Source organism: Candidatus Marivariicella sp., assembly GCF_983056325.1.
In genome coordinates, this window is record NZ_CEZOWA010000004.1 from 41,743 (window position 1) to 99,413 (window position 57,671).

General features: G+C 31.6%; 45 protein-coding genes, 1 tRNA gene and 1 pseudogene (1 of these 47 running past the window's edge). 19 read left to right on the forward strand and 28 right to left on the reverse strand.

Annotated features, from left to right (window positions below; all coding sequences use genetic code 11):
* The 3 genes and pseudogenes from infB to rimP form a co-directional block, all read right to left on the reverse strand.
* A pseudogene (infB, locus tag AC3ATN_RS01970) lies at positions 1–2,539 on the reverse strand (translation initiation factor IF-2); the annotation flags it as partial.
* 50 nt (positions 2,540–2,589) lie between these two features.
* Positions 2,590–3,822, reverse strand: a complete 1,233-nt coding sequence (gene nusA / locus AC3ATN_RS01975; protein WP_487531536.1) for a transcription termination factor NusA — start codon at positions 3,820–3,822, stop codon at positions 2,590–2,592.
* 10 nt (positions 3,823–3,832) lie between these two features.
* Complete coding sequence (gene rimP, locus AC3ATN_RS01980; RefSeq protein ID WP_487531537.1) at positions 3,833–4,300, reverse strand: ribosome assembly cofactor RimP; 468 nt, start codon at positions 4,298–4,300, stop codon at positions 3,833–3,835.
* Positions 4,301–4,442: 142 nt separating this feature from the next.
* Between rimP and AC3ATN_RS01985 the strand changes: the two genes are divergently transcribed.
* Positions 4,443–5,567, forward strand: a complete 1,125-nt coding sequence (locus AC3ATN_RS01985; protein WP_487531538.1) for a vWA domain-containing protein — start codon at positions 4,443–4,445, stop codon at positions 5,565–5,567.
* Between the two features lie 7 nt (positions 5,568–5,574).
* Positions 5,575–7,032 (forward strand): AAA family ATPase, encoded by a 1,458-nt coding sequence (locus tag AC3ATN_RS01990; RefSeq protein WP_487531539.1) that lies wholly within the window; start codon positions 5,575–5,577, stop codon positions 7,030–7,032.
* Between the two features lie 106 nt (positions 7,033–7,138).
* Here the strand turns inward: AC3ATN_RS01990 and AC3ATN_RS01995 are convergent.
* Positions 7,139–7,211: transfer RNA gene (locus tag AC3ATN_RS01995), tRNA-Gln, on the reverse strand.
* Between the two features lie 156 nt (positions 7,212–7,367).
* Between AC3ATN_RS01995 and AC3ATN_RS02000 the strand changes: the two genes are divergently transcribed.
* Positions 7,368–10,895, forward strand: a complete 3,528-nt coding sequence (locus AC3ATN_RS02000) for a glycosyltransferase family 117 protein (protein WP_487531540.1) — start codon at positions 7,368–7,370, stop codon at positions 10,893–10,895.
* A gap of 2 nt (positions 10,896–10,897) precedes the next feature.
* Here the strand turns inward: AC3ATN_RS02000 and AC3ATN_RS02005 are convergent, their stop codons facing one another.
* Genes AC3ATN_RS02005 through dgt form a run of 3 tightly spaced genes read right to left on the reverse strand, consistent with a single transcriptional unit; the run spans position 10,898 to position 13,823 of the window.
* The gene (locus AC3ATN_RS02005; RefSeq protein ID WP_487531541.1) at positions 10,898–11,194 is read right to left on the reverse strand and encodes a thioredoxin family protein; all 297 of its coding nucleotides are present in this window, start codon (positions 11,192–11,194) and stop codon (positions 10,898–10,900) included.
* 44 nt (positions 11,195–11,238) lie between these two features.
* The gene (locus AC3ATN_RS02010; RefSeq protein WP_487531595.1) at positions 11,239–12,474 is read right to left on the reverse strand and encodes a metallophosphoesterase; all 1,236 of its coding nucleotides are present in this window, start codon (positions 12,472–12,474) and stop codon (positions 11,239–11,241) included.
* A 32-nt stretch (positions 12,475–12,506) separates the two neighbouring features.
* A complete protein-coding gene (dgt, locus tag AC3ATN_RS02015; RefSeq protein WP_487531542.1) occupies positions 12,507–13,823 on the reverse strand; it encodes a dGTP triphosphohydrolase in 1,317 nt (438 codons plus the stop codon).
* Positions 13,824–14,069: 246 nt separating this feature from the next.
* On the opposite strand from dgt, the gene AC3ATN_RS02020 reads away from it, so the two are divergent.
* Both AC3ATN_RS02020 and AC3ATN_RS02025 read left to right on the forward strand, forming a co-directional pair.
* Positions 14,070–15,278: a porin gene (locus tag AC3ATN_RS02020; protein ID WP_487531543.1), complete on the forward strand. Its 1,209-nt coding sequence runs from the start codon at positions 14,070–14,072 to the stop codon at positions 15,276–15,278.
* 9 nt (positions 15,279–15,287) lie between these two features.
* Complete coding sequence (locus AC3ATN_RS02025) at positions 15,288–17,561, forward strand: anion permease (RefSeq protein WP_487531545.1); 2,274 nt, start codon at positions 15,288–15,290, stop codon at positions 17,559–17,561.
* A 530-nt stretch (positions 17,562–18,091) separates the two neighbouring features.
* Here AC3ATN_RS02025 and AC3ATN_RS02030 read toward each other — a convergent pair.
* The 3 genes from AC3ATN_RS02030 to AC3ATN_RS02040 all read right to left on the reverse strand — a co-directional run bounded on the left by AC3ATN_RS02030 (position 18,092) and on the right by AC3ATN_RS02040 (position 21,988).
* Positions 18,092–19,870: a ribonucleoside-diphosphate reductase subunit alpha gene (locus AC3ATN_RS02030; protein WP_487531547.1), complete on the reverse strand. Its 1,779-nt coding sequence runs from the start codon at positions 19,868–19,870 to the stop codon at positions 18,092–18,094.
* 3 nt (positions 19,871–19,873) lie between these two features.
* On the reverse strand, positions 19,874–21,148 hold the full coding sequence (locus AC3ATN_RS02035) for a ribonucleotide-diphosphate reductase subunit beta (RefSeq protein ID WP_487531548.1): 1,275 nt from the start codon (positions 21,146–21,148) through the stop codon (positions 19,874–19,876).
* 258 nt (positions 21,149–21,406) lie between these two features.
* Positions 21,407–21,988 carry a DUF3109 family protein gene (locus AC3ATN_RS02040; RefSeq protein WP_487531549.1) on the reverse strand — a complete coding sequence of 194 codons (582 nt, stop codon included), beginning with the start codon at positions 21,986–21,988 and terminating at the stop codon, positions 21,407–21,409.
* A gap of 83 nt (positions 21,989–22,071) precedes the next feature.
* Between AC3ATN_RS02040 and AC3ATN_RS02045 the strand changes: the two genes are divergently transcribed.
* Positions 22,072–22,644: a MarC family protein gene (locus tag AC3ATN_RS02045; RefSeq protein ID WP_487531550.1), complete on the forward strand. Its 573-nt coding sequence runs from the start codon at positions 22,072–22,074 to the stop codon at positions 22,642–22,644.
* Positions 22,645–22,648: 4 nt separating this feature from the next.
* Complete coding sequence (locus AC3ATN_RS02050; RefSeq protein ID WP_487531551.1) at positions 22,649–22,843, forward strand: hypothetical protein; 195 nt, start codon at positions 22,649–22,651, stop codon at positions 22,841–22,843.
* 3 nt (positions 22,844–22,846) lie between these two features.
* Here the strand turns inward: AC3ATN_RS02050 and AC3ATN_RS02055 are convergent, their stop codons facing one another.
* Genes AC3ATN_RS02055 through AC3ATN_RS02065 form a run of 3 tightly spaced genes read right to left on the reverse strand, consistent with a single transcriptional unit; the run spans position 22,847 to position 24,605 of the window.
* Entirely contained in the window at positions 22,847–23,266 is a 420-nt protein-coding gene (locus AC3ATN_RS02055) for a deoxycytidylate deaminase (protein ID WP_487531552.1), read from the reverse strand.
* Between the two features lie 34 nt (positions 23,267–23,300).
* Complete coding sequence (locus tag AC3ATN_RS02060; RefSeq protein WP_487531554.1) at positions 23,301–23,879, reverse strand: HupE/UreJ family protein; 579 nt, start codon at positions 23,877–23,879, stop codon at positions 23,301–23,303.
* A 3-nt stretch (positions 23,880–23,882) separates the two neighbouring features.
* Positions 23,883–24,605, reverse strand: a complete 723-nt coding sequence (locus AC3ATN_RS02065) for a TerB family tellurite resistance protein (protein WP_487531555.1) — start codon at positions 24,603–24,605, stop codon at positions 23,883–23,885.
* Between the two features lie 68 nt (positions 24,606–24,673).
* Between AC3ATN_RS02065 and AC3ATN_RS02070 the strand changes: the two genes are divergently transcribed.
* A complete protein-coding gene (locus tag AC3ATN_RS02070; RefSeq protein ID WP_487531556.1) occupies positions 24,674–25,084 on the forward strand; it encodes a BrxA/BrxB family bacilliredoxin in 411 nt (136 codons plus the stop codon).
* On the opposite strand, the gene AC3ATN_RS02075 is transcribed toward AC3ATN_RS02070, so the two are convergent.
* Genes AC3ATN_RS02075 through AC3ATN_RS02100 form a run of 6 tightly spaced genes read right to left on the reverse strand, consistent with a single transcriptional unit; the run spans position 25,081 to position 33,534 of the window.
* A complete protein-coding gene (locus AC3ATN_RS02075) occupies positions 25,081–26,547 on the reverse strand; it encodes a sensor histidine kinase (protein ID WP_487531557.1) in 1,467 nt (488 codons plus the stop codon). The genes AC3ATN_RS02070 and AC3ATN_RS02075 overlap by 4 nt on opposite strands.
* Entirely contained in the window at positions 26,534–27,085 is a 552-nt protein-coding gene (locus tag AC3ATN_RS02080; RefSeq protein ID WP_487531596.1) for a CopD family protein, read from the reverse strand. Before AC3ATN_RS02080 ends, AC3ATN_RS02075 begins: the two co-directional genes overlap by 14 nt.
* A gap of 7 nt (positions 27,086–27,092) precedes the next feature.
* A complete protein-coding gene (locus AC3ATN_RS02085) occupies positions 27,093–30,224 on the reverse strand; it encodes a WD40/YVTN/BNR-like repeat-containing protein (RefSeq protein WP_487531558.1) in 3,132 nt (1,043 codons plus the stop codon).
* 53 nt (positions 30,225–30,277) lie between these two features.
* On the reverse strand, positions 30,278–31,609 hold the full coding sequence (locus tag AC3ATN_RS02090) for an MATE family efflux transporter (protein ID WP_487531559.1): 1,332 nt from the start codon (positions 31,607–31,609) through the stop codon (positions 30,278–30,280).
* Between the two features lies 1 nt (position 31,610).
* Positions 31,611–32,645, reverse strand: coding sequence for a ferrochelatase (hemH, locus tag AC3ATN_RS02095; RefSeq protein WP_487531598.1), 1,035 nt, complete (start codon positions 32,643–32,645; stop codon positions 31,611–31,613).
* 7 nt (positions 32,646–32,652) lie between these two features.
* Positions 32,653–33,534, reverse strand: coding sequence for a helix-turn-helix transcriptional regulator (locus AC3ATN_RS02100; protein WP_487531560.1), 882 nt, complete (start codon positions 33,532–33,534; stop codon positions 32,653–32,655).
* A gap of 164 nt (positions 33,535–33,698) precedes the next feature.
* On the opposite strand from AC3ATN_RS02100, the gene hemA reads away from it, so the two are divergent.
* Genes hemA through AC3ATN_RS02140 form a run of 8 tightly spaced genes read left to right on the forward strand, consistent with a single transcriptional unit; the run spans position 33,699 to position 41,846 of the window.
* The gene (gene hemA / locus AC3ATN_RS02105; protein WP_487531561.1) at positions 33,699–34,913 is read left to right on the forward strand and encodes a glutamyl-tRNA reductase; all 1,215 of its coding nucleotides are present in this window, start codon (positions 33,699–33,701) and stop codon (positions 34,911–34,913) included.
* Complete coding sequence (hemC, locus tag AC3ATN_RS02110; protein WP_487531562.1) at positions 34,900–35,814, forward strand: hydroxymethylbilane synthase; 915 nt, start codon at positions 34,900–34,902, stop codon at positions 35,812–35,814. The genes hemA and hemC overlap by 14 nt, the downstream gene beginning before the upstream one ends.
* Entirely contained in the window at positions 35,814–36,473 is a 660-nt protein-coding gene (locus tag AC3ATN_RS02115) for a uroporphyrinogen-III synthase (protein WP_487531563.1), read from the forward strand. Before hemC ends, AC3ATN_RS02115 begins: the two co-directional genes overlap by 1 nt.
* A complete protein-coding gene (gene hemE, locus AC3ATN_RS02120) occupies positions 36,466–37,494 on the forward strand; it encodes a uroporphyrinogen decarboxylase (protein WP_487531565.1) in 1,029 nt (342 codons plus the stop codon). Before AC3ATN_RS02115 ends, hemE begins: the two co-directional genes overlap by 8 nt.
* Positions 37,494–38,399 (forward strand): oxygen-dependent coproporphyrinogen oxidase, encoded by a 906-nt coding sequence (gene hemF / locus AC3ATN_RS02125; RefSeq protein WP_487531566.1) that lies wholly within the window; start codon positions 37,494–37,496, stop codon positions 38,397–38,399. Before hemE ends, hemF begins: the two co-directional genes overlap by 1 nt.
* A gap of 37 nt (positions 38,400–38,436) precedes the next feature.
* A complete protein-coding gene (locus tag AC3ATN_RS02130; RefSeq protein WP_487531567.1) occupies positions 38,437–39,693 on the forward strand; it encodes a cation:proton antiporter domain-containing protein in 1,257 nt (418 codons plus the stop codon).
* Between the two features lie 24 nt (positions 39,694–39,717).
* Positions 39,718–40,701 (forward strand): porphobilinogen synthase, encoded by a 984-nt coding sequence (gene hemB, locus AC3ATN_RS02135; RefSeq protein ID WP_487531568.1) that lies wholly within the window; start codon positions 39,718–39,720, stop codon positions 40,699–40,701.
* The gene (locus AC3ATN_RS02140) at positions 40,698–41,846 is read left to right on the forward strand and encodes a serine hydrolase domain-containing protein (protein ID WP_487531569.1); all 1,149 of its coding nucleotides are present in this window, start codon (positions 40,698–40,700) and stop codon (positions 41,844–41,846) included. Before hemB ends, AC3ATN_RS02140 begins: the two co-directional genes overlap by 4 nt.
* Positions 41,847–41,853: 7 nt before the next feature.
* Here AC3ATN_RS02140 and AC3ATN_RS02145 read toward each other — a convergent pair whose 3' ends face one another.
* The 4 genes from AC3ATN_RS02145 to AC3ATN_RS02160 are packed head-to-tail and all read right to left on the reverse strand — an operon-like array spanning position 41,854 to position 46,152.
* Positions 41,854–42,891, reverse strand: a complete 1,038-nt coding sequence (locus AC3ATN_RS02145) for an aldo/keto reductase (RefSeq protein WP_487531571.1) — start codon at positions 42,889–42,891, stop codon at positions 41,854–41,856.
* Position 42,892: 1 nt separating this feature from the next.
* A complete protein-coding gene (locus AC3ATN_RS02150; protein ID WP_487531572.1) occupies positions 42,893–43,789 on the reverse strand; it encodes an OmpA/MotB family protein in 897 nt (298 codons plus the stop codon).
* A 9-nt stretch (positions 43,790–43,798) separates the two neighbouring features.
* Positions 43,799–44,560, reverse strand: coding sequence for an exodeoxyribonuclease III (locus AC3ATN_RS02155; RefSeq protein ID WP_487531573.1), 762 nt, complete (start codon positions 44,558–44,560; stop codon positions 43,799–43,801).
* Positions 44,561–44,613: 53 nt separating this feature from the next.
* Positions 44,614–46,152: a glycine--tRNA ligase gene (locus AC3ATN_RS02160; protein WP_487531574.1), complete on the reverse strand. Its 1,539-nt coding sequence runs from the start codon at positions 46,150–46,152 to the stop codon at positions 44,614–44,616.
* A gap of 337 nt (positions 46,153–46,489) precedes the next feature.
* Between AC3ATN_RS02160 and AC3ATN_RS02165 the strand changes: the two genes are divergently transcribed.
* Entirely contained in the window at positions 46,490–48,100 is a 1,611-nt protein-coding gene (locus tag AC3ATN_RS02165; RefSeq protein ID WP_487531575.1) for an Ig-like domain-containing domain, read from the forward strand.
* Here the strand turns inward: AC3ATN_RS02165 and AC3ATN_RS02170 are convergent.
* Positions 48,087–48,863: a nitrilase family protein gene (locus tag AC3ATN_RS02170; protein WP_487531577.1), complete on the reverse strand. Its 777-nt coding sequence runs from the start codon at positions 48,861–48,863 to the stop codon at positions 48,087–48,089. The two genes, AC3ATN_RS02165 and AC3ATN_RS02170, sit on opposite strands and share 14 nt — an antisense overlap.
* A 36-nt stretch (positions 48,864–48,899) precedes the next feature.
* On the opposite strand from AC3ATN_RS02170, the gene AC3ATN_RS02175 reads away from it, so the two are divergent.
* Positions 48,900–50,051, forward strand: a complete 1,152-nt coding sequence (locus tag AC3ATN_RS02175) for a serine hydrolase domain-containing protein (protein WP_487531579.1) — start codon at positions 48,900–48,902, stop codon at positions 50,049–50,051.
* Between the two features lie 3 nt (positions 50,052–50,054).
* Here AC3ATN_RS02175 and AC3ATN_RS02180 read toward each other — a convergent pair whose 3' ends face one another.
* From AC3ATN_RS02180 to AC3ATN_RS02195, 4 genes are all read right to left on the reverse strand, one after another.
* A complete protein-coding gene (locus AC3ATN_RS02180; RefSeq protein WP_487531581.1) occupies positions 50,055–50,801 on the reverse strand; it encodes a succinate dehydrogenase/fumarate reductase iron-sulfur subunit in 747 nt (248 codons plus the stop codon).
* Positions 50,802–50,804: 3 nt separating this feature from the next.
* Positions 50,805–52,808 carry a fumarate reductase/succinate dehydrogenase flavoprotein subunit gene (locus AC3ATN_RS02185; RefSeq protein ID WP_487531583.1) on the reverse strand — a complete coding sequence of 668 codons (2,004 nt, stop codon included), beginning with the start codon at positions 52,806–52,808 and terminating at the stop codon, positions 50,805–50,807.
* Between the two features lie 3 nt (positions 52,809–52,811).
* Positions 52,812–53,462: a succinate dehydrogenase cytochrome b subunit gene (locus tag AC3ATN_RS02190; protein WP_487531584.1), complete on the reverse strand. Its 651-nt coding sequence runs from the start codon at positions 53,460–53,462 to the stop codon at positions 52,812–52,814.
* A 116-nt stretch (positions 53,463–53,578) separates the two neighbouring features.
* A complete protein-coding gene (locus AC3ATN_RS02195; protein ID WP_487531585.1) occupies positions 53,579–56,401 on the reverse strand; it encodes a glycosyl hydrolase in 2,823 nt (940 codons plus the stop codon).
* Positions 56,402–56,493: 92 nt separating this feature from the next.
* Between AC3ATN_RS02195 and AC3ATN_RS02200 the strand changes: the two genes are divergently transcribed.
* Positions 56,494–57,671, forward strand: the 5' portion of a protein-coding gene (locus tag AC3ATN_RS02200) for an aminopeptidase P family protein (protein WP_487531587.1). Its footprint extends 118 nt past the window's final position; only the first 1,178 of its 1,296 coding nucleotides appear in the window; it begins with the start codon at positions 56,494–56,496; the stop codon falls past the right edge of the window.

Here is a 57,671-nt window from a genome sequence, read left to right on the forward strand (position 1 = left end):
TGATTACTCGAACTCCAGATTTTCTAAATATTTTTCCAGAAGTCACCATACATCCAGCAATTGTTCCAATTTTTGATATTTTAAAAGTTTCCCTTACTTCGGCATTTCCAGAAATTTCCTCTTTCATTTCAGGAGATAATAATCCTTCCATAGCATCCTTAACGTCATTTATGGCATCATAAATGATAGAATATGAACGAATGTCAATTTCTTCTTTATCAGCTATCATTCTAGCATTACCCATGGGTCTAACATTAAAACCAATAACAATTGCATCAGAAGCTGAGGCAAGTAATACATCTGATTCTGTGATAGCTCCAACTCCTTTGTGAATAATATTAACCTGAATTTCTTCAGTAGATAGTTTTTGTAAAGAATCTGTAAGAGCTTCTACCGAGCCATCAACATCTCCCTTTAAAATAATGTTTAATTCTTTAAAGTCTCCGAGAGCGATACGTCTCCCAATTTCATCAAGAGTTATATGTCTTTGAGTTCTAACATTTTGTTCTCTTAACAGCTGAGTTCTTTTAGCGGCAATTTGTTTAGCCTCTTTCTCATCTTCTAAAACGGTAAAAGTGTCTCCGGCCTGAGGAGCTCCATCAAGACCAAGTATAGAGACAGGGGTAGATGGTAAAGCAATATCTAAATCACTACCTCTTTCATTGAACATTGCTTTAATTTTACCACTTTGCTTTCCTGCAAGAATATAATCTCCAATATTTAATGTCCCATTTTGAACTAGAACTGTAGACACGTAGCCCCTTCCTTTATCTAAAAAAGCCTCTACAACAGCTCCCTTTGCCTTGCGGTTTTTATTCGCTTTGAGTTCCAATAATTCAGCTTCAAGAAGAACCTTTTCCAATAACTCAGATACACCCGTTCCTTTTAGAGCAGAAACATCCTGAGACTGAACTTTACCTCCCCAATCTTCAACCATTAAATTTATTCCCGCTAATGCTTCTTTGATTTTATCTGGATTTGAATTCTCTTTATCAACCTTATTAATGGCAAAAACTATAGGAACAGAAGCTGCCTGAGCATGACTTATAGCTTCTTTTGTTTGAGGCATAATATCATCATCTGCTGCAATTACTATTATTGCAATATCTGTCACCTGAGCGCCTCTAGCTCGCATAGCAGTAAAGGCCTCATGACCTGGTGTGTCCAAAAAGGTTATTTTTTGACCTTCCTTGAGTTCAACTGAATAAGCTCCAATATGCTGAGTTATTCCTCCAGATTCACCAGCTATAACATTTTCTTCACGTATGTAATCTAATAATGATGTTTTACCATGATCCACATGCCCCATAACTGTTACAATAGGAGCTCTAGGAGAAAGATTTTCTTCCAAATCATCCTCTTCATCACTAATATTATCTTCTAGATCAGTTTTAACAAATTCTACCTGATATCCAAATTCATCAGCAACAATAGTTAAGGTTTCAGCATCTAACCTTTGGTTCATTGTAACCATTATTCCAAGTGACATACAGGCAGAAATTATATCTGTTGAACTTTTTTCCATAAGTGTGGCGACATCTCCAACTGTTATAAACTCGGTCACTTTAATGGTTTTACTATCTGCTTCAATTTGTGCTATCTCATCCTCAGACTTTTCTCGGTGTTGAGAACGTTTGTCTTTTCTATATTTAGCCCCTTTAGATTTATTTGATTTTCCCTGAAGTTTTGCAAGTGTTTCTCTTATCTGCTTTTGCACCTCTTCTTCTGTTGGCTCGACTTTAGCTACTTGAGGTTGTTTATTGGTTTTTTGAAACCTTTTACCAGAATTAGATGCTTGACTTTTATTTGCTGAGGAAGGAGACTCCTTACTAATACGTTTTCTTTTCTTTTTTCTGGCATCTTCGACACTTTTTTCCTTTTGATTTACCTTATCTAGATTAATTGTTTGTCCTGTTTTTTTTGGACCACTTAATTTTTGATATTGAGTTTGAATTTTTGTGTTTGAATCAGACTCTTCGGAAGTTTTATTGGTAATATCTTTTTTGGGACTTAACTCAGAATTTAACTTAACTGACTTTGAGATTTCTTTAATTTCAGATTCCTTGCTTACTTCAGTGTCAGAAATGGTGTTAGTTTTTGAAATTGGTAAAGAAGGTTTAGCCGTTTCTTCCAGATTTTTTTTTAATGAGTCTGTATTTAAAGATTTATTTGTTTTCTTATCTTTTAAATTAATCTTACCAATTGTTTTCGGTTTTTCAAGCTCAACTCTCTTTGCTTTGATTATCTCCTGATTTTTTAATTCAAGCTCTAATCTTTCTTTTTCTTTTTTTTCTAGCTCTAATCTTTGCTGTTCTTTTTCTTTTCTTTTTTCTTCAGTTATTTCAGCTGATGCATCTTTTTTAGATTTGTCAGTCTCAAACTCATCCAGTAAATTTTGATAGACATCATTTGAAATTTTTGTTGTTGGTCGAGCCTCTATCTGAATATCTTTCGAAGATAAATGCTCCACAGCTCTATCTAGAGATATATTTAACTCTCTAAGAACTTTATTTAATCGAATACTTGCTTTATCAGCCATAAATTTTGCATATCAAAGTTAAAAAAATATTAGTATTTGTTATATAACTATTATTCTTCAAATTCTTCTTTTAAAATTTTAATTACCTCATTTATTGTTTCCTCTTCCAAATCAGTTCTTTTCATTAAGTCTGCCTTAGAGAGTTCAATGATACTTTTAGCAGTATCTAAACCTGCCTTTTTAAATTCTTCAATTACCCAAGCCTCAATTTCATCTGTAAACTCTTTTAATTCAACGTCTTCCTCCATACCTTCTCTGTAAACATCTATTTCATACCCGGTCAATTTACCAGCTAATCTGATATTGTAACCTCCTTTCCCAATGGCTTTTGAAACTTCTTCAGGATTTAAAAATACTTGAACACGCTTGGTTTCTTCATCAATTTTTAGAGAGTTTATCTTGGCTGGGCTTAAAGAACGAGTTATAAAAAGCTGAAGGTTGTTTGTAAAGTTTATAACATCAATATTTTCATTTCCAAGCTCCCTTACAATACCATGAATCCTTGAACCTTTCATCCCAACGCAAGCACCTACAGGGTCAATTCTGTCATCATAAGAATCTACCGCTACTTTAGCTTTTTCTCCTGGGATACGCACTGCTTTTTTTATGGTAATTAATCCATCAAAAACTTCAGGTATTTCTTGCTCAAATAGTTTTTCTAAAAACATTGGAGAAGTTCGGGATAAAATTATCCTAGGCTTATTTCCTCTGAGCTCAACTGTCTCAATTACCCCTCTTATGTTATCACCTTTTCTAAAAAAATCAGTTGGAATTTGACGATCCTTTGGAAGTATTATTTCATTACCGTCGTCATCTAAAAGAATAACCTCACGGCTTCTAACATGATGAACTTCTGCCGTATAAAGATCTCCAACTCTATCTTTAAATTGATTAAACACGTTTGTGCTGTCATGTTCAAATATTTTGGAAATAAGATTTTGGCGTAAAGTTTGAATTGTTCTTCTTCCCAAATTAATAAGCTTAACTTCCTCCGAAACATCTTCTCCTACTTCAAAATCTTCTTCTATTTTTTGAGCTTCGGCGAGCTCAATTTCTTGATTTGAATCCTCAACCTCTCCATCTTTTACAACTACCCTATTTCTCCATATTTCTAGATCTCCTTTATCGGGATTGATAATTATGTCAAAATTTTCATCAGATCCATATTTTCTTTTCAATGTGCTACGAAACACCTCTTCAAGAATCACCATGAGAGTTACTCTGTCGATTAGCTTTTCATCTTTAAAATCTGAAAACGAGTCTATTAATGCTAAGTTTTCCATAATTTTTAATTTAAAATTTTAAAACCACTTTGGATTGAGCTATTCTTGAATAGCTCAACGTTTTATTTATGGTTACTGTTTCTTTTCCTTTACCTATTTTTTTTGGTTGTCTTTGTTTCCATTCAATACCAATTTCACTTTCGTTCACAGATTTTAAAATACCTTCATATTTATTTCCATCTAAATCATTAACAGACAATTTTCTTCCAATATTTTTAAAATACTGTCTTGTATTTATTAATGGTTCGTTAGCGGCAACAGAGGAAACTTCAATACCAAAATCTGTAAGGTCTCTGTCTAAATTGTGTTCTATGTCCCTGCTGACTTTGACACAATCTTTTAAAGAAACTGATTTGTCACTATCTAAAATTACCCTAATTCTATTGTCGATCGTTATAGTTAAATTTATTAAAAAAAGGTCTGGATTCTCATCCAAAGATTTAGTTAGTAAATTTTCAACTTGAGTCTTAAAGTTCATTTAAATAAAAAAGGAGACCTTTAGGTCGCCTTTCAGAAATTCCGTTTTGCAATACAAATATAGGTTTTTTTAATAAAAATGCAATTGAGTTAAATTGTATTCTTTTCCTACCTTTGATTTTTCTTAAAATGAAGAATAATTTATGAGTTCAAATTTGCTTAATTCTGGAATAGTTTTTTCAAGATTTATTGTCAAAAATCAAACTCCGTTTGAAAAACTATTTGATATTTTTAAAGAACTAATTACCCACACTTCTGGGGATTTTGATGAAGCGATAGAATGGTTGCGAGAGTTAGATAAAGAATACAAATTGACCGACGAAAAATATACTATTGACGATTTCATTGATGATTTACTGAAAAAAAATTTCGTAAAAGAAGAGATAGATCCCAAAAAAGGAACCAGTGGAAAAAAGTTAACTGCTAAAACTGAAAAACTTTTAAGAGAACATGCGTTAAAACAAATTTTTGGTAAATTAAAAAAATCTGGAAGAGGAAATCACAAGTCAAAAAATAGTGGAGATGGGGAAGAATCAACAGGAGAGTTGAAAGCATACCAATTTGGAGATTCCGTAGAAAAAATATCTGTGACTGAAAGTCTAAAAAATGCACAATTACATTCAGGTATTGGAGATATCCAATTGACCCAAGGCGACCTCGTTGTTGAAGATACTCAACACAAAACTCAAATGAGTACTGTTTTAATGATAGACATAAGTCACAGCATGATTCTTTATGGAGAAGATAGAATAACACCCGCAAAAAAAGTTGCGATGGCACTCTCTGAATTGATCACTACAAGATATCCAAAAGACACTCTGGATATAATTGTTTTTGGAAATGATGCATGGACCATTCAACTGAAAGACCTGCCTTATTTAAAAGTAGGACCATATCATACAAATACAGTTGCTGGACTTGAGTTAGCAATGGATTTACTTCGAAGAAAAAAAAATACGAACAAACAAATATTTATGATAACTGACGGCAAACCCAGTTGTATTAAATTATCAAATGGTGATTACTATAAAAATAGTGCTGGGCTTGATGAAAGAATTTTAGAATTATGTTACAATATGGCAAAACATGCGCGAAAAATGCATATACCTATTACAACATTTATGATTGCAAGTGATCCGTATCTGCAAAGGTTTGTGAAAAATTTTACTAAAATTAATTTGGGTAAAGCCTTTTATACTGGTTTAAATAATTTGGGAGAAATGATATTTGAAGATTATGAAAAAAATAGAAAAAAAAAGTTAGGATAAAAAAATTATGAAGAAAATTACCAATTTAGGAGATTTGAAGAAATCTGGATACAAACCAAAAACCATAAGACAGGAGTTAGCTGATAACTTGAAAAAAAACTTAAGTTCCAACAATAATAGCTTTGATGGAATCATAGGTTACGACAGCACTGTAATCCCAGATATAGAGAGAGCTATACTATCTAATCACAATATAAATTTATTGGGACTTAGAGGGCAAGCAAAAACTAGAATAGCAAGAAAAATGACCGACTTGTTAGATGAATGGATTCCTATTGTTGAGGGGTCTGAATTAAATGATGATCCTTTAGATCCAATATCAAGTTTTGCTAAAAGTATCATAAAAGAGATGGGAGATAAAACACCTATTTCATGGATGCATAGGGGTGAGCGTTTTTTTGAAAAACTTGCAACGCCTGATGTCACCGTTGCTGATTTAATTGGGGATGTTGACCCTATAAAAGCTGCGACTTTAAAATTGTCATATGCAGATGAGAGAGTTATTCATTTTGGAATGATACCAAGGGCTCATAGATGTATTTTTGTTTTAAATGAATTACCTGACCTGCAAGCTAGAATTCAAGTTGCATTATTCTCTATTTTACAAGAAAAGGAAATACAAATTCGAGGTTTTAAACTTCGACTGCCAGTAGAAACTCAATTCATTTTCACTGCTAATCCAGAAGATTACACAAATAGAGGAAGTATCGTTACTCCATTGAAAGATAGGATAGGATCTCAAATTCTAACTCACTACCCCCATAACAGATCAATTGCTAAAGAAATTACAAAACAAGAATCAAAAAATGCATTTTTAAAATCTAATTCGATTCATATTCCAGAGCTAGCTTTTGATATTTTAGAGCAGATTGGTTTTGAGGCAAGAAAAAGTGATTATGTAGATTCAAAAAGTGGTGTTAGTGCAAGGATGAGTATTACATCATTTGAAAATTTAATAAGCTCGGCAGAACGAAGAGCTTTAATTAATAATGAGGAAAAAACTTGCATAAGGCTTACTGACTTTTCGGGAGTTATTTCGTCAATAAATGGAAAAGTAGAATTAGTTTATGAGGGAGAACAGGAAGGCGCAGAGCAAATCTCTTATTATTTAATTTCTCAAGCAATTAAAACAATTTTCCCTGAACTATTTCCAAAAATAGAGAAAATTGAAAAACCTGATTCAAAAGGTCCTTATGATGAATTATTAGCCTGGTTTTTTAAAGACAATCAGCTTTATCTGGATGACTGTTTCAGTGATGAAGAATACAAGACCACATTGGATAGTGTTAATCCACTAATTAGTATTATTGAAAAACACCAACCTGATGTTGACGAAAAGGATAAATATTTTATAATGGAATTTTTACTTTGGGGGCTAGAAGCTAATAAGAAATTAAATAAATACAAAAGCCTTGAGGGGTATGAATTTAAAGATAATTTAGGAAGCTATATAAGTGGTTTATAAAATTATAACCTTTCCTTGATTTCAATAATTAAACCTATTAATAAACAGACAAATACGGTTGCAATTACAATTCCACCTACACCCATTTTTAATATTTTTTCTTTTGTTGGCCTACTAGGGCTCGAACCTAGACTCTTCTGGACCAAAACCAGACGTGTTACCAGTTACACCATAGGCCATTTTGGTTTGCAAATTTAACCGAAACATTCCATCTTGCAAATAAATTTTCTGATTTATCGTCTTTTTTTCAATTATTAAGTAATAACAATAGTTAAAGGTGATTTAATTCTAGTATTTATTATTAATATGTATTTTCGTATTCCTTTAAATTATTTATGAATAATAAGTCTTTTACTTTTTGGAATAATATTTTCGGATTATTTGTGTTTTTAATTGCTCTAGCAACATACAGTCTAACTGTAGAACCTACCGCAAGTTTTTGGGATGCAGGAGAATATATTTCAACTTCAGCAAAGTTACAAATAGGACATCCGCCAGGAGCTCCGTTATTCCAGATGATAGGGGCCTTTTTCGCCATGTTTGCGTCGGAACCAGAAAATATTGCTCTTATGGTAAATTTAATGTCTGTGTTCTCCAGTGCTTTTACAATTTTGTTTTTATTTTTCACTATAACACTTTTGTTTGATAAGATTTTTAAGTTTGAGAATTATGATACTTTAATTGATAAATTAACTTTTTTCGGTAGTGCTTTAGTTGGATCTCTTGCCCTTTGTTTTTCTGATAGTTTTTGGTTCAATTCAGTTGAAGCTGAGGTTTACGCAATGGCTACTATGATTTTATCAATCTTATTTTACCTAGCATTGAAGTGGGAAAATGAAATGAACACCCCTCGAGGAGACAGATGGCTTCTTTTAATTGCTTTTATTATTGGATTATCTTTTGGTGTTCATTTTATGGGATTGTTAACTATTCCTGCGATTGGCATGCTCTATTATTTTAAAAACTATAAAAAAGTAACTTTAAAGGGATTTGTTGCTGCGAATATTATTTCAATAGCTATTCTCCTTTTCATATTTAAACTTCTTCTTCCCCTAACATTGTTCTTCTTTGGTAATGCTGAAGTATATCTGGTAAATGAAATCGGTCTTCCCTTTAACAGCGGAACTATTTTTGTTGCATTACTAATTTTTAGTTTCTTTTACTTCTCTTTAAATTATACTAAAGCAAAAAAATGGGTAAATATTAATACTGGTTTACTTTGTGTTCTTTTTATTTTTTTAGGATTTTCTTCTTGGATAATGATCCCAATTAGAGCTAATGCAAATACGGTCATAAACGAAAATTCTCCTTCGGATGCACGACTCCTTTTGGCATATTACAATCTTGAGCAATATCCAGAAACTAAATTATTCTATGGTCCATTTTTTTCAGACATGTATGTAGGTCAAGATGATGATAAACCATATAAGGATGATAAACCAAAATATGAGCGAGATGAAAAAAATAATAAATATATAATTGTAAATAATTGGGAAAATGCTAGAATAAATTCAAACTCTAAACAGAGTGGACTACTGCCAAGACTATGGAGTACGGAGCATGCTGGGAATTATATGAATTTTACGAAGCCACTTGATTTTGAAATTGACAAACAATACAGCTCAAACGAGTCTTTAGTTAAAACAGTAAATGAGTTTAGATACGATGCGGAAGAAGGGAAACTTTCTGGTGATGAATATCATAATTTTTTTAAAAAATATGGTCGATATCTTATAATTGAAAAGCCCTCTTTTTTAAGTAACCTACAATTTCTGTTTGAATATCAAATTGGATATATGTACTGGCGTTATCTAATGTGGAATTTTTCAGGAAGGCAAAATGATGTAGCTGGGACCTATACCCCACTTAATGGAAACTGGATTAGTGGAATATCCTTTATTGACAACTTAAGGCTTGGTAATCAAAATGAGCTGGATGAAGATGCTCTCAATAACAAAGCAAGAAATACCTATTTCCTTTTTCCTTTCATATTAGGTTTTATAGGTTTGTTTTATTTATATAGAAAAGATCCAAAAAAGTTTTGGGTTCTTTTATTGTTTTTTCTTTTTACGGGACTTGCACTTAAAATATATTTAAATGAACGTCCATTTGAACCTCGAGAAAGAGATTATGCATTAGTTGGTTCATTCTACGTTTTTTCAATTTGGATCGGAATTGGAGCCTTATCACTAGTGAATAAAATAAAAAAACATAGTAATTTAAAATTTTTAAAAATTCCCATTACACTTCTTTGTTTTATTTGTGTTCCCTTTTTAATGGGATACCAAAATTGGGATGATCATGATAGATCAAATAGATACACTGCCCAATCAATTGCTAAATCCTATCTCTCATCAATTCAAGAGGATATCGGAGCTATTATATTTACAATTGGAGACAACGATACTTTTGCGCTATGGTATGCTCAAGAAATTGAAGAATACAGGACCGATGTAAGAACTATTAATACGAGCCTTTTAGCAACTGATTGGTATATTGATCAAACTAAGAGAAAAACTTATAAAAGTGACCCTATTAAATCCCAGCTTGAACACAAGCTCTATGCTTATGGTGTTAGGGATTATATAAAATATGAATCTTTAACTGATTCCTTGAGGTGGGACATAAAAGACTTTATTAATTGGGTTGCAAGCGACGACGATAGAACAAAATATAAAAGTTTAATTACACAATCTGGAGGAAACCCTAATGATTATCCCAAAAACACCCAAGAAATGGTTTTTTATCCTACTAATAAAATTCGAGTTACAGTAAATAAAGAAAATGTTTTAAAAAGTGGGATTGTTTCATCTAACGATTCAGATAAAATTGTTACTCATATTGATATAGATCTTCCAAAGACAGGTATTACTAAAAATCAGCTTTTGATGCTAGATATATTAGCAAACAATGATTGGACAAGGCCTATATATTTTACTGGAGGTAGCTACGAAGATTCAGAATACATGTGGATGAAAGAATATCTTCAACTAGATGGATTGGTTTACAAGTTAGTACCTATTAAAACCCCGCTAAACCCTAATAACCCCTATTTAATGGGGAGAATTGATAGTGATTTAATGTATAATATTGTGAAACAATGGAGTTGGGGGAACTCGAGTGATTCTGAAATTTATCACGATCCTGAGACCAGGAAAAACAGTATAAGTTTTAGAAGCAATATGGCTCGTCTGGCTGAGCAACTAATCTATGAGGGGAAATCAAAAAAAGCTAAAGAAATAATTGATCTTGCTCAAGAAAAAATGCCAATAGATAAATTTGGGTATTACAGTCTTTTAGTTCCTTTTATTGATAATTATTATAAAATTTCTGAAATAAAATCAGCACAAAAATTAGCCCATCAAGTTTCTGAAAAATACTCTGATAGATTAAATTATTTTTCATCATTAAAAACAGATTTTCAATATGGTATGGGTGAAGAAATTGTTACTGAAATTGAAAGATACAGAACTTTAATAGAGTCAATATTAGTAAATGATGATTTAGAAATTTTAGAATCAGAACTTGATACTTTTTTAATATCTACCCAACCATTTATTTTTTTATATGGAGAGTATGATTATTATACAGCTCTTTATGACATGACTGAAGGATATTATTCAACAAAAGCTTATGAAAAAGCACAAAAAAATGCATTAGAGATATTGAATGTTTACAAAAAAAGAATGAAAGTTTTTATTAGCCTATCTCCTGAAAATAAAATCAGATATTCTAATCAAATTAAAAATGAAATTTTAGATTTTCGTTACTTTATTGAAATGATCCTACTAAATGATAAAAGCACCTTCTCTGAAAAAGTTGAATTGGAATACAAAGAAATCGTAGATGAGTTTAAAAAATAATTTTAAACGTGATCTTTTATTAACCCAATTAGTGTGTTGGCATCTTGCTCACCGGATTGTCTCCAGAGCATTTCTCCATCTTTATAGATCATCAACGTAGGTAAAACCTTTACCCTAAGAGCTTGTGACAATTCTATATTTTTATCTGAATTAATCTTAATTACTTTAGCGCTATCTCCTAATGCTGCTGCTACATCTTTTAAAATGGGGTGCATTGCAGAAGATATGGTATCAATTTCATTGTAAAAAACTAACAGTAATGGATGGTTGTCATCAATTAATTGACCGAATTTAGACATTCAATTTTATTTTTAGCAGTAAACCAAAAATAGTTATTTTTTGCTTAAACTTCAATTTTGCCCTTTTTAAGGGTTAGAACCGTGATTTCTGGCCACATTCCTACTCTTCCTGGATAGGCAAGGTATCCAAATCCTCGATTTACATATAAATACTGTTTTACTTTTTTATATAGGCCAGCAAACTCTGGATAGCGCCACTTAATTGGACTCCATTTTATCCACCCTGGAATATCTATTCCAAATTGCATACCATGGGTATGTCCACTCAAAGTGAGTGGGAAAGAAAATTTATGAGGTAAAACCTGATTACTCCAATGAGACGGGTCGTGAGTTAATAATATTTTGAAATCTGAATCAGAGATACCTTCAATAGCTTTATTTAAATCACCTACTTTTTTAAACCCTCCTGCGCCCCAATTTTCAACTCCAATTACAGCTAACTTTTCCCCATTTTTTATTATAAAATCATTTTCATTTAATAATAGTTTATACCCCATCTCTCTTTGAATCTTTTTAAGATTTTGTAAGTTATTGATCTTTTCTTGATCGGTTTCCCAATCCATATAGTCACCATAATCGTGATTTCCTAAAACGGAATAAACACCGTGGTCGGCTTTTAAAGAGGAAAATAATTTTTTCCATGGATTTAATTCTTTAGATACATTATTAACTATGTCTCCTGTAAACATTATTACATCTGATTTTTGCTTATTTATTAGATCAATACCATATTTTACTTTTTCAGGATTATCAAAACTACCACAGTGAATATCTGAAATGTGAGTAATCTTAAAACCGTCAAAAGAAGGTGGTAAATCAGGAAACTCTAATTCATAAGACAAAACCTTATAATTATATTTTCCTCTATACATTCCATATAATAAAGAACTAAAGGGAATAAACGCTAAAGCCAGTGATAATTGAGATAAAAACTTTCTCCTTTGAGGGAAAAAACTATTTTTTTCTTTCTTTGGTTTAAAAACTAAATATACTGCCAAGAAAATCCTAGATATATCCTCTAAAATTAAACCAATAACGATAATGAATTGAAAAACAAATAATGAAATAAAAAAACCTAAAGAATAACTAATACTATGAGTAAAACCCTCAGACCTATCATAATTATATAATTGGAAAATGAAATTTATAATAATAAGAAAAGAAAAACAGGAATATAATGCTAACCAGTATTTATTTTTGGAAATAGTTTTAAAGCATTGAAAAGTGTACCATTGTATTAATCCTAGGATTAAAATAAAAAAAAACCAACTGAAAAGCATGTATAGTTTAGAGTTTAATTGTAAAATTATTTTCAATTAATTTGTTGAGATAATTTATGGGCTTTACCGTCAGACAAACTTGCAATAAAACATGTAGAATTTAGTAAGGTCTCATACAAATCTTGACCTACAATAGGAACACCGTCTGGCACCAATCTCAAAATAAGCTTATCATAGCTTGACATTTTATCATTTAAACTATTTACAGCAGCAGTAACAAAAGCTTTTAAAAGTGAAGAAATAACTTTATATCCAACTACTTCTTTATTAGTAACCTCCTCAGATTTATATATCTTTTCAATACTTAATCCAATAATATCCTTTATTTGAGCTTTATATTTACTTTTATCCATTAGAGCATATATAAAAGTTCCATCTAAAATTTTAGATTCGTTTTCATTGAAAATTTTGACAGCATCTTGAATTAAAGTGTTGATAGATAGTGCTCGTAAATAACTTAATCTCTGAGATTTATTGGTGAGACTGTTATATTTCTTAGTATCAATGGTCTCTCTTACCAGATTAATAAGGTACTCTAGAGCAAAATCTTCAGATATAAGACCTAAATTTATACCATCTTCAAAGTCAATAATAGTATAGCATATGTCATCTGCAGCTTCAACTAAAAATGCCAATGGATGTCTATGATAATATTTATTATTTTCAAGCCCTAATTCTTTTGCTATTGATTTAAAAAATATTTCTTCTGATTTAAAATAACCAAATTTTTTATAAGCTACGTGACCCAAATTAATTTCAGGGAAACTCCCTTTAGGATATTTAGTATAAGCTCCAAGAGTTGCATAACTGAGTCTTAGTCCTCCTGGGATTCCTTCCATTGATTTAGAAGCAATTCTGAAACCATTTGCATTACCTTCAAAATAAATGAGATCATTTTTCTCTTGATCAGAGAGTTTATCAATATATTTTTTACCATAACCGTGTTCAAAAAAATAACCGATAGCTTTTTCACCACTGTGGCCAAAAGGCGGATTACCTATGTCATGAGTCAATGATGCAGCAGCTACAATTGCACCAATATCATTTGGCTGGTATCCAAAAGTTTGATTTAATTGAGGGTATTTATTCAAAATATGTTTTCCGGCTAACCTTCCAATACTTCTTCCAACCACAGAAACCTCAAGGCTGTGGGTTAATCTTGTGTGAACAAAATCCGTCTTTGAAAATGGTATTACCTGAGTTTTGTCTTGAAGACTTCTAAAAGAGGAGGAGAAAACAATTCTATCATAATCAACTTCAAAGCCAAGACGAGTTTCATCTTGTTCAATTCTTAATCTTTTATAGTTATCCCCAAAACGCTTTAGTGATAGTAACTGTTCCCAATTCATTAAAATCTTTTTTTAAAAGTATGAATAATGAAAGAGAATTTCATCATTAATTAAATGCTAAGTGAAGTAATTTTTGTTAACAATAAATTAATAAACAAGATGTGATTGATAACAATTAAGTAAAGTCTAACCTAATTGTTCTAAATAAGTTTGTGGAGTTAATTAAAATTTTAAAAATGAAAAGTTAACATTAAGGAAACATTCAATATAAATATAATCATGATTTTTACCAAAAACCAGCTATAAATGATTTCAAAAACAAAATATGTGCTTTTTTGTTTAGTATTAAGTACATCTACAAGCCTAAAAGCTCAAGAGATATCCGCACCAAAATTTGGGAAAGGACTAATGAATATTTCTGGAAAAGACAGTACATGGAGCATGAACTTTTCTGCTAGAGTTCAATATTTAACATCTACCACCTGGCAAGAAGAAGATGGCTCCTATGGAGGTCCAGAGTCTAATTCCTTAATAAGGAGGTCTCGTCTAAAATTCAAGGGGTTCGCTTATCATCCAAGCCTTACTTACAAAATTGAATTGGCATTGTCAAATAGAGATATTGCAGGTGCCTCAAATTTTACTTCAGATGCTCCTAGAATTATATTAGATGCAAGTGTTAAATGGAATTTTTACAAAAATTGGAGTATTCAGTTTGGACAAGCAAAACTTCCTGGTAATATTGAAAGAGTTATTTCTTCTTCAAAACTAGCTTTGGTTGACAGATCTCTGCTAAACAGTAAATTTAACATAGATAGAGATTTTGGACTTCAGTTAAAACATAAATTTAATTTAAGTGAAAAATTTGTAGTAAAAGAAACCTTTGCTATCTCTCAAGGAGAAGGAAGAAATATTTCCAAAGGAAATATTGGTGGACATCAATATACTGCAAGACTTGATTTACTTCCTTTTGGTAACTTTAAAAGTAATGGCGATTACGAAGGGGATGATATTCGAAGAGAAAAAAAACCTAAATTGCTTATCGGAGTAGCATACGATTATAATAATAATGCTGTTAAAACAAGAAGTAATATGGGTTCATACATGGCAACGGATTATGGTTTCTTTGAGACAGATATCAAGACATTTTTTATAAATTCTCATTTTAAATTTAATGGCTTTTCATTCATGGGAGAGTATGCTGATAGAAATACAAATGATGCTTTTTCAAAAAATTCTGATGGTAGTCTAACGGGAGATATTGTTAATGTTGGATCAGCAGTTAGCTTACAGTCAGGTTACGTTCTACCTTCAAATATTGCAATTACGGGGAGATACACAAATATCAACTTTGATAAAATCGTAACAAACAATAATGATATAAATCAATATACCTTGGGTCTTTCAAAATATTTTGAAAAACATAAATTAAAAATACAATCTGACCTTACATACGAAAACTCAATTTTTTCTGATGATAAAATATTTTATCGTCTTCAATTTGAAATTCATTTTTAAAAAAACCTTATGGAAAATTTATACTTATTATTAGTTATTGTTTTGGCTGTCTTAGCTTGTGGAGACTTAATCGTTGGTGTTAGTAATGATGCTGTTAACTTTTTAAGTTCAGCTGTAGGGTCAAAAGCTATTTCTTTTAGAAATATTATGATTTTAGCAGGATTGGGAGTTGCATTTGGGGCTTTATTTTCAAGTGGATTAATGGAAGTTGCAAGAAAAGGAATTTTTAACCCTGGTGAATTCTATTTTGACGAAATCATGTTAATATTTACTGCGGTAATGCTAACTGATATTTTATTATTGGATTTCTTTAATACCATTGGAATGCCAACTTCAACAACAGTTTCAATTGTATTTGAATTATTAGGAGCTGCTGTTTTTATGTCACTAATTAAGATTAGCTCTACTACAGGAGATATCTCAGATTTAGTCAACTACATAAATACGAGTAAGGCTATTCAGATTATTTCTGGTATTGTTTTGTCTGTGGTAGTTGCCCTAACAATTGGCGCAATAGTTCAGTGGATATCTAGACTATTTTTAACTTATAACTTTGAGCAAAATGCAAATTGGATAAGTGCTCTTTTTTCAGGTATTGCTCTGTCGGCAATTACATACTTTATTTTGATGAAAGGAATTAAAGGGACTCCATATGCTGGACTAGAATTTGATATAATTGGAGGAATGAAAATTAAAGATTTTATAGAAATCGAAGTTCTAAAAGTAACTGTTATAAACTTTATTTTTTGGTTTGGATTATCATTTTCTCTAATTCAATTTTTTAAAATTAATTTATACAAGCTAATCATTGCAATTGGAACATTTGCTTTAGCACTAGCTTTTGCTGGAAATGATCTGGTAAATTTCATTGGTGTTCCTATAGCGGCATATCAAGCCTATGAGGTTTGGGTTGCTTCAGGGACAGCCGCATCTGAATTTGGTATGGGTGTCTTGGCTTCAAAAGTCCCTACTCCAACTGCTTTTCTAATTCTTTCTGGATTAATTATGGTTCTTACTTTATGGTTTTCAACTAAAGCAAGAAGAGTTCTAAAGACTAGTCTAGATTTGTCGAATCAAGGCCATGTTAAAGAAAGATTTCAACCCTCTTTATTCTCCAAAATGATTGTTAAGTTTTTTCAAAGTTTATCTTCCTTTTTAACATCAATTTTACCTGAAAAAATTAATAAAAAAATTGAATTGCAGTTTTCAGGATCAAAAGTTCATTCTAAAATGTCAAATAATCCAGATGCTCCTTCTTTTGATATGTTAAGAGCTTGTGTTAACTTAACTGTTGCCGCAATATTAATTTCTATAGCTACTTCATATAAATTACCACTCTCTACGACCTACGTGACTTTTATGGTTGCGATGGGAACTTCTCTTGCTGATAAAGCCTGGGGTAAAGACAGTGCAGTTTATAGAGTCTCCGGAGTTATCAATGTTATCACTGGATGGTTTTTAACTGCTATAACTGCATTTTTTGTGTCTGGAATAATAGTTTCATTAATTCACATTGGTGGAGTTCAAGCAATAGCAATTATTTTATTCATTATACTTACAATAATTGGTAAAAACTTCATAAAACACAGAAATGAAGAGACAGAAATAGATAAAGATAAAATTCTTAAAGCCGAAAGTAAATCGATGAAGGGAGTTATGGATGAAAGCTCAGGAAACATTATAAAGTTTTTTAAAAGGGTTGACGTCATATATGGTTTACTTGTTGAGGGATTATCTAAGCATAATCTGAAGAGTCTTAAGAAAGGGAAAAAGAATATTAAAAGATTGGAGGGTGAAATAGAGGATCTTCGTGAAAATATATTTTACTTCATTAAAAATTTAGAGGAGCCTAGTTTGTCTGCAAGTAATTTTTATATAGTTCTGTTAAGTTATATTGAGGATTTAGCTAATGATCTTGATTATATAGTTTCTAAAAGTTTTAAGCATATTGACAATGATCATCAAAAGCTTAAATTATCTCAGATTAGAGATTTAAATGAAATACATGACTTCACTAAATCAATTTTTAAAGATTCAATGGAAACTTTTGATAATAATTCTATTTCTGATATTGATATAATTCTTAAAAAAAGAAATGAAATTAAGGGTAAAATTCAAGAAAAAATCAACTCCCAAATTGAACTTACTAGAAATGTTGAAACAAGTCCTAAAAACACGACTTTATACTTCAATATACTCCTTAAATCAAAAGATATTTATAAGATAAAGGTGAGTTTAATTGAAGAATTTTATAATTCTTACAAACAAATTAATAATTTATAAATTTAATTTTGAAATATGAAAAAACTTCTAAAACCTTGATGAATAATCACACTTTTTATACTGACAGGGGCTATAATTTACGGATTTATTAAATTATTTCAGGGTGAAGGATCTATTAGTGACATCATTTCCCTTTTTGTATTATAATGTTATTATAAGTTTTACCGAAGATGATGAATCCAAAACCTAGAATAGCTATGTGTTCTTTTTCAGTTTAGCCGATTTACCGAGTGCAAACCACAATAACCCTAACATAAATATTCCCAAATATTCTAATATAGATGTGTCAAAAACAGAATAATAATGCAATACTATAATTAGTATATTTATGACAGCTATAAATTTCGAAGCAAAGGACCAATTATAACCTATTTTTTTTTATAATTACAATATGTAAAAAAACCCTTAATTATAAGAGGGTTTTTCCTTCATTTAGTGGAAAAACAAGTTTTAAAGTTGAAAATATTAGTTTAAAATTCACTATTCAAAAATTTTCAAGATGAACATAAAAACGATAACTGCGAGTCAAACTAACCCTCACAACTTTCACAATCTTTCTTTTGTTTAAACTTTTGGGCAGCATTCATACTATGCTGATAGTACAATGACTTAAGTCCTAACTTCCAGGCTGTAACATGTATATTATTAACCTCCTTTGTAGATGTGTCTGGGTGAACAATGATATTAAGTGATTGACCCTGGTCTAAATAGTTTTGCCTATTTGCTGCCTGATAGATAATAACCAACTGATCAATTTCAGAATATGTTTTAAATACCTCTTTTTCATTTTCAGATAAGAAATCAAGATGTTGAACAGAACCATCTCTGTCTCTTATGTCTCTCCATACTTCTGGGGTATCCATTCCTTTTTCTTTTAAGAGATTCATTAAAAAAGGATTTTTAATTGTTGTTTTTATTTTTGCAATATCCTTTACGTAAATATTAGACCATATAGGTTCTATTCCTTGAGAAACCTGCCCTAGAATAAAAGCAGATGATGTAGTTGGTGCTATTGCATTCAAAGTTGTATTCCTTCTGCCATATCCTTTTAGCACTTCTGGTTCTCCAAATTTCTGAGCCAAACGTTCTGAAGCTTTGTAGGATTGCTCTTTTAGTGTTTTGAAAACTTCACTGTTTAGATCGTATGCCTTTTGACTATCAAAAGGAAGCATTTTAGACTGTAACAAAGAGTGCCATCCTAGGGTTCCCATCCCTAGTGCTCTGTTTTCTTTTGCAAAATTATATGCTCGTTCCATAAATAGAAATGTTTGTTGATCATCTCTGTTATCAGAATTTTTATAAACCTCTAATTTCTCTAAGAACTCTGTAATTAGGGAATCCAAAAAATAAATCATAGTTTCAACAGCGTCGGTATCCTTCCATTTATCATAATGCACTAAATTAATACTTGATAAAACACAAACAAAAGACCAGTTATGATCAGAGGGTAGCATTATTTCTGTACATAAGTTACTTGCATAAATTGGTAAATTTTTATCCTTGTATACATCGGGGGCGCCATTGTTTGCGTTGTCTGTAAAGAAAATATACGGGTATCCCATTTCTCCTCGACTCTGCAGAACTTTAGCCCAAACTGTCCTCTTTTCAACATCTCCATCAATCATGTCTTGCATCCAACTGTCAGTTACAGTAACTCCATGGGTTAACTCTTGGATAGGATTACCTTCTGTACCTATTTCTAAAAATTCCCTAATATCTGGATGATCAATCGGTAGATAAGGAGAAAAACGACCCCTTCTCACTGATCCCTGACTTACAACATCTACCATAGATTCGAACAACCTCATAACATGAACTGCTCCAGAAGCCTCTCCATTATTTTTTATTGCAGCTCCTCTTCCTCTGATTTTACCAAAATATCCAGAAGTTCCACCTCCTAATTTGGACATCATACCCACTTCTGATTGGGTGTATAAAATATTTCCAATATCATCATCAATGTGGGAACCAAAACAGCTAATTGGTAAACCTCGTTCTTTTCCAAAGTTTGACCAAACCGGAGATGCCAACGAATAATATCCTTCTGACATATAGTGATAAAATTTCTTTGCAAAACCGGGCATTTGCAAAATATCTTCCGCTCTTTCTGCAATACTAGCTATGCGTTCTTCCGCACTTAATCCCTCTCCTAAATACCCAGCTGCTAGAAATTTTCTACTATTTTCATTCAGCCATTCAAAAGGTTTTTCAGAAGTTAGATTCATTCTTTGCATTGATTTTTCTCTAGCCTCAATTAATTGTTGGTGTGAATCTATTTGTTCCTGTTCTGTTTTTATTTTTTTCTCCATATTCTAAAATAGATCATCACTTGTTATACTTTGGGTTCTTTTACTATAATTTATGGATCGTTTTACAAAAAAATCTCCATGCTTTGTTCCTATAATCTCATCATCAAACCATTCAGTCTGCGAAACTAGATTTTGGTCAATCTCAAATACTTTATCAATCCCAATGCTTTCAAGAGAATTATTAAATCTATTTTTTAAAAACTCATTAATTACTGACTTCGGTAAAAAGTCTAGCTCTCCATTTTCAAAAATCCAATCCACAACACCCTGCTCCGCTTCAAAAGCTTGCTTGCATAGATTTTGAATCTTTTCTTGATATTCTGGTGTAAACCACTCAGGGTTCTCCTTTTGAAGAATTTTGATCAAATCTATCCCAAAATCACCGTGAATCTGCTCTTCTTTAGAAGTTGCCTCTACCACATTGGAAATGCCTTTTAGCATATTTTTGTGTTTATTGAAAGCCATAATTATTAAGAATTGAGAAAACAGAGAAACATGTTCTATAAATAGCGAAAATAGAAGAATAGCCTCGGCATATTCTTTATTATCATCACTTTTTGAGTTTTTAAGTGCTGTTTCTAAATACTGAACCCTCTTCATAATAGCCGGTTTCTTTTTAAGTTCTTTAAACTCGGAGTTCAATCCTAGTACCTCTAATAAATGAGAATAGGCATCCGCATGACGAACCTCACTTTCGGCAAAGGTTGATCCTACAGAACCGATCTCAGGTTTAGGAATTCTGTGATATAGATCTCCCCAAAATGATTTTACAGCTACTTCAATTTGAGAAATTGCCAACATGGTGTTTTTAATAGCACTTCGTTCTGGAACAGACAACCGTGACTTAAAATCTTGAATATCACTTGTGAAATTAAATTCTGAATGAATCCAGTAAGAGTGTCTTATAGCCGGAACATATTCATAAAGCTGAGGATATTCGTATGGTTTTAAGTTAATTCGTTTTTCAAAAAGATCAGACTGCCTTTGTTGACTTCTTTTATTTCGATATAAAATGTATGCTTTCGCTGATTCTGGAAAGTTATTTTCCATCAGTTGCGTCTCCACTATATCTTGAACCTCCTCAATTGTAGGTATATATTCTTGGTGTTCCTTTTTACGATCTAAGAGTTTTTGATTAACTGACAATGCTACATCCTGAGCATCTTGTTCAGTCCCGACTCCAACTGCAACCATTGCTTTTTCAATAGCTTCTGTAATTTTATCTAGATGAAACGCGCTGGTAGTCGAGTCTCTCTTAATTATCTGTTCAATCTCCATAGAATTTAAAATTAGCTCAAAAATATTCTGTCAGTTTAGATCAAAATAGATCTTTAATATTTTTTTTAGTTTTTATTGAATTATTTCATACTTACAAAGATTTAAAATTGTTAGTACAATTGAAAGGGGTACTTATTCACAAAGAGGCTTAGTTTTTAACAAAAAAAGCTAAATATCTTATTTTAAACAAAATCAATAAACTTCCAAGTATGTGATTTTCAATATTTTATAATTATTTTTCTCTGTTAAACCCCTTCTTTACTGAGAGCGCGACTTGAGCCATTTTTTTGCTGTTATAGATAATTTTTCATACCACTGTTTTCCAAATCTTCTAATCAAAGCATTTTTTACAAATTTATAGATTGGAATTTTTAATTCTGACCCCAAGGAACATGCTGTATCACAAATTGACCACTCATGGTAATTAACGGCAGTAAATTCAGAATAGTTTTGGACTCTAATTGGATATAGATGGCATGAAATTGGTTTGTAAAAATTTATCTCCCCTGCTTTATGTGCTTTTTCAATACCGCATTGAGCTTGTCCCTTATGGTCAAAAACTGTATAAGAGCATTCTTTTCCATCTATCAGTGGAGTTTCCCATTCACCATCAACACCTTTAATGTAATTACCTTGTTCTTTTAATGATTTTATACCCTTTTTCGATAAAAAGGGTGAAATTTTATCTTGAAGATCATCTAAAATTTTAATTTCATTTTTTTCCAAAGGAGCGCCTGCCGACCCAGAAACACAACATTCGCCTTTACACTTACCAATATTACACACAAAATCCTCGGAAATAATAGATTCTGAGACTATAGTATTATCAATTTGAAACATTTTTTAACTTAAATATTAAAGCTAAATTAACCATTAATATCTCGATGAGATATTAATAAGTTAAGTACTTTTGAAAAAAATAAATGTTGAATTTTAAAGAAATTTTTACGGCCGGTCTAATTCTTTTTGCCGTGATAAATATTATTGGAAGTATTCCTATTATAATTTCTCTTCGAGAAAAAGTTGGTCATATTGAATCTGAAAAAGCATCTATAGTTGCTGGTTTGATAATGATTGGATTTATTTTTGTTGGAAAAAACATATTAAGCTTGATAGGGATAGATGTTAATTCTTTTGCTGTAGCTGGATCATTAATAATTTTCTTTATTGCTCTAGAAATGATAATGGGCATTTCCATTTACAAAAATGACATACCAGAAACGGCATCAATAGTTCCGATTGCATTTCCAATTATTGCTGGGCCCGGAAGTCTAACAACATTACTTTCGTTGAGAGCAGAATTTGAACTTATAAATATAATTGCAGCTATAGGTTGTAATATCTTGATTGTTTATATGATACTTAAATCCTCTAATTTTATGTCAAAAATTCTTGGTAAAACTGGAATTGCAGTAATACAGAAGGTCTTTGGAATAATTTTATTATCCATTTCCGTAAAACTTTTCGCCACTAATGTTGGTCAAATTATTAATTAATTTTATGAAAAAATCTATATATATATTTTTAACACTTACCATTATTAGTTTAATATTTAACTTATATAAAATAGATTGGAACAAGTCTCTTGTCGGTGAAAGTTCAATTGCTCTAATAGGCGTTTTGTCTTCTGGATGTGCAATTTTACTCCTTTTAATCTTAAAGACTTCAATTAAAATTTCAGAAAAAGAAAAATAATTTTTAAGGCAAAAAATCTATTTGTACTCCAGCCTTTTTTAGAAACTCAATCCCAGACGTGTCTTTATATTCAACAGAATAAACTACTCTTATAATTCCAGATTGATGAATAAGCTTACTACACTCTTTACACGGAGAAAGTGTTATATACAAGGTTGAACCTTTACAGGACTGAGTCGAAGAAGCAACTTTAAGAATTGCATTTGCTTCAGCGTGGAGTACGTACCATTTTGTAAAATTATTTTCATCTTCACAATTGTTTTCAAATCCAGAGGGTGTACCGTTATAGCCGTCAGAAATAATCATCCTGTCTTTAACGATTAAAGCTCCAACTTGTTTTCTTTCACAATGTGACAATTTCCCCCATCTATTGGCCATATCAAGATATGCCTGATCATAAATATTTTGTTTTGAATTTGTCATTTAAGACGAAACTACAAAAATCTTAATCCAAGACCTAAAGTCTTTCGAAAAGCATTTTTAGTGATAAAATAAAAATCAAACAAGAACCAGATCTAATCCATAAAATGAATTTATCTTCAGAAAATTTAATTATAAAACTGTTTAACACTAAAACAAATGAAACTATTATAATTTGAGCAACCTCAATTCCAAAGGCAAAACCCAATAGTGATGCAAAAGAAGAGTCTTCTTGAACTAAAAGATTAAAGTATCTTCCAAAGCCTACGCCATGAATTAGACCCAAAAAAAGTGTTGACATTGTAAAATATTTGAATCTATATTTTTTGGAACTCCCAATAGTTTGGAAAATAATTATAGCAGAACTATACATTATTGTTATCGGAATTAAAGCTTCAATCCAATACAAATCGGTAGATATGTTAAAATAATAATTTAAAAAAAGTGTCAAACAGTGTCCTAAAGTAAAAAGTGTTACCCATTTTAAAAGCTGAACTCCCTTTTTAAATGTAAAGGGAAGAGATATTACAATAAAAAAATAAAAATGATCAAATCCATCCAAATCTAAAACATGATAATATCCTAATTTTAAAAAGAATAAAAATGTTTGAAGCATAAATTAAAATTTATGTTTGTTTTTTAAAATTTCATATGCTTCTTGAACCTGAATGAATTTTTCTTCTGCTCCTTTTAACAAATACGGATCTTTAGTTTGAAGTTTATCAGGATGATATTTTTTAACCATCAAACGATATGCTTTTTTAATTTCTTCAACTGATGAGTTTATATCAATTTCAAGTATTTTATATGCACTGTTTTCTTCTTTAATGAACATCGCTTTGATACTTTCAAAATCTGCAAGATTAATATTTAGACTCGATGATATTTGACTTATTTTAACTAATTCTAAGCTGGAGATATTTCCATCAGCCTTTGCAATACCGAATAAAAAATGAATTAGCTGAAGTCTTGTTTCATAGCTAGAGTTCGTCCTGAAAGACACTGTTATTTGATCCAAAGACTGATTTTGGAGCTTAACTTTTGAATTAAAAATTTTAAAAATCTCATCAGACTTATTTTTTCCATAATGACTTATAAAAAAACGTCTAACATACTCTAATTCTTTGGAGTCAACCTTTCCATCTGCTTTAACAACAATAGCAGCAAGTGTTAGCAATTTAATTTGCATCAAATTTCCATCAGTGGATCCAAATTTATTTTGATATTTAGAACCTGAATTGTTAAAAATTCTCTCTAGAACCTGACCTATTATATATCCTAAAATAGCACCTGGAAAACGAAAATAACTGAATCCAACAAAAGCAGAAACCCATTTAATCATAAAAGCGATATTTGACACCAAATATAACTATGTCTGTAAGGTTTCTTTATTATATTTACAAAAAAAACATGTATCCAAAAGAAATTTATGAACCCATGAAGGCTGAACTAACTGATTTGGGATTCGGTGACTTAAAAACTAGTTCTGATGTTGATGATGCTCTTAAAAAAAGTGGTACAACTTTAGTTGTTGTAAACTCAGTTTGTGGGTGTGCTGCTGCTAATGCCAGACCAGCGATTCGCTTATCACTATCTAATGAAATCAAACCTAATAATTTAGTTACTGTTTTTGCAGGAGTAGACAGTGAAGCAACTGAATTAGCGAGATCCTATATGGTTCCATTCCCTCCTTCTTCACCAAGTATTGCCCTTTTCAGAGATGGAGAGTTGGTTCATATGATCGAAAGGCATCATATTGAAGGGAGACCCGCAGATATTATAGCTGATAATCTTATTTCGGCCTATAACGAATATTGCTAATTAGATTTTTTAAATTTCAATTCTATCATAAATGTAGTCCCGATGTTGTTACGTGTTTGATAAGTTATCTTGCCTTTATGAGAATCTATTATGTTTTTTACAATCCCTAATCCCAACCCCATACCTTTGGTTTTGGTTGTAAATTTTGGTTCGAATATCTTTTCTTTCAGGTTAGGGTCAACCCCTTGACCATTGTCTTTAACGGATATAATTATTTTATTAGAGTCTGCCTTTAAGTTAACTTCGATCTTGGCTTGTTTTTTAGAATTTACTGATTGTAACCCATTTTGAATCAAATTGGTCATAACACGAATCCATTGGGTTCTATCTAAGGGATAGAGAACTTTATCTTTATTGGATGAAAAAACTACATTTTCATACTCAAATATTTCTGTTGCTCTTTTTGTAGCATCAACAATATCTGAAGAGAGTAGTTTAGCCTTTGGAAGGGTTGCAAAGTCCGAGAAAGTAGTTGCTACATTACTCATTATATCAATCTGTTCGATTAGTAATTTAGAAAATTCTTCAATATTATTCTTGTTACTTTTATCTGATGGATCGTATCTTCTTTGAAAGTTTTGTACGGAAAGTCGCATAGGTGTTAATGGGTTTTTAATCTCATGAGCCACCTGTCTAGCCATTTCTTGCCATGCCTGTTCGCGTTCAGTTTGAGCAAGCTTTTTTGCACTTTTCTCTAAATCATCTATCATTTTGTTATAGGAATTTACCAAACTATCAATTTCTCTAGAAGGATTCTTTAGATGAATTCTTTTATTTCGCTTTAATAAGCCAGTAGAGTTGATTTGAAGTCTCAACGTCTCCAACGATCTTGTTACGTATTTAGAAATAAAATATGCAAGACCAATTGATATTACAAGCATCAAAAGATAAACTTGATAAAGACTCTGCAAAAAAGTGTTTAACTCGTTTTCAGAGAAGGAAACATCCTCAAAATAGGGGAAAAATAAAATTGCATATTCAAAGCCTGATGCATCTTGAAGATACCTATACGAAGATTGAAATTTTCCAATTTCATCAATATTGTTTTCAACAAATCGATTTGAATTATTTTGTTTTATTCCTAACAATGTTAAGTTGTTTAATGTGTAATTATTAGCAATAATCTTTAGAGGTAAAAAGTTTACATATAATGGATTCCCTTCCAGATCAAAAACAGAATAATCTACATTAAGAATCGTTCTTACAGCTTCTAAATCATCTTTAAAACTCATCCATTTTTCTTGAGAAGAAAACTTCAGATCATTTTTAGACACCAAGTAGTTAATCTGAGAAAGCAACTGCTGCTCCTTTCGCTCCATTCTAAATTGATTATATGACTCTGACTCTGTTCCGTATTGGAAATATGTTGCTCCTAAAATCATTAAGCAAGTGGTAAGGACCAACAAAACCATAGCTAGAAACAGTCTTGTTCTTAATGAAATTTTAGCTTTAATTATTTGCATTATTTTTTCTATTAATTTTTTTATAGAAACGTATTCCTAATGACAAAAGTACTCCTAATCCAACGAGTCCAATAAGTCCAAAAATCCAGTTAAAGCTATTTTTAATTGAAACTAGAAAAACAATTGAAAAAAGAATTAAAGTTGCTCCTTCATTCCAAAAACGCATAAAAGTACTTGAATATTTGAAGATACCTTTTTGAAAATCAATATAAATTGAATGTGTTTTTAAATGATAAATTAATAAGAGGAAAACAAAAATAATTTTTATGATCATCCACTGCTGAGTTAACCATATTGGTACTAAATAAATTAAAACTAAAGCAAAAATAATGGCAAGAATTGCTGAAGGCCATGTAATGATGTACCATAATTTTTTAGCCATTAAATTTAGCTGTAATGTTAAAATTTCTTTCTCTATTTCTGACTTTTTTTGGGCTTCAATTATGTAAATAAAGAGTCTTGGAATATAAAACAAGCCAGCAAACCACGTAATTATAAAAATCAAATGTAACGCTTTAAAATAATCGTAATATTCTATCAAAAGATCAATCTATTTTTAAGTAATTCAGTTCAAGTTTTGCAAACTCTTTATTAAAAGAATCAACCTCCGTGTTTATAAGAAATTTATGGATCTTCAATTGGTTTTCTACTTTTTTAGTTAGCTCTAATCTAACAGCGTTGTCCTGATCTGTTGGTGGAAAGTCGTTCATGGTTACAAGTCTGTTTAAATGACCCAACTTGTTGGTCAATTTAATTGGAAAGTTAAGGGGGTCCTGATTGCTTTGGTTTTTAGTTTGGTATAATGTTTTTTCAATATTGAATAACTTATCCCGAAGCTTTTCAGACTTAGTAACAAGCTCAGCAATAGAGTCGGATTTTTGAAAATTTAACTCAAATTCCTTAAGTTTTAAGTTTATTTTTCTAATTTCCTTTATCGCTTTGTGAGCATTGTCAACTGTTCTATTTATTGAGTTAACAAAATCTAATTGTTTTTCAATGTCTGAAGCTTCAACCTCAGATCTGGGATCAATTAAAATCTCAAAAGGCATACTTGTTTTTATTCCATTCTTATTTAATGTTACTCTATACTTTCCCGGTGCAGACTTTGGTCCAGAAAATGAAGCCGACCAAAAAATCATACCATCTAATACTTCCGCCCCATCATGCTTTGTGTCCCAGACAAATTTATTGCTCCCCTTGGTGGGTGAAAGCATATTTTCTTTGTCATGATTGCTAAAGCTTTTAATTATTTTCCCATCCATATCTGAAAAACTAATTGAAACAGTGTCTTTTGAAGATTTGTAATCTTTTAAATTATAATAAACAATTACTCCATTTTCAATATTAGTACCTGCGATTTTACTTGATTTTCCTCCACTACCTCTGGTTCTGTAACTATCTTTTGGTGAAAATAAGTTTATTTCATTATTTAATTTTTTACTGTCCAATTGATGTAAAACTGTCAAATCGTCTATCATCCAGATACCCCTTCCTTGAGTTGCGACGATTAAACTATTATCTTTTATTATAATGTCAGTAACTGGAACTATTGGAAGATTTTTTTGAAACGAACTCCAAGATTCTCCATCATCATAAGAGATATAAATCCCTGATTCGGTTCCGGCATAAAGCAGTCCTTCTTTACCAGGATCTGATCTCATTACTCTTGTAAAATGTTCAGAATTTATTCCGTTTACTGTTTTTTTCCATGTTTTTCCATGATCAGTTGTCTTATAAATATATGGTTTAAAATCACCTGACTTATATGAAGTACCAGCTACATAAGTTTTTCCAGATTTAAAATATGATGTTTCTATACTATTTACCATCAATGATTTTGGTGCTTGATTTGGAGTTATATTTTCCCAACTTTCTCCTCCATTTTTAGTTAAATGGACTAATCCATCGTCACTACCTACCCATATTTCTCCATCACTTAGTCTTGATTCGCTTGCTGCAAAAAGAGTGCTGTAGTATTCTACTCCTGTATTATCTTGAGTAATTGGACCTCCTGATGATTTTAATTTTTCAGGATCATTTCTTGTTAGATCAGGACTTATTATTTTCCAGCTTTGTCCCTCATTTTCCGAAGTATGAACCTGGTTTGATAGTGTAAATAATTTTTTGGTGTCATGATGGCTGAAAAATATGGGGAAATTCCATTGAAACCTGTACTTCATACCTTCTGCTCCATATCCCATTGGATTATCAGGCCAAACATTTATACCTCTTACACTTCCTGTTTTGTGATTAACTCTGGTTAAAAAACCTCCATAACTTCCACCATAAACAATATCGTTGTTTTCAGGGTCTACAGCAATATGGGCAGATTCTCCTCCTGCGGTTGACTCCCAGTCATCCTCAGTAATGAATCTTCCATCTGATCTGTGTTTTACTCTTATTGTTGAATTGTCTTGCTGAGCTACATATATTCTGTATGGAAATGAATTGTCTGTTGTGACTCTATAAAATTGAGAAGTTGGCTGATTATAATATGTACTCCAATCTGATCCCCCATTATTGCTAATTTGGGCACCCCCATCATCCGCAATTATCATTCGCTGATTATTATCTGGGTCTATCCATAAATCATGATGATCACCGTGAGGTGCTCTATTGCTCTTAAATGTTTTTCCTCCGTCAATTGACTTGTGATAAGAAACATTCATTACATAAACGATATCTTGATTTTGAGTGTCAGCATAAATTTTAGAATAGTACCACGCTCTCTGTCTTAAAGATCTGTTAGAATTAACATACTTCCATGTTTTTCCACCATTATCAGATCTGTAAACCCCTCCTTTTTCTTCATTTTCTACAATAGCAAAAATCCTTTCAGAATTTACAGGAGATACGGTAACTCCAATAATTCCAAGAATACCTTTAGCGAACCCTTCATTACTTGATATTTTTGACCAAGTACCCCCGCTATCATTACTTTTCCATAATAAAGAGCCTGGTCCCCCACTAATCAGACTATAAGGAGTTCTTTTCAAATTCCAAGTAGAAGCGTAAAGAATTCTTGAGTTTTTAGGATCCATTTGTAATTCAACAGCACCGGCCTGATCGTTCGCAAACAATATTCTCTTCCAGGTTTTACCTCCATTAATCGATTTATAAACCCCTCTTTCATTTGTCGGTTTATAAATATTACCTAATACAGCGGCATAGACAATATTTGAATTTTTTGAATCTACAACGATTCTAGGTATGTGTCTAGAATTTGGAAGTCCTGAGAAAATCCATGTTTTTCCTGCATCAACAGATTTCCAAACCCCATTTCCAGAAGAAACATTTCCTCTAACTGTAACTTCTCCTCCTCCTACATATATGACATTTGAATCACTTGGAGCTACCGCTATAGAACCTATGCTCCCACCGAAGTATCCGTCTGAAATGTTTTCATATGTTTTACCCGAATCATTTGTTTTCCAGACTCCTCCTCCAGTCGCTCCAAAATAGTATAAATTGGGGTCATCTTTAACACCAGTAACTGCGGCTGAACGCCCTCCCCTAAAAGGGCCTATTTCACGAAACTTGAGACTTTCGTGTATACTTGAATCGAATGAAACAATTTTAGCTCTTTCTTTTTTCCTTTGACCAAAAATATTGGTAACTAAAAAAAACACTAAAACATAGCCTAAACCTCTAAATACTGGAAAATCAAAATTTTTCATTTATCACTTTTTATCAGAACAAATTACAAAACAAATTTAATACCTCAAATAATCTATTTTTTCAAGTTTTTAAACAAGAAATATCCTGTAACTATTGTTGAAATTAATTCTCCTAAAGGAAAAGCAATCCAAACTCCCATAACACCAATTTTATTTGATAAAATAAATAATAATGGGATGAAAAAGAAACCCTGACGCGTAAGGGTTAAAAGTAGTGCAGGCAGCGCTTTTCCTATTGCTTGAAAGTATGCTGACCCAATGAATTGAATTCCAATTATTGGCGTTGCTGCAAAAACCCATCGAAGAGCGGGTGGTGTTTGATTCAAAACATCAGAATCGTCTGTAAATAACTTGACGATCTCTTCAGAAAAAATAAAAATTAAAATAAATACTAGACTGGCTAATAAAGTAGAAAAAATCATTGCTTTAATAACAACTTCGTATACTCTTTTATAATTATTAGCACCATGGTTGAAGGCTGCAATCGGAATAAAACCTTGAGTTATTCCAATGACAGGAAAAAGAGCAAACATCAACATTCTACTAATTATAGCATATACAGCTACTGTAGTTTCTCCTCCCGAATTAAACAAAATATTATTAACAAGTAAGACAACGATACTAACCGTTGCTTGTCTTGCAAGTGTAACTGAGCCTAATGAAGAGATTTCTTTAGTAACATTAAATGATAAATAAAAATCATTTATTTTAAGCTTAAATACTGATTTATTTGATTTAAAATAATATAGAATATAAATAGCTGTTATTCCATAGGAAGCTGTTGTAGCCCATGCTGCCCCGAACATTCCATAGTCGTAATAAAAGATTAATACATAGTCTAAAAGTAAATTAGTAATTGACGGAATCATCATTGCATACATTGCATATTTAGGTTTTCCTTCTGCTCGCATTGTGTTATTACCCATCATGCAAAGTCCTAAAACAGGTACTCCGTAAAGAACTATTTTATAATATATTTTAGCTAATTCATATAACTCACCTTTCCCCCCAAATAAAGGTATTAAGTACTCTGAAAACAATAAACCAAAAAACGAAAAAGATAATGTTACAATAAGTGTTAGAGTGATTTGATTTCCAAAAGTTTTATTTGCTTTGGTCATATTTTTATCTCCCAAAGCTCTGGATATTATTGAACCTCCTCCAATACCAATTGCCATTCCAAGAGCAGCAATAAAAAAAGAAACTGGTAAAACAACATTAATTGCTGCTATTGCATTCGTACCAATCCATTGACCTACAAAAACGGTATCTATAAGAATGTTCAAAGACATTACTAAAATACCAATGGATGCAGGAACTCCTTGTTTAACTAGAAGTTTAAATATTGGATCAGTACCTAAACCTCCAGATAAGTTTTTTTCCATATTACGTTTCAACTGGAGCTAAAGCCCATTCATCAATCCATCTACTCAAAACTTTAACCCAGTCGTCGCGATCATTTATACAAGGAATTACGTGTAGCTTCTTCCCTCCTTTTTCTTCGAAATCTTCAGCTGCCTCCATCCCAATTTCTTCCAATGTCTCCAAACAATCGGAAACAAAAGCAGGAGTTGCAATTGCAAGTTCTTTGGTTCCATTCTCTGCAAAAGATGATACCGTCTTATCAGTGTAAGGTTTTAGCCATGAACCCAAAATAGAAACTCTTGATTGAAAAGAAGTAGAGAAGGTGCCTTCTTTTAACTCTAAATATTCTGCAACTTTTAAAGAAGTAGTCTCACATTGATGTTTATAACAATATTGATGGGCAGATGATTTTGTGAAACAGCATTTCCCATCCATTTTGCAATGTGATTTTGAAATATCTGATTTCCGAATATGCCTTTCTGGTACTCCATGATAAGAAAATAAAAGATGCTCCCAATTTTTTCCTTTTAAAGAATCTTGAATAGAATTCGCAAGAACCCTTATATAATCCGGATGATCATAAAATGATGGCAATGAAATAAACTTCATTTTTGGAAAAAACTCAGCTCTTATTTTTTCAGCTAAAACTAAAATCGTTTCAGTAGTTGCCATTGCAAATTGAGGATATAATGGAACGATTAAAACTTCATTGACCCCCTTTCTATTTAGCATATCTAAACCACTTTTGATTGATGGATTTCCATAACGCATAGCAAGAACTACTGGTACTGAAACCTTTTTTTGCACTTTTTTCATAAGCCGCTCAGAAAGAACAATTAGGGGAGAACCTTCTTTCCACCAAATTTTTTTGTAAGCCTCTGCAGATTTTTTTGGTCTTGTATTTAGAATGATGCCTTTAACCAAAAAAGTCCTAAACCACTTAGGCAAATCAATTACTCTTTCGTCCATCAAAAACTGATCTAAATAATTTCTTACATCCGGAGTTTTTGGACTTTCCGGGGAGCCTAAGTTAACTAAGAGTACACCCTTCATTATTATTTTTTTACGAAGATACTGACATTAGATATTTTTTTGGGGTAGTCCCATATTTCTTTTTGAAAGCAACTATAAAATGACTAGCTGTACTATACCCTAACTTAAGTCCAACTTCATTTACATTATAATTTTTTGATTCAAGCATTCTCTGAGCTTCAACCATTTTATGATCAAGCAAGTATCCATATACAGTATCTCCATACAATTGCTTAAACCCCTCTTTAAGTTTTTTTAAACTCAATCCAATTTCTTGAGATAGTTCATGTAAAGTTGGTGGCTCAGATATCCTCTCTAAAATAATTTCTTTGGCGTGTCTAATTTTTCTTACATTTTCTTCATCGACTAAAAATGGACATTGCTCAAGATCCGTATCGTCACTTTTATTGAAATATAAACTTAGTAATTCGTAAACTTTACCCTTGAAATATAAAGATTTCATACTATCGTGAACTTTAGCTTGAAGGATTTGACTTAAAACAACGGCTATGCTGGGAGAAAAAATACGATCATCATAAAACTTTCTTTTACTATTTTCAGGATTTAAAAAAAAGATATGATCTGCATCATTTGAGAATAAACTATGAAACTTAGAAATTGAAATTATAACACTTATGATCCAACTATTTGAATCTAAAGTTAAATTTAGTGGAAGATCTTGTGTCGGATTATATAAAAGGACTGCGTGCTCTTCATTAACAGGGAACTCATAATTACCATTATTAAATAAAAGTTTTCCAGCTCCTTTCAAACAGAAATGAAACTGAATATATTCTCTAGTTATCGACATTTTTTTCCGTAAAACACTTTTACTATTATTTTCATAACGAAGAACAATGAAACCTGGTTCTAATTGTGATCTTTCCTTGGAACTTTCATCGATATTTTCCATATTGATAATTGAATAGTTATTTAGATGAATTCTAAATTATAAAATCTTTTAAACACAATAAAATTAGTACATTTAATTGAAATGAAAACAAATTGGTTTAAAAAACTAAAGTCGGTATTAATAATTCGTCTATCGTTATTTTTTGATTTTTCTCAAATTTACTTTTGCAAAAGAATTTAAAAAACCAAGATTTGGATTCAAAAACATTTTTTGCAATAGGCATTAGCCATAAAGAAGCATCTCTTTCCTTAAGAGAGGGGTTCAGTCTTTCTTTGTCGTCATCCAAGACCATGTTAATTAAAGCAAAATTAAATGGTATTACTGAGCTTCTTATTACCAGCACATGCAATAGAACTGAGCTATACGGTTTAGTTGAAAATTCAAAAAGTCTGGTTGATTTACTTTGTGACTTTTCAAAAGAAAAAATAAAAAAGTTTGAAAAAATTGGGTATATTTTTCAAGGTAAAGATGCCATAAATCATATCTTCAGGGTAGGTGCAGGTCTTGAAAGTCAAATTCTTGGTGATTTTGAAATAATTGGACAACTGAAAAAATCCTTTTATCTGTCTAAAAAAACAGGAATGGCAAATGGCTTTTTAGAAAGACTGGTCAATAATGTGATTCAGGCTAGTAAACGTGTTAAAACAGAAACTGGGATTTCTTCAGGAGCAACCTCAGTTTCTTTTGCTGCTGTTCAGTACATTATGAATAATGTTAAAGATATTTCAAACAAGAACATTCTCTTATTTGGTGCTGGAAAAATTGGAAAAAATACATGTGAGAATCTTATAAAACACACAAAAAATAATCACATTATTTTAATAAACCGAACTAAGGAAAGGGCTGAAAAAATTGCAGGCAAATTTAAGGTTATTGTTAAACCCCATAGCGAACTTAATACTGAAATTAGAAAGGCTGATGTCTTAATTGTGGCAACAGGAGCTGAAAACCCAACAGTAAGCAAAGAGCTTATTCATCGTTCAAGCCCTCTTTTAGTTATTGATCTTTCACTACCAAGAAATGTAGTTCCTGAAATAAGTGAAATAGATCAAGTTTCACTTATTCATGTAGATGAATTATCAAAAATGACAGATCAAAATTTAATAAAAAGACAAAAACATATAGGTAAAGCAGAAATAATAATTACTGAAGTTGCAAAGGAATTCAATCTCTGGCTATATAACAGGAAATATGCTCCATTTTTAAATGCCTTTAAGACACGTTTGGAAAAGCCTATTTCAGGTTTGGAAGAAACAGCATCAAAGTTTACAGGTCAGATAGCCAGCTACCTGAAAGATAACCCTAAAAAAGCTTCAGCAACAATGGATTTACTGGTAGATCTTTTTGAACTTGAACTTGAGAAGAATGTCAAAACGTAAGATTCGAATTGGAACTAGAGAAAGCAAATTAGCACTCTGGCAAGCTAAAGCTGCTGAGAATCAACTAAAAAAATTTGGATATAATTCTTCAATTGTACCTATAAAAAGTGACGGGGATCAAAACTTAACTCAACCTATATATTCATTTGGTATTCAAGGTGTTTTTACTCGAGCACTAGATTCCGCTCTAATTGATGACAAGATAGATATTGCGGTTCACAGCTTGAAAGACGTTCCCACCGCGCTTCCGTCAGGAATAATTATAAACTCAGTTTTAGAAAGAGGAAATCCATTGGATATAATTTTATTTAAAAATGAGGAAGATTTACTTAAATCTCAATCTGTGGGCACTGGAAGTCTCAGAAGGAAGGCTCAATGGCTAAATAAGTATCCTCAAGACAAAACGGAACCCATAAGAGGAAATGTTCAAACTAGATTAGAAAAATTAGACAGCTTAACTATTAAAGGAATAATACTTGCAAAAGCTGGGATAGATCGTCTTGCAATTAATACTATAAAATTTAAAACTTTAAGCTGGATGATTCCTGCACCAGCTCAAGGAACAATTGGAATTGCTTCTCTTGAAAGCAATGAATTTATAAAAAAGGCTTTAGTAGGTGTGAATTGTGAAAAAACATTTTATTGTACTACTATTGAACGTGAATTTTTAAAAATATTAGAGGGAGGTTGTTCGGCTCCAATAGGAGCTTTAGCCTCAATAGAAAATGAAATAGTTAATTTTAAAGGTGGGCTTTTTAGTTTAGATGGGAAAGATTCGGTTTTGTGTAATTACAAATTTTCTTTAAATGAAGATCCTGAGTTTTTAGGAAAAAAATTCGCTTTTGAATTATTAAAAAAAGGAGGAGATAGAATAATAAGTAAAATTAAAAACAAGATTTAATGATTGTATTGTCAACAAAAAAATTAAATAAACAATTCAAATTTGCTTTTGATCAAAATGGAATTGATCTTGTTGAAACACCAATGATTAAGACAGAAATAATTCATTTTATATGGCCGGAAATTAAATTCGGAATAATCATCACGAGTTCAAAAGCATTGAAAGCATTATTAAATCATAGTCAACACGAAAGCCTAAAAGAATTACCCTTTTTTTGTGTAGGAACTAATACTAAAAACAGATTAACCAAATTGGGGTTAAAAGTATTAGAATGTGAAAACTCTGCGGAACATCTTGCTAATAAAATTCTTGAAAAATATTCTGATAAAATATTCAACTATTTTTGTGGAAAACAAAGACTCGATTCAATTGAGAAAATCCTTAAAAAATCTAATGTTCTCATTTCTGAGGTATACGAAACGAAAGAAGTTCCAAAAAAAGTCAGTGACAAATTTGATGGAGTTATTTTTTTTAGTCCTTCTGCAGTAAAAAGCTATGCCTCGACTAATTCCTTTAATTCACAAAAGTTTTTTTCTTGGGGTAATACAACTGGTAATGAAATTGCAAAACATACTAATAATTATTTTATTTCAAAAAATCCTGAAATAAATTCACTAATTCTAATAATTAAAAAACATTTAAAAAAAACAGATGATTAAAAATGATCTTTTTATTCGTGCACTCAAAGGTGAAGTTGTTTCAAGACCACCTGTTTGGATGATGAGGCAAGCTGGGAGATATCTCCCAGACTTTATGAAATTAAAAAATAAGTATGACTTTTTTACAAGATGCCAAACTCCTGAACTGGCTACTGAGATTACATTAATGCCAATAAATCAATTAGGTCCTGATGCGGCTATTTTGTTCAGTGATATCCTAGTAGTTCTTCAAGCAATGAACATTAAAGTTGAAATGAAAGACGGAGTTGGTCCGTGGATTCAAAATCCAATCAAAACTAAAAAAGACTTATCGAATATTTTTGTTCCAAACATTCATGAAAAACTAGGGTATGTTTTAGATGCTATTAAAATGACACAAATAGAATTGAATAACAGCATACCTTTAATTGGCTTTGCTGGATCACCTTGGACGCTTCTTTGCTATGCTATTCAGGGTCAAGGATCAAAAACATTTGATAAAGCAAAAGCATTTTGTTTTGAACAGCCTGAGTTAGCTCACGAATTTCTTCAAAAGATAACTGATACAACAATTTTATATCTTAAAGAAAAAGTAGCGGCAGGAGTAGATACAGTTCAATTATTTGATTCATGGGGAGGTCTTTTATCTCCAGAAGATTATGATCAGTTTTCGTGGTATTATCTTCAACAAATTGTAACAGAATTAAAAAAAATTACTCCAGTAATTGTTTTTGGAAAAGGATGCTGGTTTGCTTTAAATAAAATGAGTAAGTCTGGAGCTTCTGCACTTGGAATTGACTGGACTTGTTCTGCGCAAAATGCACGATACTTAAGCGGAGGCAACATAACTCTTCAAGGAAATTTTGATCCATCACGGTTACTTTCCCCTATTCCAGAAATTAAAAAACAAGTAAATCAGATGATAAATGAATTTGGCAAAGATAGATACATTGTTAACCTTGGTCATGGAATTTTGCCAAACATCCCGGTAAGTCATGCAAAAGCTTTTATTGATTCTGTAAAGCAATATGAAAGTATTTAATGAAAAAGAAATTTCTAGATTATATATACAAGCTTCAAGAAAAAATCACCTCTTCTCTTGAACAATTGGACGGTGAATCCAATTTTAAAGAGGATATCTGGAAAAGACCTGAAGGAGGTGGAGGTAAATCGAAAGTTCTGGAAAATGGTAGAGTTTTTGAAAAAGCCGGAGTTAATGTATCAGCAGTTAATGGTGTTTTACCTGAGAGTCTTGAAAATTACTTTGGAGTGACAGATTCAAGATTTTTTGCTTGTGGTCTGAGCCTAGTTATTCATCCTAAAAACCCAATGGTTCCAACTGTTCATGCAAATTACAGGTACTTTGAGCTTTATACTCCAGATGGAGAGCTAAAAGACCAATGGTTTGGAGGAGGGCAGGACCTTACTCCTTTTTACTTAATTGAGGAAGATGCGGTACATTTTCACAAAATATGTAAATTAGTTTGCGATAAACACTCCTCTTCCTTTTATAATATATACAAAGAAAAATGTGATTCATATTTTTGGAATCATCATAGAAATGAATCGCGTGGAATAGGAGGATTATTCTTTGATTATCTAAAGACAGAAAGAAATTACAAAATTAAAGACTGGTTTTCATTCGTTACTGATGTTGGTGATAGTTTCTTAGACGCATATTTACCCATTGTCAATAATAGAAAAAATTATAATTACAGTTCAGATCAAAAAAAATGGCAAGAGATAAGAAGGGGGCGCTATGTCGAATTCAACTTGGTTCATGATAAAGGAACTCTGTTTGGTCTCAAAACAAATGGAAGAATTGAAAGTATTTTAATGAGTTTACCTCCTAAAGTTCAATGGGTCTATGATCATGTTCCTGAAAAAGGATCAGAAGAAGACAAATTAATCCATGTATTACAAAATCCACGAAGCTGGACAACATGATGTATTTTTGTACCTTTAAAAAACACAAAGTATTCATATGAACACTGGGACTATTTTAATCCTTCTTCCACTTTTAATCATTTTTTCTTATTTATTTGATTTAATAGCAAAGAAAACTAAATTTCCATCTGTGATTTTACTAATGGTCACAGGAATTATTGCTCGTACAGTTGCCGATAATTATGGGTTTGATAATGCAGTCTTATTAAATTATTTGATACCAGTATTAGGTACTATTGGTTTAATACTAATCGTTATGGAAGGTGCCTTGGAGTTAGAAATTAGAAAAGAAAAGTTGGCCCTTATTTTTTCTGGATTTCTTGCAGCTTCTATTATTTTGACAATAAACATAATCTTACTCAAAAGTTTCTTTATAAATATTCTTGAAATTCCTAAAAACCCTGCAATTTTGTATGCAATTCCTTTATCTATAATAAGTAGTGCAGTAGTAATTCCGTCAGCAAGCGGTCTTTTGACCAAAGACAAAGAATTTATTGTTTATGAATCAACCTTTTCAGACATCTTAGGAATTGTCTTTTTTAATTATTGTTTATATCAAATTGAGTCAAATGAACCACTAATCAGTTCAAAACCCATAATTCAACTAGGTTTTCAAATTGTAGGTATTATTTGTCTTTCTCTAATAATAACTTACTTTCTAGCAAAACTTATTCAGAAGATTGATCATAATGTAAAATTTTTTCTAATTCTTGCTCTATTAGTTTTAGTTTATGCTATTGGTAAGTATTTTCATTTCCCATCTCTTTTAACAATCTTCATTTTTGGAATATTTTTAGGAAATGGAGGGTATTTATTACCCAGCTTTATGACAAGCTCAATAGATGTTGAAGAAACAAAAAGTAGTTTACGTGAGTTTCATGTTTTAACGTCAGAATCTACGTTTTTAGTGCGTACTTTTTTCTTTTTATTTTTTGGATTTTCAATAACTATAGAAAGTTTCATCTCTTCACAACCTTATTTTTACGCATTGGCCATTTTAGCTATTATGTTTAGTGTTAGATATTTGTATTTTTCATTAACTACATTTAATTTTAATAATCCTATAACATATATGTCCCCTAGAGGGCTAATCAGCATCCTATTGTTTTTTCAATTGGATGCACTAACAGATATTAATCTAAAAACTATTGTAATTGATGAAAGAGTTTTACTGCTAGTTATATTACTTTCAATGCTTCTAATGTTGTTTGGAACCCTTAAAAAAGTAGATACAAAAGAAGACATTACTCTTGAAGTTGAAGCCCCTTTAAAGGATGAATTTGAAACTGATTAAATAATCAACTATAAAATAAAAAACATGTATCCATTAAATCGAAACCGAAGATTAAGAAGTTGCGCCTCGATAAGAAATCTTGTGAAAGAAACTCAACTTTCTGTTAATGATTTTATAGTACCTCTTTTTGTTGTTGAAGGAAAAAATATTAAAAAAGAGATTGTTTCAATGCCAGACTATTTCCAATGGAGTTTAGATTTACTTGATAAAGAAATTAAAGAACTTTGGAGATCCGGATTAAAAGCTGTTTTAGTTTTTGCAAAGATTGATGAAAGTTTAAAAGATAATAAGGGGACTGAGGCTTTAAATAATGACGGACTTATGCAAAGAGCAATCAAAACAATAAAAAATAGTGTTCCAGAAATGCTAGTTATGACAGATGTAGCTCTTGACCCATATTCTTCTTACGGACACGATGGTATTGTACAAAACTCAAATGTTTTAAACGACCCCACTAATAATATTCTTTCTGAAATGGCAGTTTCTCACGCTACTGCTGGAGCAAATTTTGTTGCCCCAAGTGATATGATGGATGGAAGAGTTTTAAAAATCCGACAAAGACTTGAAAATGAAGGTTTTTTTGAAGTGGGTATTATGAGCTACAGTGTTAAATATGCTTCTTCATTTTATGGTCCGTTTAGAAATGCATTAGATTCAGCTCCTAGTTTTGGAGACAAAAAAACCTATCAAATGGATTTTAGCAACAAAAAAGAAGCCCTTAACGAGGCTATTAAAGATGTTGAGGAGGGAGCAGATATAATAATGGTTAAGCCTGGAATAGCATATTTAGATATTATTAGTTTATTATATCAAAAAATTAATTCTCCTATTGCAGTATATCAAGTGAGTGGAGAATATTCAATGTTAAAAACTGCTGCCGAAAAAGGTTTTTTAGATTTTAATCAAGTAATGATGGAGCAATTATTTGCCTTTAAGCGAGCAGGTGCATCTATGATAGTAACTTATCATGCAAAGGATGCTGTTAAACTTTTAAATCAAAACTTTTGAAAAAAATACTAAAAACATTCTTTTTTGTATGCTTAATAACATTTGGTGGTCTTTATATATCAAATTACAGCTGGTTCCTCGAGGGTATTGCTAAAATATACTTTACCGGCCATACAACAAGTTATTTGTCGGATTACAAAGTCTTTGATAATAATGAAATTCCAGCATCTGAAAGTCCTCAGCCATGGCCAATACATAAAAAATACAATACTGTCAGTTCTTCTGAGGGTTTTGAATCATTGAATCGAAAAAACAAAACAGTTGCTTATCTAATAATTAAAAATGATAGTTTATTCTATGAAAAATATTATGATAATTATAAAATTGATTCAAAAAGTAATTCCTTTTCTATGTCCAAAAGTATTGTATCCATGCTTCTTGGTAAAGCTGTGATGGATGGGTACATTAAAGACCTAGATCAACCTGTTTATGATTTTTTACCTTCACTGAAAGGCCAATATTCTAAGGAGGTAACGTTAAGAGACCTAGTCAGCATGTCTTCTGGATTAGATTGGGAGGAAGAATATTATTCACCCTTTGCAATTACAGCCTCTGCATATTTTATAGATGATCTTTCTTCTCTAATTTTAAATCAAGGAATTGTTAACCAACCTGGAGAAAGTTTTAAATATTTAAGTGGTTCAACTCAGCTTCTTGGAATGGTAATAATTAAAGCTACTAATCAAAGTCTTAGTGATTATTTATATAAAAGTTTCTGGAATCCAATGGGTGCGGAAAATTCAGCTATTTGGCAAATTGACAGTAAATTAAATGGGACTGAAAAAGCATTCTGTTGCATTGCTTCAAACGCAAGAGACTTTGCTAGGTTTGGAAAACTATACAAAAACTTTGGACGTTGGAATAATGAAGTTCTGATTGATTCTTCTTATGTCTCTATGTCTATTTCACCTAGGTTTAAAAATAGTAAACAATACGGGTATTCTTGGTGGCTTGATAGCTATGAAGATCACAAGGTATTTTTAATGAGAGGACATTTGGGACAATACGTTATTGTTTTTCCTGACAAAAACTTAATTGTTGTTAGACTAGGCCATCTAAAAGGAGAGGACTCAATAGATCATAAAACAGGAGATGTTCATCTTTATTTAAATGAAGCTATTAAAATGACAGAAAATATTAAATAACAGATTTTTAAACAGCTGGGTTTGGTATTTTACTGTGAATGTTATCTATTTCAGATAATATTTCCTCTGAAAGTTTTATTTTATAACTCCCAATATTTTCTTTTAACTGAGTTAATGAAGTTGCTCCTATAATATTACTGACAACAAAGCTTCTTTCACTTACAAAAGAAAGTGCTAATTCAGTTAATGTAAGTCCATTTTCTTTAGCAAGCTCAAAATACATTTTTGTCGCTTTTGCACACTCAATACTTGTATACCTTTTATAATTTGGCATAACTTCTAATCTAGAACCTTTTGGTATAATTCCATCTATATACTTTCCTGTTAACACACCAAAACCTAAGGGTGAATAAGCTAAAAGACCTATGTTTTCTCGATGACAAATCTCAGAGTGGCCAGTTTCGAACTCTCTGCATAAAAGAGAGTATGCATTTTGAATTGAAACCATTCTGGGACGGTCTGCATTCGATGCACTTAAAAACTTCATCATGCCCCACGGGTTTTCATTTGACATTCCTATATGCCTAATTTTTCCAGATTTGACATGACCTTGCAATGTCTCTAAAACATTTTCAAAATTTTCAGTCCATGGATCATCTGGAGTAAAGGTAAACCCTCTTTTTCCAAACTTATTTGTTTTTCTCTCAGGCCAATGAAGCTGATACAAATCGATATAATCTGTTTTTAAACGCCTGAGGCTATTATGAAGAGCTTGATCAATATTTGATTTATTGTAACTCATATTTTTTCTAATATGAGAGCTAAAAGATTCAGGTCCAGCTATCTTTGAAGCTAAAATAATTTGGTCTCGTTTTTTATTTTTACTAATCCAGTTCCCAATAATCTCTTCTGTTGATCCGTAAGTTTTTGATTCAGCTGGAACTGGATATAACTCTGCTGTATCCCAAAAATTAACTCCCTGGTCAAAGGCATAATCCATTTGAGCGTGACCATCTGACTCGGTGTTTTGTTTACCCCAAGTCATGGTTCCTAGACATATTTTACTTACTCTCAAATTCGTGTTTGGTATCTTTTTATAATCCATTTTAATTTAAATTCTTCAATAACTCGCTTACAGTGTCAAGTTGTGGGCTTAAAATAACCTCAATCCTTCTATTGGCAGATTTACCTTTTTCATTACTGTTAGGTCCAACCGGAAGAAACTCACCTCTTCCTGCAGCTGTAATGTTTTGGGGTAAAATCTGTTTATTCTTTAATAATAATTGGACAATTGATATTGCTCGTTTTGTTGAAAGATCCCAATTATTTTTAATTGGTCCATTACCCGAATAGGGAACATCATCTGTGTGACCCTCAATCAATACATTTATTTCAGGATTTTTAGCTAACACACTAGACAATTGTGTAATGGCCTCTGTTCCCTCTTTACCCAGGGTCCAGCTTCCTGATTTAAATAAAAGTTTATTTTTCATTGAAACATAAACTTTACCATTTTTTTGCTCAACAGTTAGTCCTCTTCCTTCAAAATTCAAGAGAGCATCTAATAGGTTTTTTTTAAGGAGACTAAGTTTTTTTTCTTTTTCCAAAACACGCCTTTCTAACTCTCCTACCCTTGCAAGTCCTTTATTTAGCTCATATTGTACGACTGTTAAACTATCTAGTAGTGAGTTATTTTCAATGATTCTAGACTTAATATCAGAATCGCTTTTAGAAGCTAAAAACTCGTAATCATTTTGTAATTTAAATAATTCTGTTTTTTTAGAATTTAGGCTATCATTTGTTAATTTCAGCGTGTTAATTTTCAACTCTAATGCTCCAGACAGAGAATCAATCTTGATTTTAAGTGATTTATTTTCTTTTTGTGATAGTCTATAATTCAATTTTTGACTTGCGTATAGGTCTTCTATATCATTAAACGTCTTTAATGATACACAACCATTAATTAAAAAAGAAAAAAGTAATATTGGTAAAAGTGTTTTCATACTATAAAATTAAAATTTTAAAATTAATCCAACCGGGCAATGATCAGAGTGGTAAGCTTCAGGAACTATAAAAGAGCTCTCAATGTTAGGTAATAGTTCTTGACTAACTAAATTATAATCAATTCTCCAACCTTTATTATTTTCTCTAGAGTTTGCCCTATAACTCCACCAACTATAATTATTAGACTCTTTATTGAGAAGCCTATATGAGTCTATGAAGCCGTTTTTTAAAAAATTATCAAGCCATAAACGTTCTTCAGGCAAAAAACCAGAAATGTTTTTATTCCTTACAGGATCATGAATATCTATAGGCTTGTGACATATATTAAAATCACCAGATATAACAATTTTAGGAAAATCTTTTTTTAATTCATCTATATATTTTTGAAACTCTTTCATGAAACTAAATTTAAAACCAAGTCTCTTAATATTAGTTCCAGACGGAAGGTATAGGCTCATTACTGAACATTTATCAAAATCAACACGAAGAGTTCTTCCTTCGTTGTCCATTGCAGGTATACCAGTTCCGTAAGTTATTTTTTTTGGCATTTTTTTTGACAAAACTCCAACTCCACTATATCCTTTCTTTTGGGCTGAAAACCAGAAATTGTGATATCCTAATTCTTGAAAAATCTTTGTGTCTATTTGATTCTTTTGCGCTTTTATTTCTTGTATGCATACTACGTCTGCGTTAGATTTCTCAAGCCATTTTGGAAAATCTTTTTTTATTGCTGCACGAATACCATTAACATTGTATGATATAATTTTCATTGATTAAAGTAAAGGTTTCAATAATTGAATTTATTCATTATGTAGAAATTATTTTAATTTTTCTCAAGCCAGTTTTTAATATTTAGCTTGTCTTCTAAGAAAATAGCAATCTCATTTAATGAGATTCTTTCTTGAATCATGGTATCTCTATCTCTAATAGTTACTCTTTTATCTTCTAGAGATTGGTGATCAACAGTAATGCAATATGGTGTTCCAAGCGCATCTTGTCTTCGATATCTTCTTCCAACTGCATCTTTTTCGTCATAAGAAACATTGTATTTCCATTTTAATTCATCAAATATTTTTCTGGACATTTCGGGTAAACCATCTTTTTTAAGTAGTGGTAATATAGCGACTTTAGAAGGTGCTAAAATTGCTGGAAGTTTCAAGACTGTTCTTGTACTTCCCCCCTCTAAAACTTCTTCTCTTAAAGCCCATGAAAAAATCGCTAAAAACATACGGTCTAAACCAATTGATGTTTCTATAACGTATGGAGTGTGGTTTTCATTTTTTTTTGTATCAAAAAATTTAAGTTTTTTACCAGAAAACTCTTCATGTTTTGAAAGGTCAAAATCAGTTCGAGAATGAATTCCTTCTAACTCCTTAAATCCAAATGGAAATTTAAATTCAATATCAGAAGCAGCATCGGCATAATGTGCGAGTTTATCATGATCATGAAAACGATAATTTTCAGGGCCCATACCAAGAGAAAGATGCCAGTTAAGTCGAGCTTGCTTCCATTTTTCATACCACTTTTTTTGTTCTCCAGGAAAAACAAAAAATTGCATTTCCATCTGCTCAAATTCTCTCATTCTAAAAATAAATTGTCTAGCAACTATTTCATTTCTGAATGCTTTTCCAGTCTGGGCAATTCCAAATGGGATTTTCATTCTTCCAGTTTTTTGAACATTTAAAAAATTTACAAAAATACCCTGGGCAGTTTCAGGTCTTAAATATAAATCCATTGAAGAATCAGAGGATGCTCCAAGCTTTGTTCCAAACATTAAGTTAAATTGTTTGACTTCTGTCCAGTTTTTTGAACCCGATTCAGGACAAGCTATTTCCAATTCCTCAATCAAACTTTTAACATCTAAAAGATCTTCACTTTCAAGAGATTTATTTAGTCGACTGATTATTAAAGAAGCTTTTTTTTTGTATTCAATTACTCTTGAATTAGTTTCGATAAATTGATCTTTATTGAAATCTTCTCCAAAACGTTTAAAGGCCTTATTAACTTCTTTTTCAATTTTTAGTTCGATTTTAGAAACATAATCTTCGACTAAAACATCAGCACGATAACGTTTTTTTGAGTCTTTGTTATCAATTAGCGGATCATTAAAAGCATCAACATGTCCAGAAGCTTTCCAAATTTTAGGATGCATAAAAATAGCAGAGTCTAACCCTACAATATTTTCATTGAGTTGAACCATCGATTTCCACCAATATTCACGAATATTATTTTTTAATATAACACCATTTTGACCATAATCATAAATAGCATTTAAACCGTCATAAATTTCACTTGAAGGAAAAACAAAACCATATTCTTTTGCATGTGATATAGTTTTTTTAAAATGATCTGAGTTTTTCATAAATTAAAAGTTTTTTTATTAAACTCTTTGCAATTAGCTAAAAACCAAATTAATAAGCTGCTTGTCATCCCGAGAATTAACCAAAGACCTAAATTATCCATAATTTGACCTATGATAATGCTTAATGCTTGGCATAATCCAACTATTATGGAAATAAAAATATGTTTTTTATTTATCATGATTAATACAAAAATAGACCTTTTTAAGATCTTTACTAGAATGTGAAAACTAATTATAACTTAATAATTAATTGTTTATATTTTTGAAAAGATAGAAGGAGCAATATTTTAAGGCTAGCAAACATTATTATGTTATTTTTGTGAATCAAATAAGTTATATGTTTCGTGGCCGACTTTTAATTTTTTTATTTTTAATTCCTATTATTTTAAGCTGCGCCAAAAGAGGGAGTCCAACTGGAGGCTATAAAGACACTATACCTCCTGTCATGATAAATGCTTCTCCAAAGAATGAAACTACTTTTTTTAAGAGTAAAAAAATAACTCTAACATTCGATGAGTATTTAAAACTCAAAAATATAAATGAACAATTGATTGTTTCTCCCCCAATAGAAAGGAATCAATATAGTATTGAACCTGAGTCATCGATATCTAAAAAAATAAAAATTGAGTTTTCAGATAGTTTGAATTTAGCTGAAAACACAACTTATACATTTAATTTTGGTAGTAGTATTGAAGATAATAATGAGGAAAATATACTATCATTTTTCTCTTACACCCTTTCAACAGGAGCAGTTATTGATTCGCTTTTTTTAAAAGGAAAAGTAGCTGATGCATTTGAAGATACTAGTGAGGATTTTGTCTCATTGTACTTATATCCGATTGATAGCACCTATAAAGATTCAACTGTATATCTTGAAAAACCATTGTATGCTGCAAGCACATTAGATACCACATTATACCGTTTTCAAAATTTAAGAGAAGACAACTATAGATTAATAGCATTAAAAGATTATGGGAAAAACTATTTGTATGATGAAGGCATCGATAAGATTGGTTTTATTGATCAAAATGTTTTATTACCAGGTGACACAGTTTATAATTTTAAAATTTTTAAAGAACAAAAACCGTTTTTTTGGGATCGTCCTAAATATATTAACGACCACCACATAGTTTTTGGGTATTACGGCGTTCCTATGGATAATCCAGTGGAGTTAATCACCCCTGTTCCTGAGGGTTTTGAAACGTTCATCACTAAAGAAAGGGATAAGGATAGTTTAAACTTTTGGTTTCCTGAAATAGAAGCCGATTCTCTTCAATTTGCTCTCAAAACAAAAGATAGTACATATACCTTAAGTGTTAAGTTCTACAAGCCTGAATTAGACTCTCTTGTTGTTTCGTCAGATCAAAAAAATGGAATCGATTTAAACGATACTCTCAAATTTAAAAGCTCTCTCCCGATTACAGAAATGAATAAAAAGTATATATCGGTTATTAATAAGGACTCTATCTCTCTCGCATTTAACTTGATTTTAGATAAAAACAAAGATTTAATTCAGGTATATTTTGATCTTGAGCCAAACGATAAATACTCTGTTTCAATTCTTCCAAACGCATTTAAAGATTTATGGGGAGGAACCAACGATACGATTAATTTGTCCCTTCCAACAAAATCGTTTGACTCTTACGGCAAAATTAATTTAAGACTTAATTGGGAAATTAAAGAACAGGATTTTTTCTTAGAACTTTTAGATCTTAAAAATAATGTTATTAGAAGAAAATCAAAAGAAAATGATTTAATCAAATATACTTTTGAATTATTAAATCCTTCAAATTATAAAGCTAGAATTATTTTGGATGATAATAATAATGGAAAATGGGATACTGGGAACTATTTAAAAAAAATCCAACCAGAAAGAGTTATTTATTTTCCAGACACAATCGAATTAAGGGCTAACTGGGAAATGAATGAAGTGTTTATTTTAAAATAAAAGTGTCTTTATCTTCTAGAAAAGGTAAAGCAGATCTTGTCTTTTTCAAATGATTTTTATAAATTTTTAAAGGATAAATACCTGTTTTATTTTTTAAGTCTACTAGTTTTTTTCCTTGAGAGTCTATTAGCAGCGAGCGACCTGGATAATCATTTTTATTAGGATCTAAACCTATGCGATTAACTCCAATACAATAAGAAACATTTTCTATAGCTCTAGCAGTTATTAAACTTTTCCATGCCTTGATTCTAGGAGATGGCCAATTAGCTACGTAGATTAATAAATCGTAATTATCTGTGTTTCTTGACCAAATTGGGAAACGAAGATCGTAGCATATTCTTAAAAGTATTTTCCAGCCATCATAAATAATTAGACCATTATTAGATCCGGAACAATAAGCATTCCCTTCTCCTGCCATGTTAAAAGTATGTCGCTTATCATAGTGACTTACCAATCCATTTGGTTTTACAAATATAAATCTATTATAAAAGCATTTACCTACTTTAACAACTAAACTACCACATATTGCAGCACTTTTTATTTTTGAAAGTTTCTTTAACCAACTTAAAGTTTCCCCATTCATTGACTCAGCAACTTTTTCTGGCTCCATCGTAAAACCGGAGGTAAACATTTCAGGGAGAATGAATATATCTATTTTAGATTTTTGATTGATTATTATTTCATCAATGTACTTTCTGTTTTTATTTGGATTTTCCCAAGCTAAATCGATTTGAACTAAACCAATATTTAATTTTTCTTTCATAACTTAGAGTTGTAGCATAAATTATTAATCTAACATATGAGAAATTTAACTTTTTTATTTTTAATATCAATTTCATTTTATGTAAATGCCCAAAATTTTTATTATCCAGCTAAGAATGCTGAGTGGAAAGAACTTAGTCCAGATTTTTTTGGAATTAATAATTTAAAATTAGATAATGTTATCAGTTTTGCATTATCCAATGAATATTCTGGTAATTCTGATTTAAGAATTGCGATTTTAAAGGGGTTTGCAAGAGAACCCTTTCATAAAATTTTAGGCCCTACAAAAAAAAGAGGAGGGCCTGCTGGGATCATATTAAAAAATGGATACATAATTGGTAAATGGGGAGATTTAGATAGAGTAGATATGACTTTTAGTGTTACAAAAAGCTATCTTTCTTCCCTAGCAGGTATAGCATATGACAAAGGCCTTATACCAAGTTTAGATCAAAAGTTAAGTGAAGTAATTTGGGATAATACATTTAAGGGAAGTCATAATCAAAATATTACATGGTCCCATTTATTGAATCAGTCTTCAGATTGGTCAGGAGAATTATGGGGTATTTATGATTGGGGAGACAGACCAATTACTAAATCTATTGATAGTATGCGAAACCGTAAGCTCAATAAACCGGGTTCTCACTATAAGTATAATGATGTGAGGGTAAATGTTTTGGCCTACTCACTATTAAATGTTTTTAGAGAACCTCTACCTAAAGTTCTTAAAAACAACATAATGAATGAAATTGGAGCATCAACTACCTGGAGGTGGTACGGGTATGATAACTCGTGGGTAAATATTGATGGACAATGGGTTCAGTCAGTATCGGGAGGAGGTCATTCTGGAGGAGGAATTTTCATTAACACTCTTGATCATGCTCGTTTTGGTTTGTTGTTTTTATCAAATGGCAATTGGAATGGTAAACAAATATTAAGCAAAGAGTTTATTAAAAAAGCAATTTCACCATCGGAGACAAATCCAAATTATGGCTATATGTGGTGGTTAAATAATCCTGATGGAAAACGTTTTTTTAATAAAATACCTTCGAATGTTTTCTACGCTTCTGGATTTGGAGGGAATTATATAATTATAGTTCCTGATGAAAATTTAGTTGTTGTTACGAGATGGCTAGAGCCTAAAAAGCTTCAAGGCTTTATGAATAAACTCTTTGAGGCAATAAAAAAATAAAACCTAACTCTTTAAAAGAGTTGATAAATATTCCCTATTCATTCTAGCAATATTTTCTAAGGAAATTCCTTTAGGACATTCTACCTCACATGCACCTGTATTTGTGCAGTTTCCAAAGCCCTCCTCGTCCATTTGTTTTACCATATTTCTTACTCTGTCGGTTGCTTCAACTTTCCCTTGAGGTAATAATGAATATTGTGAAACCTTGGCTGAAACAAAAAGCATAGCAGATGCATTTTTACAACTAGCTACACAGGCTCCGCAACCTATACAAGTAGCGGCATCAAAAGCACGGTCTGCATCGTATTTTTCAATAGGTATTGAATTAGCATCCTGAGTATTTCCAGAGGTATTAACGCTTACAAAACCACCTGCCTGTTGAACTCGGTCAAAAGCTGACCTATCAACAACTAAGTCCTTGATAACAGGAAAAGCATTTGCTCTAAATGGTTCAATAGTTATTGTTTCACCATCTTTAAACTTTCTCATATGTAATTGACATGTTGTCACCAATCTATCCGGACCATGAGCTTCTCCATTTATAAACATTGAGCACATTCCACATATTCCTTCTCTGCAATCATGATCAAAAGCTACAGGTTGTTCCCCTTTATTTATAAGTTGATCATTTAAAAAATCCATCATCTCAAGAAAAGACATATCGGGTGATACGTCAGAAATCGGGTACTCTACCATTTTTCCCTTTGATTGAGAATTAGATTGACGCCATATTTTTAATTTTAAATTCATGTTTTATTTATATGATCGTGTTTTAACTTCTATCTCTTCATAATAAAGCATCTCTTTTCTTAACAAAGCCTCTGATGGCTCTCCTTTGTATTCCCATGCAGAAACAAAATTAAAAAAATCATCATCTCTTAGTGCCTCTCCCTCAGACGACTGAGATTCTTCTCTAAAATGCCCTCCACATGACTCAGTTCTCTCTAAAGCGTCTTTAGCAAACAATTCTCCAAGTTCTAAAAAATCGGCAACTCTTCCAGCTTTTGCTAATTCTTCATTGAACTCATTTAATCCTCCTGGAACTTTTACATTTTCATAAAAATCTTCTCTCAATGCCTTAATTTCACTCATTGCCTCTTTTAGCTCTTTTTCGTTTCTGGACATTCCACATTTATTCCACATTATCTTACCCAGTTTTCTATGATAGTAGTCGACAGAATTTTTTCCTTTATTATGAATAAATTTTGCTAATTGGACCCTTACTTCTTCTTCAGCTTTATTAAACTCTGGGGTATCGGTTGATATTTTTCCGGTACGGATTTCTTTGGAAAGATAATCTCCAATAGTATAAGGTAAAACAAAATATCCATCAGCCAAACCTTGCATCAAGGCTGAGGCTCCAAGCCTATTTGCTCCGTGATCTGAAAAGTTTGCCTCACCAATGGCATAGCATCCCGGAATTGAGGTCATTAAGTTGTAGTCTACCCAAACACCTCCCATTGTATAATGAACAGCTGGATAGATCATCATGGGAGTTTCATAAGGATCTTGATCAACAATTTTCTCATACATCTGGAACAAGTTTCCATATTTAGACTTTACAATTTTCTGACCTAATTTTCTTATTAACGATTTATCTTCTTCATCTAAGCCTTTTACATGCGCCTCTTCTTTTCCATATCTTTCTATTGCTGACGAAAAGTCTAAGTATACCGCCTCTCCAGTTTTATTTACGCCATAGCCTTCATCACACCTTTCTTTTGCTGCTCTAGAAGCAACATCTCTGGGGACAAGATTTCCAAATGCAGGATAACGTCTTTCCAAATAATAATCTCGATTTTCTTCACTTATTTCAGTTGGGCTCAAACTTCCTTCTCTTATAGCTTTAACATCTTCAATGTTTTTGGGAACCCATATTCTGCCATCATTTCGAAGAGATTCAGACATTAAAGTAAGTTTAGATTGGTGGTCGCCAGAAACAGGGATGCATGTTGGGTGTATTTGAGTAAAACAAGGATTAGCGAAGTGGGCTCCTTTTTTGTGTATTTTCCAGGCTGCAGTTACATTCGACCCCATAGCATTTGTAGATAAGAAAAAAACATTTCCATAGCCACCTGAAGCAATAACAACAGCATGTGCAGCATGTCTTTCTAGTTTTCCACTTACAAGGTTTCGTGTGATAACTCCCCTTGCTTTTCCATCAACAAGAACTAAGTCCATCATTTCATGACGGTTATACATTTTAATCTTTCCTCTTCCTATTTGACGATTCATCGCAGAATAGGCTCCTAAAAGTAATTGTTGTCCAGTCTGACCCTTGGCATAAAAAGTTCTTGATACCAATACGCCTCCAAATGATCTATTATCGAGTAATCCGCCATAGTCTCTAGCAAATGGGACGCCTTGTGCAACACATTGATCAATTATATTAGCAGAAACCTCAGCTAAACGGTAAACGTTCCCTTCTCTAGACCGATAGTCTCCTCCTTTAATCGTATCATAAAAAAGTCGATATGTTGAATCACCATCACCTTGATAGTTTTTTGCTGCGTTAATTCCTCCTTGAGCAGCTATCGAATGGGCTCTTCTTGGGGAGTCTTGGAAACAAAATGTTTTAACATTATATCCAAGCTCTGCAAGAGTTGCAGATGCAGATGCTCCTGCTAAACCTGTTCCAACAACTATTATATCTATTGATCTTTTATTTGCAGGACTTACAAGATCTATATTACTCTTATGATTAGTCCATTTTTCAGAAAGAGAACCTTTGGGTGTTTTTGAATCTATTTGTGCCATAGCTTAACCGTTTAAATGATGAAATATTGCGATAAAAACAAACCCTAATGGTATAATAAAAGAAAAAGCTACTGTAAACTTTTTTAAAACTACCGTAAACTTATTGTTGAATCCAACTGATTGGAAAGAAGAACTAAATCCGTGAAATAGATGAAGTGCTAAAAAAACAAAAGAGATTGAATAAATACCTACTCTTAAAGGACTATGAAATTTATGTACCAATTCTTCGTAATATCGATTTGGATCATCGGGAAGAACTTCTATGTATTTGTAATTCAATTCTGGCAACCAGAAGTCATAAAAGTGTAATCCTAAAAATGAAAGAATCACAAGACCCGAAATAATCATATTTCTTGACATCCAGGTTGCGTTTTCAGAACCTTTGAATGAAACATAACTATTTTTTCTCGCACTTCTATTTTTTATTTCTAAAATAAATCCCATTACAAAGTGAAATACAACACCGAAAATCAATATAGGTTGCAGAACAAACTGAACAAGAGGATTTGTTCCCATAAAATGTGAAATATAGTTAAACACCTCTTCACTAAAAACAGAAGTAAGATTTATAGTAAAGTGCTGCCCTAGAAAAACAACTAAAAACAAACCTGAAAGTGCCATAGCTACTTTTCTTGCTATCGATGATAAAGTCATACAGAAAATTACGTTAAACTCTTAATACAAAATTAAGTCACAATCACTAGACGACCAACCTTGTTTTGTTATTTTTAAAGAATCTTTATAATACCAAATAATGCAATTTAATTATATCAATTTATATTAAAATCTATGCTGTGGAGTTTCCCCTGTTTTTTTAAGTTAAAACTGTACTTACCTGGCAATAAATAATGCTTTTCATCGTCTCCTTTATGAAAGTTATTGTTTTTCAATTCTTTATTAATCGACAAATCATAATTGAATTCATTATAACCAGTATTTAAGATTATTTCTTTTTCATGTAATAGTATTCCGTTTTCTGAACGTATTGAAACTAAAAACTTACCGTCAGAACTTGACCAAATTGAAAACTTAAAAGATGGCTTATATATTTCTGACCATATAGCTCTTCTAGAGCCCCACCTTTTTAAAAAACGTATGGGCTCAACATCAAATAAATGTATCGACTTATTTAATATTTCTGGTTTCAATAATTGTATTAAACCTATATTACTTTTAAAAATTGATCTTCCGTGAGTTCCTATTATCAAATCGTTAACATCAGATTGAATTACTAGATCATGAACAGCAGCAGTAGTAAGACCCTTGTGAAATGCCTCCCATTTATTTCCGCCATCTATGGATATGTATACTCCTAAATCGTTCCCTAAATACAAGATATTTGAACTTTTAGGGTCTTCATAAATTACATTTATTGGACTATGAGGTAATCCATTAGATATTGTATTCCATGTTTTCCCATAATCGTTACTGACATATGCGTATGGCTTAAAATCATCTATTCGATATCCGTTAAGAGTTACATAAACACGTTTTTTAAAATGAGAAGATGCCACTACTCTACTAACCCACAAATCTTTAGGAAGATCATTAGAGATAATATCCCATTTTACTCCGCCATTTTTAGTCACTGAAATCTTTCCATCGTCACTACCCGTGAACAAGAGTCCAAATTTAAAAGGGGACTCTGAAATTGCAGTTATTGTTCCATAAGCTACATTTCCTTTTTTTCCTCCATACGTCAAGTCTTCAGAGATTAATCCCCACGAATTTCCCTTATTAAAGGACTGATGGAGTTTATTGCTACCTATATATATAATATCTTGGTTATGACTAGATAAAAGAATCGGAGTTTGCCAATTAAAACGAAAAGGAGGTTCTCCTAACTCATGTTTTGGCTGAATAGAATTCCTGTAAGAGTTATCGCTTTCTGCTAAATTTAATCTAAAGTAATTTCCAAATTGAAAACCTGTATATACAATATTTGAATTTCTCTTATCGATCTGAACTTGCATCCCATCTCCTCCTAAAATCATTTGCCAAGGGTTTTTACCTGTAGCTTGCCATCTTGAATCATCAGATGAATTATTAGCGCCTTTCCATACCCCATTATCTTGGAGTCCCCCATATACATTGTATGGCTTTTCATAATCTACATTAACAGAATAGAACTGGCCAGCATTTACAGAGTTGTTCTTAATCCAATTAACACCATTGTCGTATGTGATATTGACACCTCCGTCATTTCCATTAATTAAATGCCCTGGTTTTTCTGGATTAATCCATAATGCATGATGGTCAGAATGAACATTGTTTTTTCCTATAGAATAAAATGTCTTCCCTGCGTCGTCAGATGATAGAAGTGGAACTCCATAAATGTATATTTTATTTTGATTTTTTGGAGCTACATGAATATGCCCAAAATAATACCCATAACTATTATAAACTCCATCTAGAAATTCTTTGTGTGTTTTTTCCCATGTTAAACCTCCATCATTACTTTTGTAGACTTCAGGACCAATGACCGGGGTATCAAAAAGTTGGGAGTTTGCATCTTCTAAATAAACTGAAAAATCTAAAGGTCTTAGGCTCTCATTTTTAATCATTGCTTTTAAAGTTTCAACTTTGTATTTTTTTGGAAAACCATTATTTTTTAAAAATTTATTTAAATCTTGATTATCCAATGATAAAAAGGCTGATTTACTCATGGTTTTGAAATCATCTTTTGATAATACACTTTCAGAAGCTTGTTTTTCTTCTCTCCTAAACTGACTATCATGAATGGCATAAAGTATATCGTTATTAAAAACCGCCAAGCCAATTCTCCCAACTCCATTTCCAACTGGAAATCCACTATTAGGCAAACTAATTAGTTGCCAATTTTCTCCAAAATCTATACTTTTATAGATTCCAGAATATACCCCGCTCCCTTTAAAGTTCCAAGCTTTTCGATCTTTTTCCCAGGAAGTTGCAAAAATTATTGAAGGATCTTCCGGAGATTGATCCATGTCAATAATTCCAGTTTCATCATTAATGTATAATGTTTTTTTCCAGTCAACACCCCCGTTTATTGTAACATATATACCTCTAGCTTCACTTGAAGAATAAAGTGGGCCAGTAGATCCAACTATTATATGTTCAGGATTGTCTGGATTAATTATTATTTTCCCAATATGATGTGTTTTAGATAATCCATGATGAGTCCATGATTTACCATTGTCTTTAGTTCTCAAAATTCCAATTCCTGCATATGAAGATCTAGAAGAGTTATTTTCTCCAGTACCTACCCACAATGTTTTTGAAGGCCAGTGCATAGAAATCTCCCCAATATTTTGTGTGGGAGCATTATTCATTATTGGTTCAAAGCTAATTCCATTATCTTTTGTGTGCCATATTCCCCCCGAGGCATAAGCTACATAAAACTCTGTAGGTTCCTGTGGATTCACCTCTAAAGCAACAACTCTTCCACTCATTATTGAAGGACCTATCGCCTTAAAAGGTAAGTTTTTGAACCTAGATTTTTTTTGATTTAATAAATGAGATATACTAGATTCGTATATGTCTAATTCGACCGATTTAACTTGAGAAAAGACAAAGCAGCTAAATAACGAGATGAAAAATAATTTTTTTACCATGATTTTAGTTTCTATAATTTGTTAAATTAATAAAAAAATGGTTTGTAACTATTTATTTAAAACCTATTATCTTCGTTGTTAAAGATTTGTAAATGCGTTATACACCTATTTCACCATTAGTTTATCAAAAAAATAGATCTAATTTTTCAGACAGCCTAAATCAGAATGGGCTTGCAATATTTAACTCAAATGATATTTACCCTGTTAGCGCAGACAGTACATTACCTTTTGCTCAACATAGAGATATTTTTTATCTAACTGGAATTGATCAGGAAGAAACAATTTTATTGCTTTTTCCAGATGCTAAAAACCCAATACATAGAGAAATACTTTTTATTAAAGAAACCAATGATCATATTGCCGTTTGGGAGGGGGAGAAATTATCAAAAGAGAAAGCAAAAAGTATTTCTGGTATAGAAACAATACTTTGGATTTCAGATTTTGAAACTATTTTTTTTAAGTTGACTACTCAGTCTGATTTATTTTACTTTAATACTAATGAGCATTATAGAGCTTCTATTGTGACCCAAACCAGAGAAGATAGATTTATAGAATGGGCTAAAAAAAAATACCCTGCCCATAATGTTGCTAAAAGCAATCCAATTTTACAAAAATTAAGATCTATTAAATCTTTTGAAGAGATAGATCAAATTCAAACAGCATGTAATATTACTGAAAAAGGAATACGTAGATTGTTCAGGTTTATTAAGCCAGGAGTTTGGGAGTATGAAATTGAAGCTGAATTGTTACACGAGTTTCTAAGAAATAAATCTAAAGGTTTTGCCTATACACCAATAATTGCTTCAGGTAAAAACGCAAATGTTCTTCATTACATTAAGAACAACAACCAGTGCAAAGATGGAGAGTTAGTACTTTTGGATGTTGCTGCTGAATATGGTAATTACTCAAGTGATTTAACACGAACCTTACCTGTTTCAGGAAAATTTAGTGATCGTCAAAAAGCAATATATCGCGCAGTTCTAAATGTGAAAAAAGAGGCTACTAAATTATTAGTTCCCGGATCCTTTTGGGAAGATTATCATGTTGAAGTTGGAAAGATTATGACTTCAGAATTATTAAAACTGGGCCTACTTGACAAAGCTGATCTTCAAAATGAAAATCCTGAATCACCTGCATATAAAAAATACTTTATGCACGGAACATCTCATCACATGGGTCTTGATACTCACGATTACGGCCTTTTAAGTGATTCTTTTAAGGCAAATATGGTGTTTACGGTTGAACCTGGGATTTATATCCCTGAGGAGGG

Coding starts and splice junctions, on each gene's coding strand:
- nusA (WP_487531536.1), bottom strand. CDS start 3,822: ATGGAAAACTTAGCATTAATAGACTCGTTTTCAGATTTTAAAGATGAA.
- rimP (WP_487531537.1), bottom strand. CDS start 4,300: ATGAACTTTAAGACTCAAGTTGAAAATTTACTAACTAAATCTTTGGAT.
- AC3ATN_RS01985 (WP_487531538.1), top strand. CDS start 4,443: ATGAGTTCAAATTTGCTTAATTCTGGAATAGTTTTTTCAAGATTTATT.
- AC3ATN_RS01990 (WP_487531539.1), top strand. CDS start 5,575: ATGAAGAAAATTACCAATTTAGGAGATTTGAAGAAATCTGGATACAAA.
- AC3ATN_RS02000 (WP_487531540.1), top strand. CDS start 7,368: ATGAATAATAAGTCTTTTACTTTTTGGAATAATATTTTCGGATTATTT.
- AC3ATN_RS02005 (WP_487531541.1), bottom strand. CDS start 11,194: ATGTCTAAATTCGGTCAATTAATTGATGACAACCATCCATTACTGTTA.
- AC3ATN_RS02010 (WP_487531595.1), bottom strand. CDS start 12,474: ATGCTTTTCAGTTGGTTTTTTTTTATTTTAATCCTAGGATTAATACAA.
- dgt (WP_487531542.1), bottom strand. CDS start 13,823: ATGAATTGGGAACAGTTACTATCACTAAAGCGTTTTGGGGATAACTAT.
- AC3ATN_RS02020 (WP_487531543.1), top strand. CDS start 14,070: ATGATTTCAAAAACAAAATATGTGCTTTTTTGTTTAGTATTAAGTACA.
- AC3ATN_RS02025 (WP_487531545.1), top strand. CDS start 15,288: ATGGAAAATTTATACTTATTATTAGTTATTGTTTTGGCTGTCTTAGCT.
- AC3ATN_RS02030 (WP_487531547.1), bottom strand. CDS start 19,870: ATGGAGAAAAAAATAAAAACAGAACAGGAACAAATAGATTCACACCAA.
- AC3ATN_RS02035 (WP_487531548.1), bottom strand. CDS start 21,148: ATGGAGATTGAACAGATAATTAAGAGAGACTCGACTACCAGCGCGTTT.
- AC3ATN_RS02040 (WP_487531549.1), bottom strand. CDS start 21,988: ATGTTTCAAATTGATAATACTATAGTCTCAGAATCTATTATTTCCGAG.
- AC3ATN_RS02045 (WP_487531550.1), top strand. CDS start 22,072: ATGTTGAATTTTAAAGAAATTTTTACGGCCGGTCTAATTCTTTTTGCC.
- AC3ATN_RS02050 (WP_487531551.1), top strand. CDS start 22,649: ATGAAAAAATCTATATATATATTTTTAACACTTACCATTATTAGTTTA.
- AC3ATN_RS02055 (WP_487531552.1), bottom strand. CDS start 23,266: ATGACAAATTCAAAACAAAATATTTATGATCAGGCATATCTTGATATG.
- AC3ATN_RS02060 (WP_487531554.1), bottom strand. CDS start 23,879: ATGCTTCAAACATTTTTATTCTTTTTAAAATTAGGATATTATCATGTT.
- AC3ATN_RS02065 (WP_487531555.1), bottom strand. CDS start 24,605: ATGATTAAATGGGTTTCTGCTTTTGTTGGATTCAGTTATTTTCGTTTT.
- AC3ATN_RS02070 (WP_487531556.1), top strand. CDS start 24,674: ATGTATCCAAAAGAAATTTATGAACCCATGAAGGCTGAACTAACTGAT.
- AC3ATN_RS02075 (WP_487531557.1), bottom strand. CDS start 26,547: ATGCAAATAATTAAAGCTAAAATTTCATTAAGAACAAGACTGTTTCTA.
- AC3ATN_RS02085 (WP_487531558.1), bottom strand. CDS start 30,224: ATGAAAAATTTTGATTTTCCAGTATTTAGAGGTTTAGGCTATGTTTTA.
- AC3ATN_RS02090 (WP_487531559.1), bottom strand. CDS start 31,609: ATGGAAAAAAACTTATCTGGAGGTTTAGGTACTGATCCAATATTTAAA.
- AC3ATN_RS02100 (WP_487531560.1), bottom strand. CDS start 33,534: ATGGAAAATATCGATGAAAGTTCCAAGGAAAGATCACAATTAGAACCA.
- hemC (WP_487531562.1), top strand. CDS start 34,900: ATGTCAAAACGTAAGATTCGAATTGGAACTAGAGAAAGCAAATTAGCA.
- AC3ATN_RS02115 (WP_487531563.1), top strand. CDS start 35,814: ATGATTGTATTGTCAACAAAAAAATTAAATAAACAATTCAAATTTGCT.
- hemE (WP_487531565.1), top strand. CDS start 36,466: ATGATTAAAAATGATCTTTTTATTCGTGCACTCAAAGGTGAAGTTGTT.
- hemF (WP_487531566.1), top strand. CDS start 37,494: ATGAAAAAGAAATTTCTAGATTATATATACAAGCTTCAAGAAAAAATC.
- AC3ATN_RS02130 (WP_487531567.1), top strand. CDS start 38,437: ATGAACACTGGGACTATTTTAATCCTTCTTCCACTTTTAATCATTTTT.
- hemB (WP_487531568.1), top strand. CDS start 39,718: ATGTATCCATTAAATCGAAACCGAAGATTAAGAAGTTGCGCCTCGATA.
- AC3ATN_RS02145 (WP_487531571.1), bottom strand. CDS start 42,891: ATGGATTATAAAAAGATACCAAACACGAATTTGAGAGTAAGTAAAATA.
- AC3ATN_RS02150 (WP_487531572.1), bottom strand. CDS start 43,789: ATGAAAACACTTTTACCAATATTACTTTTTTCTTTTTTAATTAATGGT.
- AC3ATN_RS02155 (WP_487531573.1), bottom strand. CDS start 44,560: ATGAAAATTATATCATACAATGTTAATGGTATTCGTGCAGCAATAAAA.
- AC3ATN_RS02160 (WP_487531574.1), bottom strand. CDS start 46,152: ATGAAAAACTCAGATCATTTTAAAAAAACTATATCACATGCAAAAGAA.
- AC3ATN_RS02165 (WP_487531575.1), top strand. CDS start 46,490: ATGTTTCGTGGCCGACTTTTAATTTTTTTATTTTTAATTCCTATTATT.
- AC3ATN_RS02170 (WP_487531577.1), bottom strand. CDS start 48,863: ATGAAAGAAAAATTAAATATTGGTTTAGTTCAAATCGATTTAGCTTGG.
- AC3ATN_RS02175 (WP_487531579.1), top strand. CDS start 48,900: ATGAGAAATTTAACTTTTTTATTTTTAATATCAATTTCATTTTATGTA.
- AC3ATN_RS02180 (WP_487531581.1), bottom strand. CDS start 50,801: ATGAATTTAAAATTAAAAATATGGCGTCAATCTAATTCTCAATCAAAG.
- AC3ATN_RS02185 (WP_487531583.1), bottom strand. CDS start 52,808: ATGGCACAAATAGATTCAAAAACACCCAAAGGTTCTCTTTCTGAAAAA.
- AC3ATN_RS02190 (WP_487531584.1), bottom strand. CDS start 53,462: ATGACTTTATCATCGATAGCAAGAAAAGTAGCTATGGCACTTTCAGGT.
- AC3ATN_RS02195 (WP_487531585.1), bottom strand. CDS start 56,401: ATGGTAAAAAAATTATTTTTCATCTCGTTATTTAGCTGCTTTGTCTTT.